Origin of the sequence: Streptomyces sp. NRRL F-5630, assembly GCF_000719475.1 — a bacterium.
In the GTDB taxonomy this organism is placed as follows: Bacteria; Actinomycetota; Actinomycetes; order Streptomycetales; family Streptomycetaceae; genus Streptomyces.
This window is the reverse complement of record NZ_JOGO01000034.1, coordinates 1-57,671: the sequence shown is the minus strand read 5'-3', so window position 1 is coordinate 57,671 and position 57,671 is coordinate 1. Positions and strand designations below refer to the sequence as shown.

Sequence of the window (57,671 nt, the reverse complement as noted above, 5' to 3'; positions counted from 1 at the left end):
CATGATGAGGAGCTTCGGCGAGAGGGGCTTGCCGGTGTTCCAGGCGGGGCACTGCGACTGGCAGCGTCCGCACTCGGTGCAGGTGGAGAAGTCGAGCAGGCCCTTCCAGGAGAAGTGCTCGACCTGCGAGACGCCGAAGACGTCGTCCTCGCCCGGGTCCTCCCAGTCGATCGCCTTGCCGCCGCTCGTCATGGGCTGGAGCGCGCCGAGGGAGACGGCGCCGTCCGCGTTGCGCTTGAACCAGATGTTGGGGAAGGCGAGGAAGCGGTGCCAGGCGACGCCCATGTTGGTGTTGAGGCCGACGGTGATCGCCCAGATCATCGTGGCGCCCAGCTTGATCATCGCCGTGAGGTAGATGAGGTTCTGGAGCGTGGAGACGTCCAGGCCGCGCAGGGCCGCGACGAGGGGGTACGAGACCCAGTAGCCCGCCTCGTAGCCGTCGACGTGGTGGATCGCGCCTTCGAGGCCGCGGAGCACGAGGACCGCGAGGCCGATGACGAGGATGACGTACTCGACGAAGTACGCCTGGCCGAGCTTGGAGCCCGTGAAGCGGGACTTGCGTCCGGCGCGCGAGGGCAGGCTCAGCAGGCGGATGCCCATGAGGGTGAGGATGCCGAGCGTCGTGAAGAGCGCGATGAACTCGATGTAGACCTCGTACGGGGGCCAGGTGCCGATCCAGGGGATGATCCAGTCCGCCTGGAAGAGCTGCCCGTACGCGTTGACGATCGTCAGGCCGAGGGTGAGGAAGCCGACCGCTACGAACCAGTGGGCGACACCGACGATGCCCCAGCGGTTCATCCGGGTGTGACCGACGAATTCCCTCGCGAGAGTGAGGGAGCGCTGTTTCCAGCGGTCGGTACGGCTGCCGGCCGGGACGGGCTGGCCGAGCCGTACGTGCTGGACGATCTGCGCGATCGCTCGGGAGATGAGCGCCACGCCGACCACGGTCAGGAGCAGCGACACGATGATCGCGGCGAGCTGCATGGAGGGCTCCTCGAACCTGCGCGGAAGTGCGGGGTACTGGGTCGGTGGGCCGGGAGGCCCGGTGCGGCCCGGGAAGGGTCGCCTTACTAAGCAGTAACTTAATCGGTTCTGTAGGGAGGGTATCCACTCTCCGTCGGCGTGGACCCCTCGCCCCGCGTGATCTGGCGCACGGCGCGCCGCGGGGCGGGGGCGGGGGTGGTTGCCGGGGTGGAGCGGTGTGCGGCGGGGGGTGCTTGCCGGGTGGAGCGGCGCGCCGCAAGGGGTGTCGGTCGCGTGGAGCGAGGTGTTCGTCGGGCGTCTGTCGCGTGGAGCGGTGGCCGCTCCGGGCGGCGTCAGGCGGTCATTGCGCGTAAGGGCTGAATAAGAGTTGAGTGCGCCCGGCTCAGGTCTGTTGACAGGGGGTGGGGGGCTGGTGCATGGTTGAGCGAGATCCACTCAAGTAAGCATCTGGAGGACCCGAAATGGCACGTGCGGTCGGCATCGACCTGGGCACGACTAACTCCGTCGTCAGCGTTCTGGAGGGCGGCGAGCCCACCGTGATCACCAACGCCGAGGGCGCCAGGACCACGCCGTCCGTCGTCGCCTTTGCGAAGAACGGTGAGGTGCTGGTCGGCGAGGTCGCCAAGCGTCAGGCGGTCACCAACGTCGACAGGACCATCCGGTCGGTCAAGCGCCACATGGGCACCGACTGGAAGATCAATCTGGACGGCAAGGACTTCAATCCGCAGCAGATCTCCGCCTTCGTCCTCCAGAAGCTCAAGCGCGACGCGGAGTCGTACCTCGGCGAGAAGGTGACCGACGCGGTCATCACCGTCCCGGCGTACTTCAACGACTCCGAGCGCCAGGCGACGAAGGAGGCCGGTGAGATCGCCGGCCTCAACGTGCTGCGCATCGTCAACGAGCCGACGGCCGCCGCCCTCGCGTACGGCCTCGACAAGGACGACCAGACGATCCTCGTCTTCGACCTCGGTGGCGGCACCTTCGACGTCTCGCTCCTGGAGATCGGCGACGGCGTCGTCGAGGTGAAGGCCACCAACGGCGACAACCAGCTCGGTGGTGACGACTGGGACCAGCGCGTCGTCGACTACCTGGTCAAGCAGTTCAACAACGGTCACGGTGTGGACCTGAGCAAGGACAAGATGGCGCTCCAGCGCCTGCGCGAGGCCGCCGAGAAGGCGAAGATCGAGCTGTCCTCGTCCACCGAGACCACGATCAACCTGCCCTACATCACGGCCTCCGCCGAGGGCCCGCTGCACCTGGACGAGAAGCTCACGCGCGCCCAGTTCCAGCAGCTCACCGCGGACCTCCTGGACCGGACGAAGACCCCGTTCCACAACGTGATCAAGGACGCGGGCATCGCGCTCGCCGACATCGACCACGTCGTGCTCGTCGGTGGCTCGACCCGTATGCCCGCCGTCGCCGAGCTCGTCAAGGAGCTGACCGGCGGCAAGGAGGCGAACAAGGGCGTCAACCCGGACGAGGTCGTCGCCATCGGCGCCTCGCTCCAGGCCGGTGTCCTCAAGGGCGAGGTCAAGGACGTCCTGCTCCTCGACGTCACCCCGCTGTCCCTCGGCATCGAGACCAAGGGCGGCATCATGACGAAGCTCATCGAGCGCAACACGACGATCCCGACGAAGCGCTCCGAGATCTTCACGACGGCCGAGGACAACCAGCCGTCCGTGCAGATCCAGGTGTACCAGGGTGAGCGCGAGATCGCCGCGTACAACAAGAAGCTCGGGATGTTCGAGCTGACCGGTCTGCCCCCGGCCCCGCGCTCGGTGCCGCAGATCGAGGTCTCCTTCGACATCGACGCCAACGGCATCATGCACGTCACCGCGAAGGACCTCGGTACGGGCAAGGAGCAGAAGATGACCGTCACCGGCGGCTCCTCGCTGCCGAAGGAAGAGGTCGACCGGATGCGCCAGGAGGCGGAGCAGTACGCGGACGAGGACCACCGCCGCCGCGAGTCCGCCGAGGTGCGCAACCAGGCCGAGCAGCTCACGTACCAGACCGAGAAGTTCCTCAAGGACAACGAGGAGAAGGTCCCGGGCGAGATCAAGACCGAGGTCGAGGAGGCCCTCACCGAGCTGAAGGAGAAGCTCAAGGGTGAGGACACCGCCGAGATCAAGACGGCCACCGAGAAGGTCGCGGCCGTCTCGCAGAAGCTCGGCCAGGCGATGTACGCCGACGCGCAGGCCACCGCCGGCGCCGAGGGCGCGGCCCCGGGTGGCGCCGGTGCCGGTGCCAAGGCCGACGACGACGTCGTCGACGCCGAGATCGTCGACGAGGACAAGAAGGACGGTGCGGCGTGAGCGAGGAGACCGCGGGGGGCTTCGACGAGAAGAACGAGCCCGCTGACGTCTCCGACGGCGCCGCCCCCGACGCCGCCGAGGAGGACCGCTCCGAGCAGGAGCGGTCCGCCCCGGGCGGGGACGCTCAGCAGGCCGGTCTGACGGCTGAGCTGGACCAGGTGCGCACCGCGCTCGGCGAGCGCACCGCGGACCTCCAGCGCCTCCAGGCCGAGTACCAGAACTACCGCCGCCGGGTCGAGCGCGACCGGGTCGCCGTGAAGGAGCTCGCGGTCGCGAACCTCCTGAGCGAGGTCCTGCCCGTGCTCGACGACATCGGCCGGGCGCGGGAGCACGAGGAGCTGACGGGCGGCTTCAAGTCGGTCGCCGACTCGCTGGAGTCCATCACCGCCAAGATGGGCCTGGAGCAGTTCGGCGAGGAGGGCGAGCCCTTCGACCCGACGATCCACGAGGCGCTCATGCACTCCTACGCCCCGGACGTCACCGAGACGACGTGCGTCGCGATCCTCCAGCCGGGGTATCGCTTCGGCGAGCGCACGATCCGCCCCGCGCGGGTCGCGGTCGCCGAGCCCCAGCCGGGCGCGGCGCCGGCATCGGGCAAGGAGCAGGCGGCCTCCGGCTCGGCCCCGGCCGAGGAGGAGAAGGCCGCTGCGGCGGACGAGGAGAACGGTGGCCCCGACAAGGGCTGAGCAGAGCGGGAGACGCCCGGCCGGACCGGATGGTCCGGCCGGGCGGCCCGGTGAGGCGGTACGGGCGCCGGCGGGAGCCGGTCGCCCGGGAGCGGCACGGACGCCGGCGCGAGCCGCGCGCCCGGGAGCGGTACAACAGGAGATGGCCGGGCGGGCCGGGCGGGGGCCGTGGCCCGGGGCCGCGCCGCCACGGAAGGAGGGACGTCGGGGATGAGCACGAAGGACTTCATCGAGAAGGACTACTACAAGGTCCTCGGCGTGCCGAAGGACGCCACCGAGGCGGAGATCAAGAAGGCGTACCGCAAGCTCGCCCGCGAGAACCACCCGGACGCCAACAAGGGCAACACCAGGGCCGAGGACCGCTTCAAGGAGATCTCCGAGGCGCACGACGTCCTCGGCGACCCGAAGAAGCGCAAGGAGTACGACGAGGCGCGCGCCCTCTTCGCGGGTGGCGGCTTCCGCCCCGGTGGTGCGGGTGCCGGTGGTGCGGGCGGCAATTTCAACTTCGACCTGGGCGACCTCTTCGGGGGCGGTCCGGGCGGCAGCGGGGGCGGCGGCTTCGGCGGTGGCCTCGGCGATGTCTTCGGCGGGCTCTTCAACCGCGGCGGTGCGGCGGGCGCGGGGACGCAGGGCGGCCCGACGCGCACCCGCGCCCGGCGCGGCCAGGACATCGAGTCCGAGGTGACGCTCACCTTCACCGAGGCGGTGGACGGGGCGACGGTCCCGCTGCGGATGTCCAGCCAGGAGCCGTGCAAGGCGTGCTCGGGCACGGGCGACAAGAACGGCACCCCGCGGGTCTGCCCGACCTGCGTGGGCACGGGGCAGGTCTCGCGCGGGGGCAGCGGCGGTTTCTCCCTCACCGACCCGTGCGTGGACTGCAAGGGGCGCGGGCTCATCGCCCAGGACCCCTGCGAGGTGTGCAAGGGCAGCGGGCGCGCCAAGTCGGCCCGCTCCATCCAGGTGCGCATCCCGGCGGGCGTCCAGGACGGGCAGCGCATCCGGCTGCGCGGCAAGGGCGCCCCGGGCGAGCGCGGCGGCCCGGCCGGTGACCTCTACGTGGTGGTGCACGTCAAGGAGCACCCGGTCTTCGCCCGCAAGGGCGACAACCTCGCGGTCACCGTGCCCGTGACCTTCAGCGAGGCGGCGCTCGGCGGCACGGTGCGGGTGCCGACGCTCGGCGGCCCGCCCGTCACCCTCAAACTCCCCGCGGGTACCCCCAACGGCCGGACGATGCGTGCCCGCGGCAAGGGCGCGGTCCGCAAGGACGGTACGCGCGGAGACCTCCTGGTGACCGTGGAGGTCGCGGTGCCCGCGCACCTCGACGACCGGGCCAGGGAGGCCCTGGAGTCCTACCGCGACGCGAGTGCCGGGGAGGACCCGCGGGCGGCGTTGTTCGAGGCGGCGAAGGGAGCATGACCATGGAAGGGCGAGGCAGGAATCCGTACGAGCTGACCGACGAGACACCGGTGTACGTCATTTCGGTCGCCGCTCAGCTCTCCGGGCTCCATCCCCAGACGCTGCGTCAGTACGACCGGCTCGGCCTGGTCTCTCCCGACCGTGCGGCGGGCCGGGGCCGCCGCTACTCGGCCCGCGACATCCAGCTCCTGCGCCAGGTGCAGCAGTTGTCGCAGGACGAGGGCGTGAACCTGGCCGGCATCAAGCGGATCATCGAGCTCCAGTCGCAGGTCAGCGCGATGGAGCAGCGCATCGCCGAGCTGAGCGCGGCGCTCGACGGGGCCGCGGCGACGATGCGGCAGCGTGAGGCGCAGGTGCACGCCTCCTACCGGCGCGACCTCGTCCCGTACCAGGAGGTGCAGCAGGCGAGCGCGCTCGTGGTGTGGCGCCCGAAGAACAAGCGGGGGCACGGCGCGGGGGAGTGAGCGGCGGCCCCGCGGGGCTGTGCCGGGGCGGTGCCGTACGGGCGGGGTGATCCTCGCGCGGGGGTGCCGCCCTTGTGCGTGAGGAATACCCCGGCGTGGCGTGGCGGGCGCGAGGGCCCCCGGGCCGTGCCGCCGCGACTCGGTGCGTGCTGGGCCCCCGCGACCCCGTGCGTGCTGGGCCCCTGCGATCCCGTGAGTGCTGGGCTCGGCCCGTGCCGCCGTGACCGCCCGTACGTGCCGGGTGCGGTCCCTGCCGCCTCCCGCACCGCACCTCAGCTGCCCGGTGTGTCCAGCAGTCCGGACTGGGCGATGAGGTAGCCGAGCTGGGCGCGGCTGCCGCTGCCGAGGGTGGTGGCGAGTTTGGCGATGTGGGCCCGGCAGGTGCGGACGTTCATGCCGAGGCGGCGCGCGATGGCCTCGTCGACGTGGCCCTCGACGAGCAGGCGGGCGATGGAGAGCTGGGTGCTCGTGATGCCGCTCGGCACAGGCGCCGGGGTCGCCTCGGACCAGGGGCGCGCGAGGCTCCAGAACTGGTTGAAGACGCCCGCGAGGTAGCCGACGAGACCCGGGTGCTCGATCTTGAGGGCGATCTTGCGGTCGTCACTGATGGGGATGAAGGCCGCGCGGCGGTCCACGATGATGAGCCGCTCGGGGAGCTGCTCCATCGTGCGGAACTCGATTCCCTCCGGCATCGTCCTCTCCACGTACGCGAGTGTGGAGGGATGGTGACGGGCCGTGTGGTGGTAGAGGGTCCGCATCCGGACGCTGGTGCCGAAGAAGGGCTCCACGCGCCGCAGGGCGTCCTCAAGGAGGTACGGGGCGCGTCCGCTGCCGGGCTGGAGCGTGAGCAGTTCGTCGTGGCACTCCATGACGGTCTGGTCGAGCGTGGAGTTGATGCGGTCGAGCCCGTCGAGCACCGTGACCGCCTGACTGGCCGGATCGTGCCCGCTCAGAGCCATGAAGGGCTCCAGGGTCTCGGTGAGCGCGACCGCCGCCTTGCGGTTGTGCAGGATGCGGTTCTCCAGCGGCTGGAGCAGCCTGCCGAGCGCCGTCGACGGCTGGACCGGGAGCAGCGTCGCGGGCTCCGCCGGGTCGGGTGCCAGCAGTCCCAGGTCGAGAACGCAAGGGGCGTCGGCGAGTTCCTCGCGTTTCAGGCGTCCGGAGCGCAGTGCGGCGGCGTACAGCTCACGGCCGGTGACGCAGAGCGGCTCCTGCGGATGGGAATGACACTTTTCGAGGGGCCTCCTCCCCATGTGTCCCCCCCTCAGGCTCATGTAATACAGGAACATGATGCATGGGTTTCCTAGTGAAAGCGCTCAGCCTGGGCCATCGTTGCAGGGCGGGGGTCGTTCACATACCAATCACAGAGGTGGGAGCCCATCATGTCCGTGAAGCTTCGTACACTCTGCGTTTCCGCGATGGCGGCTCTCGCCATTGGTGCGGTGGCTCTGGGGGAGCCGTCGTGGGGAAGCCAGCCGTCGGGGTCCGTGAGTGCCTCCGCCCGCCCGGGGGAGCCCTCGTGGGGCGTGGTCCCGGCCTCTGTGCAGGGTGAGCCCTCCTGGGGTGTCGCTCCGGCTGGTGAGCCCTCCTGGGGCGTCGCTCCCGCTGGTGAGCCCTCCTGGGGTGTGGTCCACGCGAGCGCGAAGCCGGGTGAGCCCTCGTGGGGTGTCGTCCCCGCGGGCGAGCCTTCCTGGGGTGTCGCTCCCGTCAATGAGCCGAACCAGCCGGGTGCCGCCGCGGGCGAGCCCTCCTGGGGCACGGTCCAGGCATGACGACCCCGCCCGACGACCACACCTTCCGGCGTGAGATGGCCACCGCCTATCGCTCCGGCTGGCACTTCATCGATCTCGTCACGGCGATCCCCCACGAGGGCGACTCGCTGATGGTCACGCTCTTCGGCGAACCGATCGTCGTCGTGCGGGACGGGGCCGAGGACGTACGGGCGTACCGCTGTCTCCGTCGGCCCCGTGGTGCCCCGCAGCCCGTACGGTGCGCGGTGCGCTACGGAATGCTTTTCGTCAACCTCGACCAGCGCGACCACCAGCAGGTCGCCGACTGGTCGGACTCCTACGTCACCCCCCGCAGCGCCTGAGCGATTCCCCCCGTTGAAACAGATCGCCAGGCGCTTTCCCCCAGCAGCGGCGCCGCCGAGGACCTGAATCCCCGGCGGCGCCGCTGCCATTCGCGCGTACGGGGCCGGGCGGGACGGCCGGGTGCCCGGGGCCGGTGAGGGGCTCAGGCGTTGCCGAGCAGGCGCGTGAGGGTGATCTCGATGACGGACCGCGCGGGGTTGTGCCGCGGGACGCGTCCGTAGCGCTCGGTGTAGCGCCGTACCGCCTCCTCGACCTCCTCCTGGCCGGTGAGGAGCCGGGCGCGGCCCTCCAGCGTGGCCCAGCGGCGGCCCTCGAACTGGCAGACGGCGACGGGCGTGCCCGCGGGACCGGCGGCGAGGACGTTGCGCGCCTTGCGGCTGGTGCGGCTGGTGATGACGCGGGCGAGCCCCGCCGCGTGGTCGAGCGTGGCGCCGACCGGGGCGACGTGGGGCGTGCCGTCGGGGCGGAGCGTGGTGAGCGTGCAGACGTGTCGCTCGCGCCAGAAGTCCAGGTAGGAGGCGGGCGGAGCGGTGAGCGGGACGGGCATGGGGGGAGAGTAGCGGCGCACCCGGCGGCGGGAGGCGCCGGGAGGCCGACGCGCGCCGGACCCCCGGCCGGGCACGCGCCGCCTCGCCGTCCGTGGCCGCAAGGCAGAACGCGACCGGGAGCCCGCCCAGCTGTCCCGGCAGGCACCGCCGCACTCTCCCTGCCCTCATGTCAGCGCGAGACTCCGGCAGTTCCCTCGAAAGAGTGCTCGAAGATTATTCGCTCCACTTCCTTGAGTGGAATAGACTCAACTTCGTCGAGGCTGTAGGAGTCATCGAGAAGTCGTCGCGGCTGCCCGGAGCAGCCCGATCGGTCGCAGGGGCAAGGAGGACATGCGCGGTGGACGTGGAACTGACGAACAGGAGCCGGGAGGCGATCCAGGCGGCCGGGGAGCGGGCCGTGGCCGGGGGACACCCTGATCTGACGCCCGCCCACCTGCTGCTCGCCCTCCTCGCGGGCCAGGACAACGAGAACGTGACGGACCTGCTGGCCGCCGTCGGCGCGGACCAGTCCGAGGTACGGGCCGCGGCCGAGCGCCTGCTGGGCGCGCTGCCCAGCGTCTCGGGCTCCACGGTCGCGCCGCCCCAGCCCGATCGTGAGACGCTCGCCGCCGTGCGGGACGCGGGGAGCCGCGCGAGGGAACTCGGGGACGAGTATCTGTCGACGGAGCACCTGCTCCTCGGCATCGCCGCGAAGGGCGGACAGGCGGGCGAGGTGCTGGCGGCACAGGGCGCCGACGCCCGGAAGCTTCAGGAAGCGTTTCAGAAGGCAAGGGGAGGACGCCGGGTGACCACTCCCGATCCCGAGGGGCAGTACAAGGCCCTGGAGAAGTTCGGCACCGATTTCACCGAGGCCGCCCGCGAGGGCCGGCTCGACCCCGTGATCGGCAGGGACCAGGAGATCCGCCGGGTCGTCCAGGTCCTCTCGCGCCGCACGAAGAACAACCCGGTGCTCATCGGCGAGCCCGGCGTCGGCAAGACCGCCGTCGTCGAGGGCCTCGCCCAGCGCATCGTCAAGGGCGACGTGCCCGAGTCCCTCAAGGACAAGCGGCTCGTCTCGCTCGACCTCGGCGCGATGCTCGCGGGCGCCAAGTACCGGGGCGAGTTCGAGGAACGCCTCAAGACCGTCCTGGGCGAGATCAAGGACAGCGACGGCCAGGTCATCACCTTCATCGACGAGCTGCACACCGTCGTAGGGGCGGGCGCGGGCGGTGACTCCGCCATGGACGCGGGGAACATGCTCAAGCCGATGCTCGCGCGCGGCGAGCTGCGCATGGTCGGCGCGACGACGCTCGACGAGTACCGCGAGCGGATCGAGAAGGACCCGGCCCTGGAGCGCCGCTTCCAGCAGGTCCTGGTCGCCGAGCCCACCGTCGAGGACACGGTGGCGATCCTGCGCGGCCTCAAGGGCCGGTACGAGGCCCACCACAAGGTCCAGATCAACGACAGCGCCCTCGTCGCCGCCGCGACCCTCTCGGACCGGTACATCACCTCGCGCTTCCTGCCGGACAAGGCGATCGACCTCGTCGACGAGGCCGCGTCCCGGCTCCGCATGGAGATCGACTCCTCGCCCGTCGAGATCGACGAGCTCCAGCGCGCCGTGGACCGGCTCCGCATGGAGGAACTCGCGCTGCGCAACGAGACGGACCCCGCCTCCGTGCAGCGTCTGGAGAAGCTCCACAAGGACCTCGCCGACCGCGAGGAGGAGCTGCGCGGGCTCACCGCGCGCTGGGAGAAGGAGAAGCGCTCCCTCAACCGGGTCGGCGAGCTGAAGGAAAAGCTCGACGAGCTGCGCGGGCAGGCCGAGCGGGCCCAGCGCGACGGCGACTTCGACACCGCCTCGCAGCTGCTCTACGGCGAGATCCCCGCCCTGGAGCGGGACCTGGAGGAGGCGAGCCGTGCCGAGGAGGAGGCCGCCAGGGACACGATGGTCAAGGAGGAGGTCGGCCCCGACGACATCGCGGACGTCGTCGGCTCCTGGACCGGCATCCCGGCCGGAAGGCTCCTGGAGGGCGAGACGCGCAAGCTGCTGCGCATGGAGGAGGAGCTGGGGCGGCGGCTCATCGGGCAGAAGGAGGCCGTCGCCGCCGTCTCGGACGCGGTGCGCAGGACGCGCGCGGGGATCGCCGATCCCGACCGTCCTACGGGCTCGTTCCTCTTCCTCGGCCCCACCGGCGTCGGTAAGACCGAGCTGGCCAAGGCGCTCGCCGACTTCCTCTTCGACGACGAGCGGGCCATGGTCCGCATCGACATGAGCGAGTACGGCGAGAAGCACTCCGTCGCGCGGCTCGTCGGCGCCCCGCCCGGATACGTCGGCTACGAGGAGGGCGGGCAGCTCACCGAGGCGGTGCGCCGCCGCCCGTACAGCGTCGTGCTGCTCGACGAGATCGAGAAGGCGCACCCGGAGGTCTTCGAAGTCCTCCTCCAGGTGCTCGACGACGGCCGCCTCACCGACGGTCAGGGCCGCACCGTCGACTTCCGCAACACGATCCTCGTCCTCACCTCGAACCTCGGCAGCCAGTTCCTCGTGGACCCGCTGACCCCCGAGCCGCAGAAGCGGGAGCAGGTGCTCGAAGTCGTCCGGGCCTCCTTCAAGCCGGAGTTCCTCAACCGGCTCGACGACGTCGTCGTCTTCTCGGCGCTCGACTCCGACGAGCTCGCGCGCATCGCGCGGCTCCAGGTGGAGCGGCTCGCGAAGCGGCTCGCCGAGCGCAGGCTCAGCCTCGACGTCACCCCGGAGGCGCTCGCCTGGCTCGCGTCCGAGGGCAACGACCCGGCGTACGGGGCGCGCCCGCTGCGCCGCCTCATCCAGACCGCGATCGGCGACCGGCTCGCCCGGGCGATCCTCGCGGGCGAGATCGAGGACGGCGACACGGTCCGCGTCGAACGCTTCGGCGACGAACTCCTCGTGGGGCCGGTGACCGGAGCGGCGGCGGGCGAGCAGGAGGGCCCCGCGAAAACGCTCTGACCTGCGCGGCGAGGCTCAGCCGGGTCCCCGGCGCATGGCCGGGGACCCGGCGGGCACCCGGAGCACGGACCGGCTCCGCCCCGCCGCCCCGCGACCCCGCCTCGCCCACCGGGCGAGGGCTTGCCAGCCCCCACCGCATATGAGGGAGGATGGCCCCCATCCGTACGAAGGGAAATACACGGTGACCATCGACCCGTCCTCCATTCCGAACTTCGGGGGCAACCAGCCAGAGCCCCAAGGACCGGCGGGCCCCGTCGTCCCCGACCAGGATTTGGTGAAGCAGCTCCTCGAACAGATGGAGCTGAAGTACGTCGTGGACGACGAGGGCGACCTCGCCGCTCCGTGGGAGGAATTCCGCACGTACTTCATGTTCCGCGGCGAGAACGAGCAGCAGGTCTTCTCGGTGCGGACGTTCTACGACCGTGAGCACCGCATCGAGGACAAGCCCCAGCTCCTCGAAGCCATCGACGACTGGAACCGCCGCACCCTGTGGCCGAAGGTCTACACGCACACGCACGACGACGGTTCGGTCCGCCTCATCGGCGAGGCGCAGATGCTCATCGGTACGGGCGTCAGCCTGGAGCACTTCGTCTCCTCGACCGTCAGCTGGGTGCGCGCCGCGATCGAGTTCGACCGCTGGCTCGTCGAGCAGCTCGGCCTGGAGCAGGACATCGCCGGGGGCGGCGAGGAGAAGCCGGACGGCGACGAGGGCTGACCGGTCCCGGTCCCGGGGCCCCGGCGGGGGCTGTGCTCGGCGCCCTCAGCGCGTCGCTGTCGGTGCGTCACCAAACCGTCGGCGTGTCACCAGGCCCTCGGCGTGTCACCGTGCCGTCGCGGCGTCACAGCCGTCGGGGCGTAGACGTGTCACCGTCCCGACGGCGTGTGACAGCCGTCGGCCCGGTCAGAGGGCCATCGGCGCCCCAGCGACGAGGTAGGCCCCGTAGAGCAGGGCGGGCCCGGCCAGGGAAGCGAGGAGGAGTAGCGCGCGACCCGGCCGGGCCGTCAGCGCCGCCGCGAGGCGGTCCGCGAGCGGGATGAGCAGCGGGAAGGCCGGCAGCAGGAAGCGCGGCTTGGAGCTGAAGTAGGCGGAACCGCCCACCGCGATGAGGAGCAGCACGCCCGTGTACACGAGCAGCGCCCCAGGCAGCGGGCGCCGCCGCTCGGTGAGCAGCGCGGCGAAGAGCAGCAGCGCCCCCGAGAGGAGCAGGACGGCGATGATCCGCTCCGGACGGTTCGTGCCGATCTCGATGTGGTCGGTGTAGCGCAGCATCGCGAGCCCGAAGTCGAAGGTGGAGCCCCAGTCGCGCTGCACGGCGAAGTACCCGCCGAACACGTCCCCCCGCTCCCACCCCACGTACACCACGTACCCCACCCAGCCCAGCGGCGCGAGCGCCATGCCCACGAGGACGCGCGGCGGGGGGAGGGCACGGGTCGTCCAGGCGAGCCACAGCCCGGCGAGGATCACGGCCGCGGCGAGGGCGATGCCGTTCGGGCGCGTGAGCCCGGCGAGCACGGCGCACGTGCCCGCCCACACCCACCGCCCGTCGAGCAGCGCCCACAGTCCCCAGGCCGCGCAGGCGGTGAGCAGCGACTCGCTGTACGGGACGGAGAGCACCATCGCCTGCGGCAGCAGCGCCCAGAGCAGCACGAGCAGGGTCGCGGTCCGGCGGTCGCGCAGCCGCTCGACGACCGCGTAGACGCCCCAGGCGGCGAGCAGCGCGGAGCCCCAGGAGACGACGAGCCCAAGCACGGCCACGGGCACGGAGAAGGGCACGGCGAGGCGCAGCGCGCTGACGAGTCCGGGATAGAGCGGGAAGAAGGCGAGGTCGCGGTAGTACAGGCCCGGTCGCCTGCCGTGCCGGGCGAGGCCGTAGCCGTACGTGGCGATGTGCTCGTACCACTGCGCGTCCCAGGGGCGCAGCAGCCGCTCGTACGGGGAGTCGCCGAAGAGCAGGCAGGCGAGCACGACGAGGAGGCTGCCCGTGAGCCGGATGGCGAGGAACCAGACGAGCGCGGGCGCGGCACGGCGCAGCGAGGGGGGAAGCGCGGAGCCGCCGCCCCCGATCCGGCGCGGTACCCGCACCCCGGGCAGACGTCCGCCTTCCCCCGGGTCGCTGCCCCCGCCCGGGCCCTTCGGTTCCATGCGCCCGTCGCCGGGTTCCAGGAGTTCGCTCACATGGTGCACTGTGCAGGCGGCGAACCACCGCCCGGCCCTGACAAGCCGTTTTCACCGCCTGAGCCCCCCGAACGGGTGGCGCAGTGCGGTTCACTGCGCGAGTCGCTTGAGCTGGATCACCGCCTCGCGGAGCACCTCCTCGCGCTTGCAGAAGGGCAAGGCGCGCGCACCGAGGGTCGGACAGCTTCCCTCGAAATCAGATCCTGATCTGAGTAAGCTCTGATTATGTCTACCGTGCGTCTGGAAGCAGAAACGGAATCCGTCTCCTTCACCGATCTGTCCCGCAACCCCAAGGGTGTCGCGGCCAGAGCTGCTGCCCTGGGGCAGCTTCGGGTCACCCACCGGGACGCGCCGGACATGGTGCTTACCACGGCTGTACGCGCGGAGGGCGCGGAGGAGAGCCTGACCACTGCCTCGCGGCTCCTCCTCGCACTGATGAAGCAGGACGACGGTGCCCGGGCGCTCCTCCTCGCACTGCCCGAGGTGTTCCCCTGGGCGCGACACCTGGACGCGGAAGAGGTTCGGGCCTTCACTGTCGAGCTTCTTGAAGCGCTGTCGGACGCCGCTGAACTAGGGGCGGGAGAGGCCGTGCACCGCGCGATCGTCTCCTGGCGCGCCACGGCCCGCATCAATGCCGATCCCGAGCAGCTCAGGGAATCGCTGCGTCCGCTCGATGGTGATGACATCGGTCGGGTCGAGGGGCGTGGGTGAGCCCGAAGAAAGGAGACCGAGTCAGTGCTCCGCCCCTCAACGGGTGGAACGTCGTCTTCGGGACCACAGAGGCGGTGACGGGCTGGGAGGAATTGTGGCGTGTGGCCCTGCCGAGCGCGCGTCGCTGCCTGGACGCTCTCCGAAGTGACCCCCTGTCCCGTTCCCACTGGAATCGCCAGCATCAGCTGCGCGGCAGGCACGCCACCAAAATGTGGAAGGGCTCCGACCTGGAGCAGTGGGAGTACGAGGTCACCAGCGGTGGTCGGGTGCGCTACCTGGTCAGCGTGGAGACTTCCACTGTGATCCTCGTGTACGCCTCCCCGCGGCATCCGAAAGACACCGAGTGATCCCGTGGCCGCTTCGAGGGGCTTGAGCAGTCCCGGCGCCGAAGCGACCCGGCGGCACTCCTTTCGCGTCCCCTGTCAGACCGCCAATCGCTTGAGGCGCGTCACCGCCTCTTCCAGCACACCCTCCCGCTTGCAGAACGCGAAGCGGATGAGGGGGCGGCCCGCTTCGGGGTCGTCGTAGAAGACGGCGTTGGGTACGGCGACGACGCCGCAGCGCTCGGGGAGCGCGAGGCAGAACTTCGTGCCGTCGTCGCCGAGTCCGAGCGGGGTGATGTCGGTCGTGACGAAGTACGTGCCCTGCGGGCGGTGCACCGTGAACCCGGCCTCGGCGAGCCCTTCGCAGAGCAGGTCGCGCTTGCGGCGCAGGTCCTCGCGGAAGGCCGTGAAGTACGCGTCGGGCAGTGCGAGCGCCTCCGCGACCGCGTACTGGAAGGGGCCCGCGCTGACGAAGGTCAGGTACTGCTTCACGGTGCGCACGGCCGTGACGAGCGCGGCGGAACCGGTCACCCAGCCGACTCCTCGTTCGTACACTCATTCCCATGTCGCGTACCAGGCCCGCCAGGGGCACCACCAGCCACGACGTCGCCGGGGAGCCAGCGGCTGTCTACTGCCGCATATCCCGAGTGGACGATGACGATCAGACCGGAGTGGACCGGCAGGAGCGCATCTGCCGGGAGATCGCCGAGCGGCGCGGCCTCGTGATCGACCCGGGGCACGTCTTCGTCGACAACAGCCGTTCGGCGTGGAGCCGGAAGCGGAAGCGGCCCGGGTGGGAGCAACTGCTCGACGGCGCCCGGGACCGGAGCTTCCGGCACATCATCGCCTACCACCCCGACCGGCTCATGAGGCAGCCTCGGGACTTGGAGGAACTGCTCCAGGTGTCCGACGACCACGCCATCACGCTCCACGGCGAGGCCAACCGGAGGGACCTCGCCGATCCCGACGACCGCTTCATCCTCCGTATCGAGGTCGCGCACGCCTGCCGCTCCTCGGACGACACCTCGCGGCGGTTGAAGTCGGCGATGGAGGACCGGGCCAGGGAGGGGAAGCCGCAGGGCGGTGTGCGGCGGTTCGGCTACGCCAAGGGCGGCATGACCGTCATCGAGGACGAGGCCGAGATCGTCCGGGAAGTCTTCGACCGCTACCTGAAGGGCGAGGGCGCGGCGCCGCTCGCCAAGGACCTGCACCGCCGGGGCATTCGCACGGCCAACGGCAAGGCGTGGACCAGCGGCACCATCCGAGCCCTGCTCGACTCCCGGCACGTCGCCGGAATCCGCATGCACCGGGGCGAGGAGATCGGCCCCGGGACCTGGCCGGCGATCATCGACGCGGGTGTCTGGGCGGAGGTCCGGGCCCGGCGCGAGTACCGCTCCGCGGTGCACCGTGAGGCGCGCGGCAAGCCCGCGCAGCGGTACTACCTGCTGCGCGGCCTCGTGATGTGCGGACGGTGCGGGACGCTGATGTCGGGCACGGCCAAGGGCCCTGGACCCGTCTACCAGTGCAATCGGCGCGGGCGCAATGACGAGAAGAGGTGCGCCCGTTCGGTGATGGCGGAGACCCTGGAGCACTTCGTCACGGACGCGGCGGTCGAGCTGCTGGGCAGGCTCAGGGTGGACGGACGGCTCGCGAGCAGCAATCTCTCGGAGAAGGTGAGGGAGGACCTGGAGGGCGATCAGCGGCAGCTCGACGAGCTGAATCAGATGTGGACCGCGAAGGAGATCTCGACGGCGGAGTACCGCACGATGCGCAAGGAGATCACCGACCGCATCGGCAAGGCTCAACGGAAGGTCGTCGTCCGCCCGATGGTGCTCCTGGACGGCCTCACGGGCGAGGGCGCGCGGGCCGCTTGGGAGGCAGGCGACATGACGGACGAGCGGCGCAACGCGGTGCTCCGGTTCCTGTTCTCCGGCGTCGTCATCGACGAGCCGAAGAAGTTCGGACAGCAGATGGACTGGGGCCGCATCAGCATCGAGCAGAACCCGCTGTAGCGGGAACGGGGCGGTACGAAGGGGGCTGACGACCGGGAAATGCGCGGCGGAATATAGCCGAAGATCGCCGCTTAGCCAAACCGGCGTTTCTCCGGAACATAGATCCCCCAACACGCCCGTCGGGTCGCCTGCGCGGACCGGCGGGCGGATGACCCCACGTGTCCGGAGGATGCCTGTGTACCGTCGCCCTGACGAAGCCTCTCCCGCCCTTTCCAACGCGGCGACCGATCCAGCCGACTCCCCGCCGACGGTCTCCGAGAGGGAGGCCGCCCTCCAGCGCGTGTGTGCCGGGTTCGAGACGGAGATCAGCCCGCGCAGCGCCGCGAGGCTGGCGAGCCTGCTCTCTGCCTCCGGTTATGTCCGCGCCGCGTGACGCCGCCTCGGATCTCCTGTGGCCTCCTGCGAGCGTTCCGCCGTGAAGGCCGGCCGCTGCTAAGGGGATTCGGCAGACGGGCGTGCTGAGGCGACGTCCCGAATCGCGGCACGTCAGCCGGGCCCCGAGACCTGTTCGCCGTGAGCTGTGGGGTTTCTCGGCGTAGTAGTGGATCTTCGCGCGAGGGTGTGGCTGTGTTGGTGTCGGGCCCGGGACGCCGGGTGCTGACAGCCCTCTGGTCTGCGGATACGTAGCCGCCGTCCACCCCTTGGGCGATGCCGCCCCCACCCTCTGATCTTCGCGCGAGCCCGTACGCGGGCCGCCGCGCCTGCCTGCCCTGCCGAAGGAGACGCCCCGATGAGCCACGACGCCCGCGAGTGGGTGTGGGAGCACAGCACCAGCAAGGGGACCGCCCGCCTGGTCCTCGCCCTGATCGCCGACCGCTGCTGCGACGGCCGGTGCGTCGCGTACGCGTCCGTGCCGAGCCTCATGAAGCGCGCCAACGCCTCACGTACGGCCGTGCGCGAAGCCCTCGCGAAGCTCATCGCCGCCGGTGAGCTGGAGCAGATCACGGGGCGCAAGGGGCCGCGAGGCGAGACGTACTACCGCCTGCCGCTGGCCGCGACCGGACCCGACCAGCCGTCGGGGTCCAGGGAATCGGCCCCGCCCTCCACCGGCCCGGAACACGAACCGGTCGAGGGGCCGGGTCGCGACCCGGGGGCACGGATAACGGCCCCCTCGGGGACCGGATTCCGGCCCGCTGGGGGTGCGTTTTCCGGCCCCCAGAACCGTAGTGAACCGAAGGTGAACGGTAGGTACAGCAGCAGTCACGCCCCGATCCCCGCCGCCCATTGGGAGACCGACGCCGCCTCCCGGGAGTGGTCCCGCCGGGCCGGGCACCTCGTCCGCCTCGGTGAGGCGGGGCTGTGCGCCGCCGACGACAAATGGCGCGCCTACCGGGTGGCCAGTACGCCCCGCCCGGCCGCCGCCTGGGCTGCCGACTGGCGCGCGTGGATCGCCCGCGAACACGCCCCCGCCCCACCGCAGCCCACCCCGGCCCTCGGTGGCGCACGGCCCGCCACCGGCATGACCCGAGCCGATGCCCACCTGCAAGCCCTCCTCGACGCCCTCGCCGAACCGACAGGAACGGAGTGACCGCCACCATGGAACGCAACGAGATCGCCGCAGTCCTCGCCTACCTCGGCCGCCTCGACCCCCGCACCATCCGCACCGACCCGGGCGAGACCCGCGACCAGCTCGCCCAGTGGCACGAGCTGCTGCACGACATACCCTTCACCACCGGCCAGGGCTGGGACGTCCGCGAGACGGTACGCGCGCAGGTGCTCGCCTCACCGTACCCGCCGCTGCCCGTGGACATCGCCCGCGCCTGGCGCGCGCACCGCCGGGACCGCCTCGACCGGCACACCGACCCGACCCCGGCCGCCGACCCCGACGACACGGCCGCGTGGCAGGCCGAACTGGCCCTCGCACGGCGGGCCGTGGCGGCCGGTGAGGCCGCCCCCGCGTCGCATCGCCAGCTCACGAGCGGGGGCCCGCATCGCGACGTCGCGGCTCGTCTCGGCTCCGTCGGGTACCGCATCCCGGCCGAGGCGCGGGCCGCGCTCGCTCCGTACCGCCCGGCCCGTACCGCGCGGGAGGCCGCCGTACGGGAGGGGCTCCCGGACGCGCTCGGCTTCCCGTGCCCGTGGTGCCGGGCGCGGGCGGGCGAGGCTTGCCGCAGCCGCCGGGTCAGCCCGGACGGGCGGGCGCGGGGCAACGCGCGCCGGGCCACCCCGCACCCGACGCGCCGCGACCTCGCCGTGGCGCGCGGCGAGCGGGAGGCGGCGTGACCAACTCGCTCGGAACCGCGCCGCTCGCGGTCGGCGGAGTGCTCGTCGCGGTCGTCCTCCTCGCCGCCGGCCGTCTCCGGCGAGTCCGTACGGGCGGGCGCGGCACGGTCGCGGTGAAGGTCGCCGCGCTCGCCGCCGCGTGCTGCACCGCGTACAGCGCGGACACGAGCTGGCGGTTCGCGGCGCACCACCTCGACATACGGGACGGTGCCGAGCGGACGGTGATGTTCGGTGCCGCCGAGCTCGCGCTCTTCGCGATGGCGCTGCTGGCGCGGCAGAACCTGCACGGGCCGAGGCGGGCGGCCGGGCTGCCCGGGGTCCTGGTGTGGGTGATCACCGCCGTGCAGACCCTTCCCGCGTACGCCGAGTCCGGGCCTGTCGGGGGAACGGTGCGGGCCTTCGTCGGACCCGTGATGGCCGCCGTGCTCTGGCACTCGGCGATGGGCATCGAGCTCCGGCACCGTACGCCCGACGCCGCGTCGCGCGGGCTGGGCGCGGTGCTCGTACGGCAGGGGCGTGAGCGGCTGCTGGCCCGGCTGGGGATCGTCGAGCAGGACCGGGGAGCCGAGCAGATCGCCCGGGACCGGGCGGCGCGGCGGGCCGTCGCCCTGGCCGCCCGCCTCGCGGAGATGCCGTCCGGGCGGCGGGCGAGGCGGTCCGGGCGGCGCGTGATCCGCCGCTTGTCGCGGGCACTCGCCCGCTCCGGGATCGACGCCGATCCCACCCGCGACGGACAGTTCCTCCGGCAGCTCGCGACCCGCCGTCAGGCCGCTGACCTGGCGACCATCGACCTGCCCGCGCGTTGGGCGGGGACGGGCGGGCGGCCCGTCGCCACCCAGATGAGTACTGCCGGGCGGGCAGCGGAAGGACCTCGGGAGCACCCGGGCGGAGCGCCCTTTCAGCCCGTCGCCTGCCCGGAAACAGCCCGGCCCGACGACACCGCCCGCCCGGACAGGCCGGGCGGGCACGGCGGGACCCTTCCGCCCGCCACCGGTACGGCTCCCGAGCCTCACCAGTCCCCGGGCCGCAAGCCCCGCGCCTCCGACGACCACCTGCGCCGCGTCGCGCGCGAGATCCACGCCGCGCGGGGCCGCCTGTCCCGCGACCTCCTGGAGAAGGCCGTGCGACGGGCCGGATACAGCGTCGCCAGCGACCACGCGGGCGGGATCGTTCGCGAGCTCAAGGCCGAACTGAACCGCCCCACCGACTGAACCCGTCGAAGGAGAGCCATGCACCAGCAGCACCGCGACACCTCCGTACCGCCCCAGCAGCCTCAGTCGTCCACCGACCGTTCAGGCGGAGCAAGTTGTAGGTTCGGACACTCCCCCGTCGGGGGCGCGTCCGAACCAGAGCCCGCCCCAGGGGTGGCGGGCCCGCTCCCGCGCCAGGGGGCACGGGAGGCGGCGATCGGGGGCGGTTCGCGGCAGGGAGGGCGCCGGGCCAAGGCCCGTATCCGCGAGCGCGAGCAGCGCCGCGCGCACAGCGTCCGCCTCAGCGAGTCCGAACTCGCCGCCGTCAGCACGGCGGCAGACACGGTCGGAATGAGCGTGGCCGGATTCCTCGCGCACAGCGGCCTCGCCGCCGCCAGCGACCTCGACCGCACCGCCGCCGCCATCGCCGACCGACGCGACACCCTGACCGCACTCTTCAGCCTGCAACGCCAGCTCGGCCACATCGGCAACAACCTCAACCAGGTCGCCCACGCCCTGAACAGCGGCGTCTACCCGGACGGCGTTGAGGCCACCCTCACCGCCGTCCGCCAGGCCGCCGAGGGGATACGGCGGCTGACCGCCCGCATGACCGGTCCGGACGCGGGCGGGCCGGCCCGATGATCCCGTCCCTCCACAAGCAAGGGCGCGACACAGCCCGCCTCCTCGCCTACCTCTACGGGCCGGGCCGCCGCGAGGAGCACACCGACCCGCACCTCGTCGCCTCCTTCGACCACCAGGCCCCCGACCCCGGCCGCGATCCGGGCACCACCCGCGCCGACCTCGCCCGCCTCCTCGACGAGCCGCTGCACCTCCTGCCCACCGACGCCCGCCCCGCCGGCCACGTCTGGCACGCCTCCGTACGCGCCGCCCCCGAGGACCGGACCCTCACGGACGCCGAGTGGGCCGACATCGCGCGCCGCGTCGTCGCCGCCACCGGTGTCGACCCCGGCGACGGGGCGGGCTGCCGCTGGGCAGCCGTCCGCCACGCCGACGACCACATCCACCTCGTCGCGACCCTCGTACGCGAGGACGGCCGCCGCCCCCGCCACCACCTCTCCGCCAAGCGCGCGCAGACCGAGTGCCGCGCCATCGAGAAGGACTACGGGCTCCGCCGCGTGAAGACGGGCGACGGCACCGCCGCGAAGCGCCCCACCCCCGCCGAACAGCACAAAGCCGCCCGCAGGAACCGTGACCGCACACCCCGCGAAGAGCTCCGCCAAGCCGTCCGGAGCGCCGTCGCGGGCGCGTCCAGCGACTCGGAGTTCTTCCGCCGCCTCTCCGAGGCCGGCCTGCGCGTCCGCACACGCGTCGCACCCTCGGGCGACGTCATCGGCTACACCGTCGCCCAGCCCGGCGACCGCAACGGCAAGAACGAACCCGTCTGGTACTCCGGCTCCAAGCTCGCCCCCGACCTCTCCCTCCCGCGCATCCGCGCCCGCTGGGCCGCGCCGGAGAGTACCCGGCGGACGGACCTCCCCGAGACCAACGCCCCCGCGCTCGCACGCCGCCGCACCATGACCGCCGCCTGGGAAGCGCTCCTCGTCCTCGACCACGGAGAGGACACCATCGTCGCCGCGCACGTCGCCGCCACCGGAGAAGTCCTGGACGCCCTCGCCCAGACCTCCGCCGCGCACACCCGCCAGGAACTACGCGCCGCCGCGACCGCCTACGAACGCGCCTCCCGCTCCCACATCCGCGCCGCCCACGGCCACAGCCAGGCCCTGCGCCGAGCGGCCCGCGACCTCGTCCACAGCGGGCCGGCCTTCGGCCGGGGCGAGGAGGGAGCCGCCACGGCGATGGCGCTGGACATGCTCGTCTTCCTGGTCACCGCCGCAGCCCGCTGGCACGCGACCAAGCACCACGAGCAGCAAGCCGAAGCGGCCCACCGGGCCGCTGAGCACCTGCGCGCCGCCTATCAAACGGCCGCCGTGGCCCCGCTGGCCCGCCTCCACAAGCACGGCACGGCGCTCGCCCCCACCCAGCGCCGCCACCACGCCGCCACCCTCCACAACGCCCTCCCCGAACTCGCCGACCGCATCCTCGCTGAGCCGGGCTGGCCCGCGCTTGCGGCGACCCTCGACGAGGTACGACGCGCGGGCGGCGACCCGCGCGCCCTGCTCCGCAAGGCGGCGGCGCGACGCGAGCTGGACTCGGCCGAGGACGTCAGCGATGTCCTGGTGTGGCGCATGCGGCAGTTGGCCGCCCTGCCCGCCGACAGGCCCCAGGCGCCAGCCCGCTCCGCCGCGCCGGAGCGCGCCCCGGGCACCGTGCCCCCGAGCAGCCGCGCACGGCATCGCTGAGCCGCTTCATGGCCTGCCTCACGAGACGGCTGGGGCAGCTTCCTTGATCGGTAGTTGTAAGGTCCTGCTCCGGTCGAATAGGGGGCTTCTCCACACGGCGGGATCGGGGGATCAAGGACAGTCCCAGACAACGATGCCCGGGTCCCACTTCGGCCCGTCCAGAGCCTCGTCCCACAGATCGGCAAGTTCAGGCAGGGACCCTTCCCGCTACTTAGTGCAAGCCAGTGCCGGTAAGCCCCGTGCGCAGACCCCGGCGACGCGACCTCCCTCAACTGGCGGCGGACCGGGGCTCTGTCGTGAAGCGGCGTTCCGGAGCGTTGTCGAGACGAGTGCACATCCACTGTCGATGTTCGTGAGCGGAACCGGTCGGGACGAGTGGCTCCCGACCTCCTAGGATCTCGGCACCTGAGGAGGGGGAGGCGTGGAGGACATCTTCGATGTGACCGGGAGGCCGCCGCAGGGCTGGATGCACGCGGTCTTCGAGGGCGGGCCGTACGCAGAGGACGTGGGCCGGTGCATCCCGGGCCCGCCCGCTCCCGACGTCATCGCGGTACCGCTGCCGGGAGGGGGTGAACACGTCTACCGGCTCTGGGCGGTTGGCTCGTGGTCCGATCCGGAAGACCCCATCGGGGTCTACAACGACACCGGTCCCACGCCTCCACCGCCGTTGTCGGCGCTGGAGAAGTCCTGGCTCAATCAGCGCGCCGACCAGTAGCCCGACAGCGACGCGCGTGTTTGCATCGCACAGGTCGTCCCGCGCCGGAAGCTCCCCCGAAAGCAGCGACTTCTCTCGGCATACGCGTCTGTTCAGGCTGACCTCTTCTCTCCCAGCACCCTCACAACCTCCCCCGCGCACCCCCACGACAACGTCACCCCCGCACCCCCGTGCCCGTAGTTGTGCACGACCCGCGCCCCGCTCACCGCCGACTCCTCCTCGACCCGCACAACGGCGCAGGTCGGCCGGGCTCCCACCCGGTGCTCCAGAACTCGCGCCCCGGCCAGTCGCGGCTCGACCTCCGCGCACCGGGCCAGAATCCCGGCCGCCGCCTCGTCGTCCCGCGCGAGGCCGACTTCGCCCTCGACCGCCGTACCGCCCAACACGACCGTCTGCCCGTGCGGGTAGAAGCACAGCAGCTCCGACGAGGTTCCCGTGTCCTCCGAGAAGAACTCCGTCAGGCCCGGGTTCTCGACCACGACGTGCTGACCGCGAATCGGCCGTAGATCAGCGTCCGGGGTCAGCTCCCGCGCTCCCATCCCCGAGCAGTTCACGAGCACGTCAGCCGACCCCGCGTCCGCGAGCGAGGTCACGCGCCGCTGCTCGACCGTCCCTCCGGCCGCCTCCAGCCGGCGCAGCAAGTACCCCAGGTAGACGGGCATGTCGATCAGCGGGACGGTGAACCGGTATCCGGCCGTGAACCCCGGCGGCAGCTCAGCTGCCTCGCACGGGCGGTAGTCGGGCAGCGTCGTCGCCCACTCCGGTGGAGCCTCCGCCGTACGCGAGGCCTCAACACCGCTCGTGAGCCGTACGCCCGTCGCCGGGTCGCCCGCCAGCTCCCGGAAGACCTCCAGCGACCGTCGGCTCCACTCGTCCACCTTGGCCTTCGGCTCGACCAGGTACGGCCCCCACATCGCCCCCGCCGCCAGCGACGTGACCCCCGGGATCTCCTCGGCCACCACGTGCACCGCCAGTCCCGCCTCCGCGAGAACGATCGCGGTGGTGAGCCCGGCGACGCCCGCTCCGACAACGACAACCCGCTCAACTCCGGTCATGCACCGACCCTAACGACCGGGCGGCACCGCCGGAGCGTGCTCGGCGAGCGCGTGCTCCAGCTCGGGGAGGAACGTACGGACGTGGGCGTTGCGCTGCCTTCGGCGCAGGTCCGCCGCGAGCTGGTGGAGCAGGGCCGCGCTGCGGGGCGAGCGCACGACGTTCAGGCGGTCGGCCACGATGCGTCCGACCTCGCAGGCGGTTTCCAAGTCGCCGTGCGCGCTGTGCCCGAGAGCCAGCCATGCGCCCTCGAACATGGCTCTGCGCTGACTGGGATCGCCCCGGGGCACCTCGTACGCCCCCGAGCGCAGCATCTCCGTGCCCTGTGCCAGAAGCCGCCGCCCTTTTCGCCCGTTCTCCGACCGCAGCTCGGCGCGGCCCATCTGCACGAGCCCGTAACCGGCCTGGCAGTCCAGGTGGTTGGGGGTCAGGAAGTACATCCAGCGGGGCTCCTCCCGCCCGCCGTTCCGTGAGGCGATCAGTTCGGCCGCCGTCCCCCGGGCGTGTGCGAAGTCGTCGTCCCGCCCGGCGACGGCGTACGCGTACGCCAGCCGGGACAGCACGGACGCGCGGACGACGGGCGGCGCGGCCTCGCTCGCGCGGCGGGCGGCCTCGCCGAGGGCGATGGCGTCCGCCGGGTGGCCCCGGCTCGCCGCCTGGAAGGAGAGGTCGCCGAGGATGTGCGCTGACAGCGGCAGATCGTTGACCTGGTGCGCGGCGCGGAGCGCGGTGACGAAGTAGCGCTGGGCGAGGCCGTGGTCGGCGGCGTCGAAGGCCATCCATCCGGCGAGCTGCCCGATCTCCGCGAGTGCCCGGACGAGACGGGTCGCGGTGGCGGGGGAGTGCCCTCCGTCATGGATGAGCAGACCGATCGCGCGGAACTGGGCTCCTACGTAGGGGAGATGGCGTGCGCCGCCGTGTTCGTCGTCCAGTGCCGACAGCATGGGGAGGTGGTGCTCGACCTGCTCGATGAGCGGATCGGTGCCGGTCAGCGCGCTGCCGGGCGGATAGCTTCCCCGGCCGGCCGTCCCGTCAAGGTACTGGGCGACGATCGCCAGCAGGCCCGCGCCCGAGATCGCGAGGAAGCGGCGGCGATCGACGAGCCCGCCTCGTACCCAGTCCTCCACGATCGCCTCCATGCCGTTCCTGGTCCACGGCTTCGCGAGATCCGTATCGGCGGGGACGAGCGCGGAGGAGTCGCCCGCGCGCCCCTGCCACAGGTCGGCGACGGGCACCGGTCTGCCCAGCTCCTGGGCCAGGACGTAGGCGGTCATCGCGGGCAGAGGACTTCGGGGCAACGCGCCCGCGTCCCGCCAGTGGTACGGCGCCGACTCGGCCACCGTACCCGTGCCGAACACCCGGTTGAGCTTGCGCGCGAGCGCCTTCGGGCTCCAGCCGAGTTCGTCGAGGCACCCGGCCAGCGCGGCGTTCGGTTCCCCCGTGTGTGGTGCCATCCACGACCACCTTCGCGTGAGCGGTGCGCCTGTCGTCGGCCCGCCTCACCATCGTGATGCCCATGCGCGGCCGATCCACCTATTTCGCCGAGAAGTTGACCGAGTTGACCGGTTGATCGGGTCCCTGGGGCCGCTCCCCCTCCAGTCTCCTTGGACCCCGGCGAAAGCCCGCCGGGGAGAGCCCACGGAGAAAGAGGTGAGCCTTGGGACCCCACACGAGGACCGTCCGGGGCGGACAGGGCAGCGTGCTGGAGCGCGACGACGGCCAGACGGCATCCGCGACCGCACGCGAAGCCGCCATCGGCACGACCACGCTCCTCACGGACCTCCCGTACGGCCCGGAGGCGGCCGAGATCGCCCGAGAAGCCGTCACGGTCGCCCTGCACGGCGCGGCACGAGAACTCCTCGACGACGCCCGCCTCATCACCTCCGAACTCGCGACCGATGCCTTCGCGTCGGGGCGGGCTCCCCTCGTCCTGTGCGTGGACCGCACCAGGCCCGCCGCCGGTGGGCTGGAGGTCGAGATCACGGTCACCGACGGCGGCTGCCTCCGCACGAGTTCCGTGATCCCGGCAGTTCCCGGTGAGGACGACGAGTCGGGGCGCGGGTTGCTGATCGTCGCCGCTCTGGCCGACGCGTGGTCCCTGCGGACCGGCGCCGCGACGACCCGGGCCTGGTGCCGCCTCACGAGCGGCGGCGATTCCTGATGGCCACCCCCACCCGAGGCGAACAGCGGCGCACACCCACCGGCCCCGCGAGGCTGACGCCCACGCCAGCGGAAACCCCCCGCGTCGTCGTCGCCCTCCACGAGGGCTTCCACGGCACGACCTCCGGCAGCGGCTTCAGCAACCGCGCCTTCCTCACCGCGCTGACCCGCCTGCTGCCCCCCGACCGCCTCTCCGTCATCACGCCGGACGAGCCGAACATGGCCCACGACCGGCGATGGACGGCCGAGGTCCAGCGCATGATGCGGCAATCAGGCGCCGAGGTCGTCACGCTCCAGGAGCATCGGACGGACCCCGACTCGCTCCATGGCGCGATCCGGTTGAGCGCGTCGGCGAGCGAGGCGGCGGCGCGGATCGCCGCTCGCGCGGACCGCTGCCTCGTCGTCGGTCTCGACACCCCGCTCCTGGGCCTCGAAGCGTCGCCCGGAGCGGATCTCCTGCTCGTCCCGCGTTCGACCGCTGTCCTCGCCCACCCCGAGGACATCACCCGCATCCGCTGGGAACGTGCCGCGCTGCGGGCGGCGACCTCCCGGGGCGGGAAGATCGGCGCCATCTCCGCCGCGATGCGCGGTCACCTCGTGAGCCGGTACGAGGTGCCACCGGCCGCCGTGGTCGCTCTGCCGAACGGGCTGATCCGGCGCGAGCTCGCCCGGCCCAGCGAGCTTCCCCCGCTGCCGTTCCGAGCCCGCCCCGGCTTCCTCCTCGCCATGGGCCGCGCCGTGCCCACGAAGGGCTTCGACGACCTCCTCGACGCACTCCACCTCCTCAAGGAACGCGGAGTCCGTACCCCGCACCTGCTCCTCGCGGCCGTGACCTCCGAAGCGCGCCGAGGTCTCACCCCGTACCAGGAGGACCTGGCATCCCGTATCGACGCGTACGGGCTCGACGCGACCCTGCTCACACGTTTCTCCCCGGCGATCCGCGCCTGGCTGCACAGCCCCGCGCTCCGCGCCGTCGTCGTGCCCTCGCGCGAGGAACCCTTCGGGCGCATCCCCTTGGAAGCGTTCGCGGCGGGAGCGGCCCCGGTGGTGGCGACCGCCGCCGGAGGGCTGGCCCAGACGGTCGTCGAGGGCGAGACCGGCTTCACCGCCGCGCCGCGCAACCCCCGGTCGCTCGCCGTTGCGCTCCACCGCGCCCTGACCGTCCTCCCGCGAGAACGCGAGCGCCTCCGCGCGACCGGCGCGGCGCTCGTCCGGTCCCGCTACGACTACGAAAAAGGCATCGCCTCCCTTCTTGCGAAGCTCGCACCGTGGGCTCTGGCGCCGAGCGAGGTCCGCCGGTGAAGGTGCTGACCTGCCTGGAGTCCCCGCACGCCTTCTGGCGTCTGTCCGCCGAGCACGAGCGCGCGCTGTCCGGCGCCTTCCCGGGCGTCGAGTTCCGTACGGCGACCGAGGCCGACGTACCGCGTCATCTCACTGACACCCACGTCTACTTCGGGTGGCGCTTCGCGCCCTCGTGGCTGCCCGCCGCCCCTCACCTGCGCTGGATCGCCTCCCCAGCCGCCGGTACCGACCACCTCCCCGTCACCGAGGCCCACGCGGCCGGCGTGGCCGTGTCCCGTTCGTACGGCTTCCACGGGCGGCCCATGGCCGAGCACGCCATGGGGCTCGTCCTCGGCTTCTCGCGCGGGCTGTTCACGAGTCAGCGCGTGCAACGCAACCGCGTCTGGTGGAAGGACGAGCTGGCCGAGGAGTTCTTCGACTTGGCCGGGGCGACGATGACCATCGTCGGCTGCGGCAGCGTCGGCGGACACGTCGCCCGCGCGGCGCGCTCCTTCGGGATGCGCGTCATCGGCGTACGGAGGACCCCGCCGACGAGCGCCGAGCCCTGGATCACGACGGCCGCGCACCCGGCGGTCGCCGCCGCGGACGTGGTCGTCGACCTCCTCCCCGCCACGGTCGCCACCCACCGCTACTTCGACCGCCGCCTCTTCGCGGCCTTCAAGCCCGGCGCCCTCTTCCTGAACCTCGGCCGCGCCTCGACGGTCGACCAACTCGCCCTGCTGGACGCCCTCGACACGGGCCACCTGCGCGGCGCGGCTCTGGACGTCACGGACCCGAGACCGCTCCCCGCCCACCACCCGCTCCGGCTGCACCCCCGCGTCGTCCTCACGCCGAAGAGTTCCGTGCTCAGCCGTACGTACATGAACGAGGCGGTCGCGTTCTTCGCCGCCAACCTGCACCGCCACCTCGCGGGACGGCCGCTCGACGGCCTCGCCGAGGTTCCCGCCGCCCTCCCTCTCCGCACTGGAGGCTGACCGATGCCCCTCGCTCAACACCGCGCGCTCGCCGCCGCGTTCGCGGCGAACGGCCGCAACCACCCGTACCTCGCCCTCACCCTGAACTCGCTGTGCAACCTGGACTGCGTGTTCTGCAAGCCCCGTTGCATGCCGGACTACGGGCACAAGGACCGGCCCCTCACCGCCGACGACTACGCGGCCATCGCCACGGAGGCCGGAGCGTGGCGGGTGCGGAAGGCGCACTGCTCCGGCGGCGAGCCGACCCTGCGGGCGGACATCCTCGACGTGATCGCGGGCCTGGCCGCAGGGCTCGGCCCGGACGCCGCGATCGGCATGACCAGCCACGGGAACCTCCGCCGCGGCCTCACCGTCGAGAAGCTCGCCGACGCCGGACTGACGTACCTCAACCTCAGCCTCCACAGCCTCGACCCCACGAGCTCCGCCGCGATCATGGGCGGCGGCGATCCGCGCGTCACCCGGCGCACCCTCGACGCCGCCCTCGCTCTCGGTCTCCGCGTGAAGATCAACTGCGTGCTCCAGCGCAGCTACGTGGCCGACGCCTTCGCGGTGGCCGAGCTTGCCCGCGAGCTGTCCGTGGCCGTCCGACTCGTCGAACTCCAGAACATCGGCCCCGCGCAGGCGCTCTTCGACACCGAGTTCATCCCCGAGGCCGAGGTGCGCGACCGCCTGCACGAGTGGTTCGCGGGCGCCGGCGAGGTGCCCCGCGACGAACTCGGCGTCCGCAGCCCCGGGCGCTACCTCCGCCCCGAGGGCTGGGCGGGCTCGATCGGATTCATCTCCAACTCCAGTTGCGCCACCTGCTCCGACGCCAATCGCATCAAGATCACCCCGACCGGCGTCGCCCGGCCCTGCATCCTCCACAACCGCGACATCCCCCTGAAGCCCCACCTCGCCGAGGGCACGCTCGCCGACGCCTTCGCGCACCTCTTCCGCTCCATGCTCGACCGCGACGCCAACGACGCCTGGCAGGGCTTCCACTACGTCGACTACGACCTGCGCTGGGATCGGATGGAGCGGCCCGAGGGCGCCCCCGTAACGCTGCCGCTCCTCCCGACCGTGACCAAGGCGCCGTCGCGCGCACGCACCGCCGGAGGCGACAGGTGACGGCCGAGCGGTCCCGCTACGAGCGGCTCGGGGACGCGTACGCGGGTGAGCTGGCCGCCCACGGCGTCGGCGCCGCGATGCTCACGCACAAGTGGCAGCCCGCCGACCTGCTGGACCCGCACTCCGACCTGGACATACGCGTCTTACTTTCCGAGCCCCCGGACGACTGGGAGGAGTGGAACCACCGCCTCGCCGCCGCGCACGCTGCCACGGTCCGCCAGGCGGAAGACAACCGGCGCCTCCTGGAGCACCCGCCCGGTTTCGCCTTCACGCTGGAGGAAGCGGACGGCCGCTTCGTCTCGGCGCCCGAACTCGCTACGTGGTCGCTGATCAGCGGCAACGCCCGCGAACTCCAGCGCTGGAAGTCCCGCGCGCAAATGGCGCCTTGGGGCCCGTCCGACGAGCGGTTCTACTGCACGCTCCTGCACGCGCGGCTCGGCGGCCGGTACCGCCTCGCCGCGGACAGCACGGACAACGTGCTCGGCGACCTCACCGCGTACCGCCGCCACTGCGTCGCCTGGCACTACCTCGCCCCGTGCTGGTTCGCCGCCTCCGCGCTCGCGACGCGGACCCGCTGCCCCGGCAAGACGGCCGCGCTCACGCAGTGGCGCCCGGAGGGCCTGGAGGGATACGCCGAACTCTTCCTCCACCACGCCGCAGAGCGCGGCGCGCGCCACCTCCTCCGTACGGCGCATGTCGCACTGGAAGCCGCCCTGCGCCGTATCCCGGCGGACCGCCGCATCGGCGCGGGCACGGAACCGTCCCGTAGCGACTGGACCATGACCGCCGGAATGCTCCGGGTCCGCGTCGCCCGCTGGCTCTACTACCTCGACCCGCCGCCCGGGGTCGCGACCGGCTACCTGATCCGCCGCGAGGCGAAGGAACTCAGCGCCGCCGTACGGATCTTGACCGCGTACGCGGCGGACGGGGCCACCCCCGCCCAGCGGCTCGCCACCCGTATGGCGGCGCTCGTCCCCACCGGCCCGACCACCGCCGCCACCCTCCGCGCGGCGCTCGCCACCTGGCACCGCGAGCGCGCGACCGTGCAGGACTTCCTCACCCACGCCCCGGAGAGCCCCACCCCCGAGGGCCAGCCCCCTGGGAGCCGGATCTCCGACAGCCACACCCCCGAGCAGCCCGCCACGACAAGGAGCCCCGTGCCATGCCCGCCCTCGTCCCGCACCCCCGTACGCACCCGCCCCGCGTCCTGAAGACGGCGAAGATCAAGATCACGACGAAGTGCAACAGGTCCTGCGACTTCTGCATCTTCGCCGACGGCGCCCACGGCGAGAACATGCCCCCGGAGCTGTTCTCGACCGTCCTGACCAGGCTGGAGACCGTCCCCTTCCGCCAGTTGCACATCAACGGCGGCGAGCCGACCGTCCACCGCGACTTCCCCGCCCTCAGCGACGCGGCCCGCACCCGCCTGCCCGACAAGGTCATGGTCCTGGGCACGAACGCCCTGACTCTGGCCCGCAACAAGCGGATCATGACCGCCACCCTCCGCGCGTACGACCAGGTCCTCATCGGTTGCGACGACGAGCACGGGAACTACGACGAGGTGCACGCCGTCGTGCCCCGTCTCCGCGAGGCCGGGAAGACGGTGGTCGTCAACAGCGTGCTGGAGGGCATCAGCGAGACCCGGTGCGCGGCGCTCGCGCGGCTGTGCGCGACGTACGGCGCCGTCCACGTGACGAACCACGTGCACCACATCGACGTCGGCCAGCCCGCGAACGAGCTGCGCGGGCTCTGCGACCGCTACCTCGACCAGCACCTCATGATCGAGATGGACGGTTCCTGCTACCGCTGCTTCAACGCCATGGCGAAGGAGGACAGCGAGTTCAGCGTCTGGGACGAGGACTTCGCCGCGAAGGTCTTCGCGCCGCGCGGCGAGCACTACCGCTTCTGCCTCCGCTGCCACGAGTACACCGACTCCGGCGCCGCAGCGCTCCCCGCCCGTACCTGAACCGGAGGAACACCCCCATGCCCGCAGTCCTCGGACTCAACTTCCACCACGACACGAGCGCCGCCTTGGTCGTCGACGGCCGCCTCCACGCCGCCGAAGAAGAACGCTGGAGCGGCATCAAGCACCATCCCCCCGTCCGCAAGGGCACGCTCGCCGCCCCGGCGCGCGCCCTGCGGTGGTGCCTGGAGGCCGCCGGTCTCGCGCCGGGAGAGGTGGACGCCGTGTGGGCCGCGTCCATGCGCCCGAGCCCGGCGGCCGGCGGGTGGCTGGCCGAGGAGCGCGACGAACTCGCCGCCCTCCTTCCCGCCCCGCTCGGCGAACGCCTCCGCCTCCTCTCCCACCACACCGCCCACGTCCTCTCCGGCTACCTGCTCTCCGGCCACGAGCACGCCGCAGGGCTCGTCATCGACGCGGGCGGCTCGTCCCTCGGCTCGGACTTCGGCCCTGGCCGTGAGCGTGTTACGGGATACGACCTGCGGCCCGACCGCGTCGACCGCGTGCACCAGGCCATGCCGACCATCCTCCCGGGCCCGCGCCGCGTCCACTCCTCGCTCGGCCACTTCTACCGGAACCTCGCCCAGCGCGTGATCCCGCCGGGCGACGAGCCCGAGGGCAGCATGATGGCGCTGGCCGCGTACGGCGACCCGCAGCGGTACGGGGAGCGCTTACGCGAACTCGTACGGCTCGGCGACGACGGGGACGTACGCATCGCCCACCCGTGGGGCTCGGCGGACCGCGACACCCCGCTGCTCCTGGACGGTCGCGCCTGGACCGCTCGCAACGCCTCGGATCAGCCGGAGCACAAGCGCGCCGACCTCGCCGCCGCCGTGCAGGAAGTCTTCGCGGAGTCGGTCGTTCACGTGGCCCGCCACCTCCGACAGCTCACGGGCGCCCCGGCGCTCGTCTTCTCCGGCGGGTGCGCGCTCAACTCGCACCTCAACGGCCACCTCGCCCTCGACAGCGGCTTCGCCACGCTGTTCGTCGCTCCCGCGCCGCACGACGCGGGCACGGCGGTGGGAGCGGCGCTGTACGGGTGGCACTACCAGTTCGGGCAGGAGCTGCTTCCGGTACCGGTGGACGCGGATTGGGGCCCGGAGCCGGGCGGCCCGGCCGCGATCCCCGTACCGAAGGGCTACCGGGCCGTACCGGTCGGGGAGTTGAGTTCTGCGGTCGCCGCGCTGCTCGCCGACCACCGCATCGTGGGGTGGGTGCGGGGGCGTCTCGAATTCGGCCCGCGCGCCCTCGGCCACCGCTCGATCCTCGCCAACCCCGGCCGCGCCGCCATGAGGGACCGGCTCAACGCGATCAAGCAGCGGGCCGCCTACCGCCCCTTCGCCCCGGCCGTCCTCGCCGAGCACGTACCGGAGTGGTTCATGTCGGAGGGCGACCCCTTCATGAACCGGGTCGCGCGCGTACGCCGTTGCCGAGCCGATCGCCTCGCGGCCGTCACGCACCACGACGGCACGGCGCGCGTCCAGTCCGTCGCCCCGGGCCACGTCGGCCTGCGCGAACTCCTGGAAGCGTTCCACGAGCGCACAGGCATCCCGCTCCTGCTCAACACCTCCTTCAACCGCAAGGGCGCCCCGATCGTGCGCACCGCCGGGGACGCGATGGCGGCGGGCACGGAACTGGGGCTCGACGCCCTGGCGGTGGGGGACACGCTGCTCCTCGCCGACCACGTCCCGGACCCGCGCGGCACGGCTTCGCGGCCGAGGTGAAGCGGATGACAGCCATCGACCTGGACCACGTCCTGACCGTCCTCGGCGCGGAGTCGTGGTCTGAGGCGGAGCAAAGCCGCGCCGAAGTGGCCGCTCGGCTCGCGCTGATCGTGTACGACGGCCACGTACGCGACCAGGGGACCCCGTACCTGGAACACCCGCTCGGCGTCGTCGCGGTCCTGCGGGACGAGATCGGGGCGGACGACGCCGACACCCTCGTTCTCGCCCTCCTCCACGACGCCCTGGAGGTGGCGCCGGAGTCGTCGGAACTGCTCGCCTGGCACCTCGGCGCCGACTTCACCACCCGCCTGCGGGCGATGACTCCCGACCACCGCCTCCAAGAGCGCCCCAAGTGCTCGGGGGACGAACTCGGCTGGCGCGCGAAGCAGGCCGGGCTGCCTCCCGGGCTCCTCCTCGTCCGCCTCGCGGACCGCGCAAACAACCTGCGAGATCTCGTTCCGGGCTCCGCCCGCCGCGAGCGCTTCCTCCGCAGCCTGCGGGACTTCTACCTCCCGCTCGCGGACGAGGCCGCCGACCGCACTCCGCACCTGGCGGCACTGCGCACGCTGCTCCACGCCGAGTACGACAGACACCGACAGGAGCCCCGCCCGTGAGACGGATCGCGTACTCGATGGAACCGGTCGGCCGCACGGGCGGCCGGGCCTACCTCCGGATGCTCCACGAGGTCACCTCGGCCGAGGTGGAGTGGCGCACGGTCCCCGACCACAAGCGCACCTACCGCGTCCGCCGCTGGCGCAAGCTCCGCCACCTCACGCGCCTCGCCCCGACGGTGCGGGCGCTGGGCGCGGCACCGGGCGTGTTCGTGTGGGACGACCTGAGCCTGTTGCTCTTCACGCCGCGGATGCGGGCGCGAACGGTATTCGTCCTCCACCACTACGAGCCGCTGCAACACGACTCGGCACCGGTCGAAGCCCTCCTCTGGGAGCGCCTGTTCGGGTTGCTGCCGCAGTGCGCGGCCGTGGTGTGCGTGGCCCCGTACTGGGCGGACTTCCTCCGCGCTCGCGGCGTCGGTGACGTACGGGTCATCCACAACGCCTTCGACATGACCGAGATCGACCGCGCCAGGGCCGCTGACCGCGCCGCGTGCCGCGCCGAGTTCGGCCTGCCCCCGGACACGCTCGCCGTGTACGGGGGCAAGGCGGTGCACTGGAAGGGCGCCGACGAGGTCGCTGGCGCGCTCGCGGGCGCCCCCGGAGTACGGCTGATCACGAGCGGCAGCAACACCATCGGCCTGGACAGCGCGCACTACGACGTCGCACGCGCGCGGTACTTGCGCCTGCTCCGCGCCTGCGACGTGGGCGTCTTCGCCCCACGGATGCGGGAGGGCTGGAGCCGCTGCGCGGCCGAGGCCCTGCTCCTCGGGCTCCCGTGCCTGATCCGCCCGGTGGCGGGCCTGGGCGACCTCGCGACGCTCACCGGCCAGCCGGCCCCGGACCTCGGTGGGCTCGCGGCGCAGGTACGGGAACGGGCGGAGGCGCCGGCCGACGAGGCGAAGGTCGCGTACGAGGCCCTGGCCCGCTTCGACCGCCCGTACTTCGCCGCCGCGTGGACCGACCTCCTCGCGAAGACCGGCTGAGCGGCGAGGCGCGTACGGCTATGCCTGCGCGGCGACGTTCGTACGGCTACGCCTGCGCGGCGGCCAGCTTCCCGGCCGCCGCGTCCAGGCGGGCGAGCACGCGCTCGCGGCCGAGCAACTCCATCGACTCGAAGAGCGGGAGCCCGATGGTCCGCCCGGTGACCGCGACGCGGATCGGGGCCTGGGCCTTGCCGAGCGTGAGCCCGTGCTTCTCGCCCACAGCGAGCACGACGGCCTTCAGCTCGTCCGCCTTCCAGTCCGCGAGCGCGGCCAGCTCGGCGCGCGCGCCGGTGAGGATGTCAGCGGCCCCCGGCTTCATCGCCTTGTTCCACGACGCCTCGTCCTCGACCGGCTCGTCGAGGAACAGGAAGTCCACGTTGTTGGTGATCTCGGAGAGCACGGCCACTCGTGTCTGCGCCAGGGGAGCGGCGGCCTCGAAGACGTCCTTGTCGAACGTCTCCGGACGCCACGGCGCGTACGGGGCGACGAGCCACGGAGCGCACGCGGCGGCGAACCGCTCCGGCGACAGCGCGCGGATGTAGTCCCCGTTGAACGCCGTCAGCTTCTTCACGTCGAAGAACGCGGGCGCGGTGTTGACGTCCTCGATCCGGAAGAGCCGCTCCAGTTCCTCGTACGGCATGATCTCCCGGTCCCCGCCGGGGCCCCAGCCCAGCAGCATGAGGTAGTTGACCATCGCCTCGGGCAGGAAGCCCTCGGCGAGGTAGTCCTCCAGCGCGACCTTGTCGCGGCGCTTGGAGAGCTTCTGCCGCTTCTCGTTCACGATCACCGGCAGGTGCGCCCACGTCGGCGGCTGCGCCCCCAGCGCCTCCCACAGCAACTGCTGCTTCGGCGTGTTCGAGAGGTGCTCCTCGCCGCGGATGACCATCGTGATGCCCTCGTCGAGGTCGTCCACGACGTTGGCGATCAGGAAGACCGGTGACCCGTCCCCGCGCGCGATCACGAAGTCCTCGATGGCGCTGTTGGGGAAGGCCGGCTCCCCGCGCACGAGGTCGACCACGACGGTCTCCCCCTCGTCGGGCGTCCGGAATCGCAGCGCCCGCCCCTCCTCGTACCGCAACCCACGGTCCCGGCAGAAGCCGTCGTACCCGAGGTGCTCGGAGCCCGTCCGCTCCTTCAACTGCTCCCGCGTGCAGTCGCAGTAGTACGCGCGCCCCTCGGCGAACAGCCGCAGCCCCGCCTCCCGGTGCCGCTCCGCGTTCTGCGACTGGAAGTACGGCCCCTCGAAAGCCGGGTCCTCCCCGTGAATCCCGATCGCCGCGAGCGCGCTCACTATCCCGTCGATCCACTCCGGCTTGTTCCGCGCCGCGTCCGTGTCCTCGATCCGCAGAACGAACGTCCCCCCGGACTGTCGCGCCACGGCCCAGTTGTAGAGCGCGGACCGCGCCCCACCAACGTGAAACATCCCCGTGGGGGAAGGAGCGAAACGGACACGGAGCGGGGTAGTGGACATGGGAGCCAGGGTACTGGGGATGGAGCCACACCTGTGCCTACTCGCGTCGTTTGCCTAATGGCTTTCGGCCGACCCGGTACTCCTCCTTGCTGTCGCATTCCAGTGTAGGTGTGTGCCCCCCGCCAAGAAGGACGCGGCCCCGGAGAGCGAGCGGAGTATCAGTGCCCATACAGGCAATTAGCCACCCGGCCCACGTGTGCTGCCCGGCGGTCGTACAGCCCCTCTAGTACATGAGACCAGTCGAGGTTCCGGGCATGCCCTTTGGCTGCTGGAGCCTCAGCAAGCGAGGCCCACAGCAGGGGCTGCGAAGTCGTCGTCGAACCCCCGAGAGGTGTCGTCCCGCACCTGCAGAACATCAGCGTCGAAGAGCCTGGAGGTCAGAGCCTCGGCCAGCGGTGGGGGAACAGCATTGCCGATGATGACCTGAACCTCCGTGCGAGTCAGCTCGTAGCGAGGCTTGGCTCTTTCGTCGACTATTCTGAAATAGTCAGGGAAGCCTTGGATGCGTGCGGCTTCATGCGCGGTGAGGCAGCGAGGAACGGCCGGGTGGACGAAGCGTCCGCGCCCCATCGTCGCGAAACCGCTGGTGATGGTTTGAGAGGGGCGGTCCCACCAGAGACGGCCATACATTGAGGCATAGTTATGTTGGCCCTGGTGGCATTCGGGGCGCTCTTCGTTCGGCAGATTGTGTGCGTCATTCTCGAAGAGATAGTTCATGCGTCGCTGATTTTCCGCATTGGGTACGGCTGCTTCATCGAAGAATGACTTGGCCGAAACGCCGAGCAGGTCGCCGATAGCCCAATTCAGGTCATGCGGTGCGCTATTATGGTTTTCGATCTTCAGCAATTCGGCAGCCGAATAGCCGAAAGGCATTGCGTCTTCACGGATGGCCAGCAGTATGTGGCGTTTGCGGGTCTGAGCTACCCCGAGCTTGAGGAGGTCGATACGGCTAGTAGCGACGTCGTATCCGAGTTTCCTGAGATGGACGATGGCGCGGGAGACGACCTGTTGCTTGTCATTGACAACTGCCAGTACATTTTCAATCACGACCACGCTGGGCCGCAAGACTTCTGCGGCACGAGCCATGCGCAGATACAGCCGGTTTTTTGGGTCGTCGCGGCGGGTGTGGTTGTTGAGATTGCTATGCCCCTGGCATGGGGGGCCTCCGATCAGGAGGTCCACCTCGCCCACCGTGGAGAGGGTTTCTTTTTCCTGAGCGGTCAAAGAGGCTCCAAGGTCGCCGTCGAAAAAATACTCGACTGCCCCCTGTTGGACGTTGGCCTTAGGGAAATTCTCCTTGAAGACCTTGGTGGGCGCCGCCTCAAAATCAACCGCAAGACGAACATTGAGCGAAACGCCATGCTTGTGTGCTGCCTGGGCGACGCCCAGGGTGAGGCCACCACAGCCGGCGAAGAGGTCCACGACTCGCAGAGGGCCGGCCCCGTCCTCGAATTTCGGCCGCCGCTTGGCCCGCAAGGGGTGTCGCTCACCCACGTGTGACCCCCATGTGCACTCGCTTGAAGATTCGCCGGAACGAGCGGTCATCCTACTCGATCAAGGGTGATCACATGCTGCAGACCGGCCCCCGCGTACCGTCTGGCGCGCCGACCACGACGGTTCTATGGCCAGCCTTCGGGCGCCGCAGGCCTTGGGCAGGTCCGACGACGGCCGCTGCCCCTGCGGCTGACTCACCTCTACAGTCCGGACAAGCTGGCATCCCGCGCCTCTGCAATGCGATCACAGATCGCATCGTGCGCCCGCAGCGGCGAGCGTCTGACTCATCGGCCCTCAAAGCCTGCGGTACAGCCACGCGCGCGGCGAGCCGGCGCGCTTGCGAGCCGAGTTGGGGAATAGATCTACCGCATGGGGCACTGGCAGCTAAAATTCTGCCGCGCTCCAGGGTCGTTCGATGAAGGACAGCAGCATGCCGCTAGAGGTCAACAAGCACGTCCAACGGATACGCCGGTACCAGCCGTTCCATGTCGACGCCTCTGAGATGGTCTACGAGTCGCAGGCAGACTGGACGCAACCGCAGTTCCCCGTTGTGACGCTGGAATACCTGCTGGGTGCGATCGAGCGACCGACCACGAGGACCATCGTCCTCACCGGAGACGCTGGGCACGGTAAGACGAGCCTGTGTGCCAGCCTTCTAGCCAAATTGCGGGCCGGCGATGAGCCGATCACGGCAGACGTCCGGAAGGCGGTCTTCCACGCGCTGTCCGAGGCGAAAGGGGCGAGCCGACCTGTCGGCCGAACCCGCAGCGGCCGCCCGCTGTACATCCTCAGCGATCTGAGTGAGCTCACCCCCCAGGCCGGTGCTCGCACGCTCGTGAAGCTTCTCGACCCTCCGGACGAAGGCATCGCGATCATCTGCGCGAACGAGGGCCAACTGCGCAAGTGCGTTGCCGAGGACGACGACTTCGGCGAATCCGGAACCGGACGTGCCAGGATCCTGGTGCAGACCCTGACGGATGGCATAGTTCGCGGGCAGGTCAGTGATCCTCTCGGCGCAGTCATCGTGATCAACCTCAACTACCAGTCTGTAGCAGCCGACAGCTCCAATGGCGGGCTCATCCCTTGGGTCCTGAGGCAGTGGACGACCACCCAGTCGTCGCGGTGGAAGCGGTGCGAGAGCTGTGATGCGCGCGAGGTCTGCCCGATCCTGGCCAACCGCAACGAACTGAGTGATCCTATGCGGGGGCCTCAGCGCCGGGCCGCGATCCGTGACATTTTCGCTGCGGCCGAGCGGACCGGGGCCGTCATTACAACACGTCAGGCGCTGTCGGTGACTAGCTACACGCTCACCGGGGGCCTGTCCTGCGATGACGTCCACGACAGGTACCAGCGGTCGCACTCGAACCGGCAGTGGCAAGCTCCCTACCTGTACCACCAAGCGCTCTTCGGCGACCGGTTGAGTCAGCAACAGCGTCATCTGGTCCCTGCTTTCTTCGCGCTGCGGAAGCTGGACCCCGGCCGGGTCTCCCGTCGCCAGGTCGACGACCGGCTGGACCCGGATAGGGCGGGCGACTTCCCTCCCGCTGATGCCAGCAGCTACCTGCAGAAGGTCCGCACGAATCGGGACGCCCAGAAGCAGGCCGAACAGTTGCGGGGGCTGTACACCTTCCTGCGGAGGGCCGACTTCTTCGACAGTGACGACGAAACGGACCGTTTCGCCCGCCTGGGCCTGCAGGCCGGCGACGACTTCGTGCGCATCCAGGACGAGAACCGGGACCCGGCAGACACCAGAGTGCGAGACCGATTCCTCAAGGGTCTGGAGGCCGTTCAGGGTATCCACCGGGCAGCGAGCAACCCCGACTTCTTCGTGCTTGACCCCGCCTTTTTCACGCACCGCGCCCGCGCGGCCGTGATCTCCCGGCGAGTGCCCAGCAAGGGCGTTGAGGTGGTCGACCAGGTCACCCAGTGGCAGAGAGAAGCCGGTACGAGTACCACCCCCGAGATGCGGAACGCGGTTGAGTGGCTCAACCGGGCCATCTACATCCGCATCCCAGCCGTCGCCCCTGACCAGGGCGCAGTCTCGGTGGAAGCGGACCTTTTGCGTTTTGAGTTGTTGACGAGATGGGCCGCAGGCCTGCGCAGTGAGGTGCAGCACGAGGCAGAGATCCGCGGCCTGAGTGGGTCCCTGGCTGAGCTGGCTGACTCGTCGAACAAGGACGACGAGATCCAGGTACTGGTGGGCAACGTCATGCGAAAGCTCATGATCGATGTCGGCGACAAGATCAGGTCGGTGCGTGCGTAATGGCTGATCGTTCCAAGGCCGAGGTCGTCCTTCGCCTCTTCGGTGTGAATCTCGAACAGCAGGGCCGCGGCTTCTACGTCCCGCTTGAGATGCTTGCAATCGCCCGTGGCGTCTACCTGGCACATCAGGAAGACCCGGAGAATTTCGCAGGACTCCTGGACAACGGAGCTGGCACGGCTTACAAGAGGACCTCGCACGACCTGGCCCGGCGGATCGCGACTAACGCTCGCATAGTCGAGGGCGATGAGGAACTCGGCAAGGCCGTTGAGCTGGACACTCCCGAGACGATGGAAACGCTCCGCGCCCTGTTCTCATCCCTGTTGGTTGAGATTCCAGGGCGGCGCAGCCAGCCCAGTTGGTTCGGCGCGCACATCTATCCATTTGTGGGTGAACTTATCCACTACGACGCTGTCGAACGACGCGTCAAGCAAGTCGATGCCAGGAAGATCGCGAAGAAGCGCAAGCAGGCCGCCAAGGTGGCTGTCGATATCAACGCTCCGAGTATCGAGCGTTACCTCTTCCGCGATGGTGGGAGTTGGGCCTACAAAGTCCTCCGTACCGATCCCGATCCTGACCGCAAGGAGGCGACTCGGCAGGGCCTGTACGACCTCGTGCAGAACAGCGGCACCCCGCTGGGCAATCTCGCGAAGGCCCTCAGCGCGCACGACTTCGACTATGACGAAGCACCCGTGGATGGCTCGGACTCAGGAATTGAGCTGTACGAGGATCTCAGCCCGTGGCCTGATCTGCTGAGGGAGGGGACCCGCAACATCGTGGCTCGGATCGCTACAGTCCCGAGGGCCAAGCGTACTGAGAGTCTCATGCACTGGGTCCCCTACTGCTTGGCGCGCCACCAGCTCCACCTCGCACGAACCAAGCTCGGCGCAGCCGACCGGGAGTCGATCCTCCTGGACTTCGGCAACGAGGCGACCCCGCTGCGCAGGGAGTCGCAGAAGAACCTCGCTGGCTTCCGCAACGACATCGTCAACGCGATCAACGTCCAGGCTCGGGTGATGATTGCCGAATCCGAAGGCAACGAGGATAAAAAGCGGCGCTACGGGAGATTCGCCGAGGAGGGTGGCACCGCGGTCGCCTCACCCCGAGCATTCTTCAGCGAAACCCTTGCTGCAGTCGGAGCCCTGAACGCGACGACCGGACGCCGGCACTTCACCATGAAGCCTCCGATGCTCGAGGCTCTGGTCTCGGCCACTGTCGCGCAGGACACGGAGATGGAGTTCGACAGGTTCTGCACGCTGCTGTACGAGAGGTATCGGCTTGTCGTGGAGGACAAGGTCGCGGCAGCGAGCCCGTTGGCCTACGAGGTCGACCCGTCGGTCCTCGACCACAACGGCAAGGCTTTCCGGGAGAAGCTCGCCGCTATTGGTCTGCTCACTCAGTATTCAGATGCAACCAGCATGGTTCGAGGGGAGCCCCAGTGACCGACAGCAGTATCCGAGCGCTTGGCCGGTTCGTAGCCGACGAAGCACTCCGCAAGGTCGCTGAGGCCCGTGGCGTCCGCGCCGTGCTACGGGTCAGCGGTTTCGACCGGCCGACCGTGGCCGAGGCTCTCCGCCGCACCGCCCAGCAGCTGTCAGGCGCGCCGGACCGTCAGGTTGTCGTCAAGGTCGGCACCTCCGAGCCGATCGACGGCGTACCTGTTGAATATCTGCTGGGGGCGCAGGACCAGTTGACCAAGTGGCGAAATTCCGGACAGGGCAAGGCCGTGCTGCTGTTCGAGTGGGGGCAGTCTCCGGACGCACAGGGGCTGGCGGCCATGAACGCGCTGAACGATGCCACGATCCTGGGCAACTACCTTGACCCTGCCGGCGAACGCGGGTTCGACAGATTCATGGCGGAAGCATGGCAGGAGGCGGGGGGACGCGGCACCGTTCCGGCAGTGATGGCAACCTTTCTGCCGGAGATCTGGAGGGCTGTCACTGATGAGGAGCCCAGGTCCCTGCACCGCTGGGCGGAATTTCTGGTCGACACTGCGCAGAAGGTTGCTGCGACTCAGGTCCACACCCCTGACATCGTGTGCCAGGAGATCTCTGCGGCCCTTCCGGCTCTTGATCTCTTCCCAGACCACGGACTTTTCACTAGGCCCGCCGCGCTGGCTACCCGAATCAAGAAGAACGTCTCGGTCAGTGCCTTCAGGCAGCCCACGGGCAAGGAGATCCCCGAGGACGACCTGATAGACCGCCTAAACGCGACCGAGTTCAGCGATGAGTCCCTGAACCACATAGGTACGGATTCCGAGACTGCCAAGGCACTCATGCGCAGCCTCGTACTCGACCTCGAGCGCAGTGGGTCTACGCCGCAGGACTCCCGTCAGCTGCGCCGCGAGCAGGACCTGACCCTCTGGCTGGAAGTCTTCGAGCAGAAGTCCAAAAAGATCGGCCTGGGCCAGCAGGTCCGACAGGAGATCGAGAAGGCCGACGCAGATCGGGTCGACGAGTTCGACGCCATGATGATCGAGGAGGTACTTGACAAGAAAGATCAGGAAGCCGCGCAGCGCTTCCTCGACGAGGCTCCCACAGGGGGAGCAGAGCCGCTGGCTGACCTGTTGTCCAAGCGGCTGCGCCGCAAAGTCGAGAAGCTCGCTTTTCCGGACTCCCAGTTCGTCCAGGACCCACTACGTGCCCTCCTGCGGGAGCTGACCTACTTCTCCGATGAAGACGAAGGCTCGGTCGTCGTCGGGCTTGAAGGCAACCAGGAGGTCGGGCGGTGGAGCCGCTGGCTTTTTGCCTTCCTGTACGCCAACACCCTGGACGATGTCCGGGAATCCACCGGTCTTCGCCTCACCCTGGACGTCGAGGCTTGCCTGTTGGACTTGACCAAGCCGCCTCTGCCGGAGGAGGACGAGCCGTTCGATCCGAACACAGAGTGGGCCCCGCTACGCGTCCTGGTTGAGATGGACGGCGCCCAGCGACGCTTTCGCTGGGACCCTCTCGGCATCCCGGGGCAGATCGCGCTGGCGGCCCTCATCCACGGCTGGCGAACTCCTCCCGGCTATGCAAGCCAGTTGACCTTCGACTCATTTCTCGAAAAATTCAACGACCCACGGCAGTGGCAGACCGACGAGGCCGTGCCCGTTCCCGCGTCACAGTTCGCCGGCCGACTGGAGAGCCTTAGGGCGGAGCACTTCAACAGGTTCTGCAACGGGCTTGACGCCGTGAAGATCAACGATTATGTACGCGAGTGGGAAGGCGTGCTCCGTGAAGCTCGCACAGCGCTGGTTCCCGACAATGCTCCGAACGCAGACCTTGAAGCTGTCGTCCTGACAGATGTCGTCGGGCTGGCCGACCACCGCATGATGATGCTCGGCACCCACCCGCTGAAGCTGCGCTGGCTGGCAAAGAACTACGAGGAGGCTGCCAGCAGCATCGGCACCGCCCTGAACAAGGAGGGAGGGCTGAGCCTCAACCAGGAAAACCAGGAGCTCTTCTTCGACGCCATTGACCGTATCTCCCCTCATGGGACGCCAGCGGTCCTCGTTGGTCCGGGCGGCACGATTGCTATCCCCATGCGGGAATCGGCCGGGCACGAGGAGTACGCACCGGTCCGCTACGGCGGAAACGAGTCCAAGGATTGGCTCTCCAGCGTCGACGAGACCGCGATCGACGAGATGGTCCGCGTCGTCACCGACTACCTGACGACCTACCCCCACAAGCTTGATGGACTGCGCGTATTGCTTCTGGACCGCAACGGCGACCCTGTCCTGCCGATGCGCGTGGCAAAGCAGATGCGGGCCAAGAACCCGCGTCTGAAAGTCGATCTAGTTGTACTGGCTCCGCAGGCCACCCACCACGAGATCATCCAAGGTTTCGACCTGCAGTTCTCCGGCGCGGAAATGTCCGCTGACAGCTTCCTCCCCGATGTCCAACTGATTCTTCAGGCGTGGGAGCCCGATCAGGAAGCAGACCTGTCGGGGCTGGAAAATACAATCGACCTCGCGCTGGCGCCAGCACTGTTCGGCACGCAGACCAGTATGAAGGAGAGCACCAAAAAGGAGTCTTTGTCGGGTTCCTTCAACCCCTGGAAGCATCAGGCCTCACACAACCTCGCTCAGACCAGCGAGAATGTCGTGAGAGCACTGTTGCCTGAGACCGCCGACGAGACTCTTGAATCCTGGTCGACCCTGTGCGTGCGCTACGACCGCCGTTCTCCGGTCTCCCGGGAGAGCGTCGAGGGCATCGACTACTTCGAGATGCAGGTGCAGTTTCACCAGCACCAGGACCTGTTCGAGACGCTGCACCGTGTGGCCCACTGGGTCGTCACTCTCGACAGCTTCATCGGCCGTGAGCAGATCGACGCCTTGCGCAACCGCCCTGACGTCATTCTCGTCAAGCCCAGCGTCGGCAAGAATGAGTCCTACACCCTCATCGTCAGCTCGCAGACCGGTCGGCAGTTCGTCGTCCAGCGACTGCGCCGCCGTCTTGAGCAGATCGGTGTCGTCACCCCGCAGGATTCGGAAAGTACCGCTAAACGAATCTACGAAGTCGGCCGTAACGTAACCCCTGGCGCCGTGCTGCGCTCCCTGGGCATTGGCACTACGGTCAACGAGGTCGTCGGCCTGGTCGCAACGCGCTTCATCATCGACCAGCTGTTCCCTGTCCCTCGGCAAGGCACGAGCCTGGTCACCTGGATCAGCTTCGATGAGCACCACCGCTGGTTCGGCCGCGGACACAAAACGCGTGCCGACCTCGGCCGGTTCGTGCTGACGGTCGAGGGTGACGGCACGGTTCGCCTGGATGTCCTGGTCGCCGAGTCCAAGTTCCGCCAGACCTTCGACATCGGCTCGGCTGAGGAGCAGCTCAACCGCACGACCGACCTCTGCAAGGAGGCCTTCCGTTCAGGCGACGAAGCTCGCCACGACCATCCCTTCTGGCTTGACGAGCTCGCCGCCGCGATTGCTCAGACCAGTGGGAAGACCACGCAGGCCGAAGACTTTCCGGCTCGCACTCTGATCGGCAATGACGATCACCGCCAGGTCGAGGCGAAGGTCCTCGATGCCCTGCGCTCCGAGGATGTCCAGCTCGGCCACGTCACTGGTGTCGCCGTGGCTATCTCGGCAGAGGACGATCAGCCGGCACCCGCGGTCGGAAGCCTCGGCAGGCACACCCTGGTGAGATTGAACAAACGGGAACTGCTGAGTCTCATTGGTGCGCTGCGCGCCAAGCAAGTGCCCAGCAACGCCGATCCTCTTGTTGCCACCGGGGTACTCGGCGGGGCCGCGAAGGTCGCCAATGATGCCGTCAATGTCTCCTGTGCCCCCGTTGTCGCAGCACCGCCCGCTCCGGGGGAAGCAATGGCATCTGCAGAGGTAGGCGGGGCTGCTGCTCGAACAGCCACGTCAGAAGAAGTACTTGCGCGTCGCCCTACCGCAGAGGACGGTTCTGCTCCTCTGAAGGCTTCTCGCGATGGGCTCTCCGATGAGGCGCTGGCGCTTCGCTACAACAAGATCGTCGATGTTTTCGCCCGCCACAAGGTCGCGGTCACTGCGCCGGAGGCCGGCAAGTGGCAGGAGGGACCCGGCTTCTACATCTTCCGGTTCATCCCCAATCCGGGGGTCACAGTGGACAAGCTGACCAATCGACGAGACGAGATCTTCCTGGCCCTGGCACTGCCCTCCGGCTTCAATATCCGTACTCGCAGCGATCGCGGCTCCGTGCTCTTCGAGATCCCCAAGGTCGACGACGAGAAGTACGGCGTCGACGCCAAGGCGCTGTGGCGGCGGTGCCCAGCCGATCCGGAGAGCCTCATCGCCCCGCTGGGTGCAGACATCGAAGGCAACCCGGTCGTGATTGATCTGTCCTCCGCAGACTCACCGCACTTGTTGGTGGCTGGCACTACCGGATCAGGTAAGTCCGTTGCGCTGGACACGATCCTCAAGGGCCTGGTCCGGTACGACAAGAGCGCGCTGCGTCTCCGGCTCGTGGATCCGAAGGGCACCGAACTTGTCGGCTTCGAGGATGACCCGCACGTTGACGGCGTGATCGGTATGGACGCTTCCGATGCCATTGGAATGCTTGAGGAAACCGTCGAAGAGATGGCCGTACGCTACAAGGACATGAAGGCGATCCGCACACGCAAGCTCGTCGAGTACAACGCCAAGGTTGACAGAGCAGATCGAAAGCCTTGGATCGTCATTGTCCTGGACGAGTACGCCGATCTCACTAGCGATCCCGAAGAGAAGAAGCAGATTGAAACGCTCCTCAAGCGCCTGACGCAGAAGGCCCGCGCTGCGGGTATCCACGTCATCACGGCCACGCAGCGACCGAGTGCGGACGTCATCTCTACTACAATCCGCTCTAACTTCCCTGCGCAACTCGCTTTGCGTGTCAAGACAGCCACTGATAGTCGCATCATTCTGGACGAGACTGGAGCCGAAGCTTTGGCCGGCCAGGGCGATGCCTTTCTGCACACAGCCAAGAGCACCACGCGACTGCAAGTGGCCTATGACGGTAGCTGACCCGGTTTGATCAGCTACATCTCGCAAAGGGGGGTGAGAAGGTCACTAGCTAGCGGTTCGAGCTTCCGGCGGAGTGAGTCGATCGCTGCCGTCGACCATGCGGCGGTCAGGAGGTCTCCCTCGGACGCTTTGAAGCCCGCAGCTTCTGCCGTCGAACTGCCACTGCCTTGATGACGGTGGCAGCACACGCCTCTGGTTCGAGGTGTTCCCAGAAGCGAAGTGCTAGCCAGCCTGCTTCCGTGAGGCGGTTGTCTGTGTCCCGGTCGCGCTGAATGTTCTGGCCGATCTTCTCTTCCCAGTAGGGCTGGTTCGTCTTGGGCATCACGAAGTGCTCCGGGCAGCCGTGCCAAAAGCAGCCGTCGATGAAGACTGCCACCCTGGTAGGGCGGAAGACCATGTCGGCTGTGCGGCGCATCTTCGGGAGCGGCTTTGCCGCCACGCGGTAGCGCAAGCCAGCGGCGTGGACGAGCGAGCGGAGGAGCAGCTCGGGCGCTGTGTCACGGCTTCGGTTGGCCAGCATGCTCCGCCTGGTCGCGGCCGACGAGGCCCATGACCCCTCCGGCGGTGCCCACTGTCCGGCCGACGCGTTTGATAGCCCTTGCTCGCTCATATCTCCAGCAGTTCAGAGGAAGCCCTATCCGAGGCGCACCGCCCGGCGAGGACCGCGCTCTTGCGGTCCACCGCCATTCTCGTCGGCACTTCCCAGTAGCGAGGGCGGGCGGATGCGAGTTTTTTGCGTTTTATCATCACCCGGCCGCCGACGACCCCGGGCGCAGTCCTGCGGGTTTTTCTTGTCACAAATATAGTTTGCCAGCCTTCGTGGTGGGCTGCCCCTGCCGTTCGGGCGATCATCTGCACTGGATCGTTGCTCTCTGTGACAGGGTGGGCAGAACCCCAAGAAAGGCCAGACTCTGCCCACTCCGCACTAAAGGCAGAGTGCGGGTGGGTTCAGGCTGCCAAGTGTCGCAGTTGCCTGGCAGCCTCGTGGAGAATGTCGTCCTTTTTGCAGAAGGTGAAGCGCACTTGGCTGTGGCCCTGTTCGGGGTCGTCGTAGAAAACGGAGTTCGGGACCGCGACGACGCCGCAGCGGGTGGGGAGGGATCGGCAGAAGTTGTAGGCGTCCTTTTCGCCGAGGGGGGTGATGTCGGTGGTGAGGAAGTAGGTGCCCTGGGGGGTGTAGACCTCGAAGCCCGCGGTGCGGAGGCCGTCGGCGAGGAGGTCTCGCTTGCGGTGGAGGTCCTCGCGGAAGGTGTCGAAGTACGTGTCCGGGAGGCAGAGGGCCTCCGCGATCGCGTACTGGAGCGGGCCCGCGCTGACGAAGGTCAGGTACTGCTTTGCGGTGCGGACGGCGGCGATCAGGGGCGGGCTCGCCGTAGCCCAGCCAACCTTCCAGCCCGTGAAGGAGAAGGTCTTGCCCGCGGAGGAGATCGAGACCGTGCGCTCGCGCATGCCCGGGAGGGCAGCGATGGGATGGTGTGCCCCCTCGAAGACCAGGTGTTCGTAGACCTCGTCCGTCACGACCAGCAGGTTGTGCTCCACAGCGAGGCCGGCGATGGCGCTCAGCTCTTCGAGAGTGAGGACCATCCCCGTGGGGTTGTGCGGGGTGTTCAGGAGGAGCAGCCGCGTCTTCGGAGTGATCTTCGCTCGCAGCTCGTCCAGGTCCGGGCGGAAGGACGGGGCACGCAAGGTGAGCGGGACGCGCCGCGCGCCGGCCATCGCGATGCAGGCGGCGTACGAGTCGTAGTACGGCTCGAAGGCGATGACCTCGTCGCCGGGTTCCAGGAGCGCGAGCATGGTCGCGGCGATCGCCTCGGTCGCGCCTGCGGTGACGAGCACCTCGGTGTCGGGGTCCAGATCGATGCCGTAGAAGCGTCGCTGATGGTCGGCGATCGCCTCGCGGAGTTCGGGGACGCCCGGGCCGGGCGGGTACTGGTTGCCGCGGCCGTCGCGCAGGGCCCGCACCGCCGCCTCGCGTACGGACTCCGGGCCGTCCGTGTCCGGGAAGCCCTGGCCCAGGTTGATCGCCCCCGTTTCCGCCGCCAGCGCCGACATCTCCGCGAAGATCGTCGTCCCGAGTCCTTCCAGCCTGCGGTTCAGCAGCGGCCTGCCGCCCATGTCTCCACCGTCCTCACCGGGGTAGCTGCCATCGAGCCTTCGAAGCTCATCCTTGCGCATACCTTGTTCCGCCTCCGCGTGGTCCGGGAACCGCGATGGGGGCTTCCTCCTCGTCTGCCTTCGGCTCGCGCAGAATGCCGGCTTTCGCGGCAATGTCCCGCAGGAGCGCATCCCTCAGGGCGTGCAGGGTGGCGACCTTCGAGACGAGGAGCTGTGCGGTGGCGTGCAGAGGCTCGGCGGCTCTGTGGAAAAAGGCGCGGGAGAACCGGTCCGGCCAGGTGATGTTCAGGCGCTTGAGAGCGAGGGCGGAGATCTCGCGGCGCTTCTCGCCCTGCGCGCGTTCCACGATTTCCTGGCTTCGGGCCCTGAGCTCGTGCAGCAGCCACCAGGCGTCGTCCTCCTCACGGGGGCCCAGGGCCACGACGCTTCTCAATGCCCTGACGGGTTGGTTCGCCACGGCGATATGTGTGCCTTCGGCGCGCGTACCCAGTAGAAAGGTGCCGGTGGGAAACACCTCGCCGGGGCCAGCGGATGTGTGCAACCGGAACCGCTGAACGTAGGGCACGGAGAGCTGATACAAGTCCCGTGGTGCGATCGCCCCGACGCCGGTCTCGGCGGGCACGAGCGTGAGAGAGCGTTCCGAGCCCTTCCCCGTCTTGAGGTGGGCGACCTTCGCGAGTGGTTGCGAGTCCCACCCCGGATTTGCGACGACCTCGTCTTCGTGGAGCGCGTCGACCAGCTCCACCGCCGTGCGCGCCGTCCGCTCGTAAAGAGAGGCCGTCTCCTCGATGAGGCGGAATACCCGGTGGTAGCGGCTGATGACGTCGAGCGGCGGCAGCGGAAACGGCATACGCCGGAGGGCTTCGAGGCTGGTGGTCGGCTCGACGTGTGCCGTCACGTCTTCTTCGATCCGGGCTCGGGCGGTGCTTGTTTGCAGCCAGATATGCAGCCACTCCAGGATGTGGGCCTCCGTTCGGATGATGCCGATCGACCTGCTCGCGGGCCATCCGGCATGCGCGGGGGTGACAAGCGCCGAATCCCCCACCCGTCGGACGAGTACGACAGCGAGATCGCCCTGTCGGAGCGTTGCCCGGAGCCGCGCGGGTTGGCGCGTGGCGCTCTCGTTGGTGCGGGGCGCGAAGATCCGGCCTCCATGGACGAAAGTCGAACTGACCACCCCCGGAGTCGTGTCCGCGATCTCCTCGTCCACGAAGCCACATGCGGTGAAGACATTTCTGCTGAGGCGCTGTTGCCTGTCGAGAGAGGTCGTCGGCCAAGCACCGTCTTCCGAATCGACCAAGCGGGCATCGGGTTCCATCAGAGTTCCTCCAACGCGTCAAGCAGCCGTGGCTCCAGGTCGCGCATCTCCTCCAGTTGCTCCATCAGCTCGCGCTTGAGCCGTTCCACCCTGCCGCGAGTGTCCTGCTCCCGGCTCAGCGGCTCGACGGCGTACGAGGTCGGCATCAGGCTGTACTCGTGGGCGGCGATTTCGGTGACCGTGCAGCTCCGCGACCAGCCGGGCTCGTCCTGGTACGGAGGTGGCGCGGAACCGGCTTCGGCCAGGCCGCGCCAAGCCGCGAGCGTGGTCGAGATCGAGGCGCTGTTCTTCTCGCCCAGCCTGCGGGCCCGCGAATTCGGCAACTGCTCATAGGCGTTCCGTGCGTTGACGAAGAGCACCTGACCCCGGCGGTCGTGGGTGCCCCACCCGGGGCGGGCGCTCTTGTCCTTGTTGAAAACCCACAGGCAAGGAGTGGTATCCCGGGACGGCCCGGACACACGCGCGGGGAGGGCGATGACGCTTTCCACGAGGTCATCGCGCAGCAGACGCTCGCGTAGCCGCGGGATCGGCCCCGCCTTTCGCGTGGAGGCCATGGTGTCCACCATGAGGAAGACGGCTCGTCCCTTCGGTGCCAGCGCGTGTGCGATGTGCTGGATCCATGCTGCGTTGGCGTTGCCGGGGCTCGGGGGCTCCTCGGGCCAGCGAGGATCAAGGGGCGCTGCGCTGGCCGGCCGGGAGGGGCCGCCCTGCGTTTCCTCCTCCCGTGCCCACCCCGACTGGTTGAAGGGGAGATTGGCCAGGATGATGTCGTGCTGCTCGGATTCTGGCACTGCGAGGCTGTCACCGGGCGGGAGGATCTGAGCCGCGATCCCTCGCACCGCCAGGTTCATGCGAGCCACCTGTGAGGAGAGCATGTGCTGCTCCTTGCCCACCAGGGACATGGTCGGATGGAGCCCGACTCGATCGTGGACGTAGCGGTGGCTTTCGACCAGCAGTCCCCCCGAACCGCAGACCGGATCAAGCACGCGGTCCCCGTCGCGGGGGACGGCTGCGCTGACCATGAGACGTGCCAGGTCAACCGGGGTGAAGTACTTGTCGCCGTCCGCCTGAGCAGCTGAGAGATCGCTCAGACACTGGTCGAGCAGGGGGGCGACCTGCTGGGCGGATGCGATGGCACGGACGAGAGCGAGCAGGAGCCTCTCAGAGCCGGAAGGCGCCATGGGTACCAGACTCGTCGTCCCGGCGTCCCGATCTTCGACGGCGGGAAGCCAATGGGCAAGGCACTTGGACACGTCGGCCCGAAACCTCGCGTTGTGCGGGTCGGTGGTCCGGCTCAGCAACCACGCCCATGTGGGTACTCCGGGCGTGGCGGCGGCCGCGCGTGGGACCCGGCTCAGATACAGGAGACCTAGGACGAGCCGATTGGCGTCCGAGACGGGCATATGTCGCGACAGCTGCGTCAAGAGGTGGCGCACCTCGATGAGGGCTCGGTCCGAGGAACGGGAGACGGCCGACGGTGCGGACACTCGGTACGCTTCCCCGCCGCTCACGAGCCCACCACACCCAAGGCGATCATGACGGCGAAGAGGAGTGTCAGCGCGCCGGCGAAGGTCTTCGCTCCCATCTTGAGAGCGGCCACTCCACGCCCTCCTTCGAGCACGGCCACCAGGCTGCCGGTCAGCGCTGCGACGAGGGCTCCGAGGAGCGCGACGATCACGTACATCAGTCTCAGCTGCACGTGGAGTCCTTTCTGAGGGTGAGGGTTCCGTCAGCGAGTGACGAGCCGTGCGATCCCGGCCACGAGAAGGACAGTAGAAGAAGAACGCCATGCGCTGCTGCGAGCACGCTGTTTGGGATTTCTTAGGAAAGATCTGTGCTGCCAAGCCACTTCGGTGTTCGCACACCTTTTGGGATTCTGGAGGCGTCCTGGCCGCTCCCATGGGAGACAGCTGTGCGGCGGTCGGCAATAGGCGGGTCAACAAGCCTTGACCCAGCCCACCTTCCAGCCCGTGAAGGAGAAGGTCTTGCCCGCTGAGGAGATGGAGACGGTGCGCTCGCGCATGCCGGGGAGGGTGGCGAGGGGGATGTGCTCGCCCTCGTAGACGAGGTGTTCGTAGACCTCGTCGGTGACGACGAGGAGGTCGTGGGCGACGGCGAGGCGGGCGATCTCGGTGGCCTCCTCGCGGGTGAGGACCATGCCGGTGGGGTTGTGCGGGGAGTTGAGGAGGAGCAGGCGCGTGCGGGGGGTGATGAGGGCGGCGAGGCGGTCGAGGTCGGGGCGGAAGCCGGGGGCGCGCAGGGTGAGGGGGACGCGGTGGCCGCCGGCGAGCGCGATCCCGGCCGCGTACGAGTCGTAGTACGGCTCGAAGGCGATGACCTCGTCACCCGGCTCGACGAGGGCGAGGAGCGTCGCCGCGATCGCCTCGGTCGCGCCCGCGGTGACGAGCACCTCGGTGGCGGGGTCCAGGTCGATGCCGTGGAAGCGGTGCTGGTGGGCGGCGACCGCCTCGCGCAGTTCGGGGATGCCGGGGCCGGGCGGGTACTGGTTGCCGCGGCCCTCGCGGAGCGCGCGGACCGCCGCCTCGCGGACCTCATCGGGGCCGTCCGTGTCGGGGAAACCCTGGCCCAGGTTGATCGCGCCCGTCCGGGCGGCGAGGGCGGACATCTCGGCGAAGACCGTCGTGCCGAAGGAGGCGAGGCGCGGGGCGAGCAGGGGGCGGCCTGAGGGCGCGGGCTTGGGGGTCATGGCGTCATCCTGCGCCGAAGCTCTGGTCTTGCTCAAGCGTGCTTTGGGCGCGCGGCGGACCGGGCAATCCCGCTGCAACGAGGGAACGGGGGCCGCCGGGGGGCGGCGCAAGGGGCAACAGGGGGGCAGGACATGGCGGCGATGATCGCGGTTCTCTGCGTTTTCGGGCTCGTGGTGGGGGTGCTCGCCGTCCGGATCGTCACCAGGGTTCCGGGCACGGCCTCCGGGAACTGGGCGCGCTTCCTCCCCCGGAGGTCCGGGGGCCGTTCGAAAGCGTCCTCCGGGGGCCGTTCCCGGCCGTCCTCCCGGGGCCGCTCGCGCTCGTCCTCCGGGCGTCGCTCGCGGTCGTCCTCGGGGGGCGACTCGGGGAGCTGGTGGGTGGGCGGGGACTCCGGCTCCTCCGGCTCGGGAGGGGGCCACCACTCCGGTGGCCATTCCTGCGGCGGGCACTCCTGCGGGGGAGGGCACTCCTGCGGGGGCGGCTCCTCCTGCGGAGGCGGCGGGGGCGACTGAGCGCGCTCACGGGGCCGACCGGTCCCGGCTCGGGAAGGGAACGCCGTCCCGCGCGGGCACTCCGCGTGCGGCGGCGGTGGGCCCTCGTGCGAGGGGTTCTCGTGCGGGGGCGGAAGAGACGACGGTAAGGGGGACGCGGGATGAAGGTGTTCGTGGTCGTGGTCGTCGTGGTGGCGGTCGTCGCGCTGCTGCTCCTGCTGGGGGCCAGGGCGAGCAGGGCCCGCGCCGAGGGGCCGCTCAAGCGGCGGCGTCCGGCGGGGCGGCGCGGTGCGGGCGGGGAGTCGCACGACGCGGGGGCGTCGTCCGGCATCGCGCTGGGCGGGGACCCGGGGCAGAGCTGGTGGGCCGATGGCGGCTCCTCTTCCGGTGGCTCGGGTCACCACCACGGGGGGCACGGGCACCACGACTCGGGCGGGAGCACGTCCTCCTGCGGGGGCAACTCCTCGTGCGGAGGCGGCGGTTCTTCCTGCGGCGGGAGCTCGTCCTCCTGCGGCGGGGGTGGTTCTTCCTGCGGGGGTGGCTCCTCCTGCGGGGGCGGCGGAGGCAACTGACACGGGGCAGTCGGCTCCGCCCAGGGTCCGGGGCCCCACGAGGAGACTCGTGGGGCCCCGGGCTCGTGTGCGGGTGGCCGAGCGCCGGCTCGTACGCGAGGCGAGAGGGCTGAGTCCCGGACTCGTGCGCGAGCAGCCGAGCGCCCCTCGGGGCAGGTACGGCGCACGGGGCACGGAGGTCCGCCGGAGCGCCGCGCTCGGGCGCTGCCTGGTCGCGGTGGGGGACGGGGCCGGGCAGCGGCGGGGATGGCGCTCGGGGCGCGGGACGGCTCCGGGGCGGGGGTGGCTCCGCAGGGACCGTGCCGCCGGGGTCAGGAGGCGGAGGAGGCCACCGGGTCCGTCCCGCCGACGATGCCCTTCGGCACCACCGAGAGGCCGCGCCCGCGCGTCGCGCGCGCCTTGTCGGGGCGGCCGGGCGCGCCGACCCCTGCCGGGACGTGGCTGCCGAGTCCCGTCGGGGCGGGGGCGAGCGGCACGCCGGCGAGGCGCTTCCCGTGCCGGGCACGGCCCCGGCGGGTGCCGTTGAGCGCGGCCGGGCGCGGGGCGAGGCGGGTGCGGGTGACGACGAGCTGGCCGTCCTCGGGGTAGGCGTGCCACGTGCGCCACTGCGTCTCGCCGTCGCGGCGCTGCACGAGCATCGCGGTGAACGCGTCGGGGCTGCCGGGGAAGACGCCCGCGAGGCCGTGCGGGTGTTCGGCGACGAGCGCGAGGAGTTCTTGCGCGCGCCCCGCGAACGCGCCGGGCGGCAGCTCCTCGACCCGCGCGGCGAAGTGGTAGTCGAAGCCGTCGAGCTCCTCGACGACGCCCACCGGGAGCGGCGCGCCGCCCCCCGGCAGACAGGCGACGGTCTCCGAACACTCGCCGTACTGGTCCTCCAGGAGGACCTGGTGGGAGGCGCCGAGCAGCCTCAACTGCACTGTCGCCTCCTCCAGCTCGAGATCGAGTGCCGAGAGACAGGGCAGGGGTTCGCGGCCGAGCGCCCACGCGAGATCGCTCGCGCGCGTGTCGGTGTAGGTGGTTTTCAGGGTCGTGAGCATGGTTCGGCTCCACAGGCGCGCAAGGACGAGGAGGGGCGGGCTGTCTCCCACGGGACGACGGCGAGGTGACCGGCGGGTCGGGACCCGGGTTCCGTGGTACGGGCCGGGGTGCGGGAGTAGCCGGCTCGTGCCCACCGAGGTCGTGCCCGTGAGCTGTGTGGGACGGGAACGACGGCGGAGGGGCGGCGACGTTTTAGAGGGAATCATGAACTCTCGTGCCCTGACCGCCTTTTCGCCCAACTCCGGGTGGTTTCCATCCCCCAGAGGGCCGGTCAGTTCACATGTTCAACCAAGAGGTTGCTTGCGCCGGGTGGCGCCCGGGGCGCGGGGCGGGGCGCGGTGGGGGCGGCAGGGCGTGGGGCTTGTCCAGCGCTTCTCCGGTCCTGAGGAGAAAACCACTCGTGTGAGTGACAAGGAGTGCTCTGTCTGTCACGTAGCGTGGTCAATGTGATCGAACCGCGTTCTGCCGTCCCACCCGCTCAGCCGCCGCCCCGACCGGGGGCGGAGGGCTCGCGCGGCGTGCTCACGGACGAACGCGGTTTCGGCCCGGACGCGCCCGCGCGGGAGGCGGGGCGGGCCGCCGGGCCCGAGCTGCTCCCGCTCCCGCTGCCGGTGCGGCCCGGCGTCGGCCGCCTCCTCGTGCTGTTCGCCGTCTTCGTCTGCGCGGCCTGCGGCCTCGTCTACGAACTCGAACTCGTCGCCCTCGCCTCGTACCTGCTCGGTGACTCGGTCACGCAGGCGTCCCTCGTCCTCTCCGTCATGGTCTTCGCGATGGGCATCGGCTCGCTTCTCGCGAAACGGCTGTGCTCGCGCGCCGCCGCGGCCTTCGGCGTGATCGAGGCGGCGCTCGCGCTCGTCGGCGGGTGCAGCGCGCTCGCCCTCTACGGGGCCTTCGCCTGGTCGGGGCGCTTCCCGGGCGCGTGGGCGAGCGGTCCGAGCGGGCTGCTCATCGGCTTCACCTTCGTCATCGGGGTGCTGATCGGGGGTGAGGTGCCGCTGCTCATGGTGCTCATCCAGCGCATCAGGCGGCAGGAGGCCGGGGGAGCGGTCGCCGATCTCTTCGCCGCCGACTACGTGGGCGCGCTCGTCGGCGGACTCGCCTTTCCCTTCCTCCTGCTCCCCTTCCTCGGCCAGCTCACCGGCGCCCTGCTCACCGGCGCGGTCAACGCCTGCGCGGGCGCGGCGCTCGTCCTCGGCCTCTTCCACCGCGACCTGAGCCGCCGCGCCCGCTGGACCCTCCTCGTGCTCAACGCCTTCGTCCTCGGCCTCCTCGCGATGGCGGCGACCCACGTCGGCGACTTCGAACGCGCCGCGCGCCGCGCCGTCTTCGGCGACGATGTCCGGGTGGCGGTCCACAGCGACGTGCAGGACATCGTCCTGACGGGCCGGGCCGGACAGCCGCTGACGCTGTACCTCGGCGACGGGCCGCGCGTCAGCTCGGCGGACGAGCGCGTCTACCACCAAGGGCTGGTCCGCCCCGCGCTGGCCGGTCCGCACGAGCGGGTGCTCGTCCTCGGCGGGGGCGACGGGCTCGCGGTACGTGAGGTGCTGCGCGTTCCCGGGGTGCGGGCGGTGGACGTCGTGGAGGTGGACCGCGAGCTGCTGCGGCTGGCCCGCCGGGACCCGAGGCTCGCCGGGCTCAACCGGCACGCGCTCGACGACCCGCGTGTGCACGCCGTCTCCGCCGACGCCTTCACGTGGCTGCGCGTCAACCGGCGGCGCTTCGACGCCGTCGTCGCCGACCTGCCCGACCCACGCCAGACGGCGGCCACGAAGCTCTACTCGCAGGAGTTCTACGGGCTCATGAAGCGGGCCCTCGCCCCCGGCGGGCGCTCCGTCGTGCACGTCGGCCCGCCGGGCCACGACGCGCGCGACTACTGGCGCGCCGAGCGCACCTTGCGCGCCGCCGGGCTGCGCACGGCCCCGTACACGGCGAAGAAGGGGCGGGCGGAGTGGGGCTTCCTGCTCGCGGCCTCCGGCGAGCGACCACGCCTCGCCGTGCCCTCCCGGCCGCGGGGCGGGTTCGGCGCGCGGGAGCTGCGGGCCGGTGCGCGGCGGGTGGCGGCGACGCGGGTGCGCGGGCTGGAGCCCTCGACGCTCGTCTCACCCCGCTACGGCTGGTGAGGGGCTCGGGGTGGACGGGGCGGTGGGGTGCCTGCGGGTGGGTCCGGCGAGGCGTTCGGGACGAGGAGGGTACGGAAGGGGCGGGCGTGGGTAGGCTCGCCCGCCATGGAGCATGAGGTCTTCGTCCCGGTTCCCCCCACCGCGCTGCGGCGCGCCCTCGGCGACCCCACCCGGGTCCCGGACTGCGTGCCGGGGCTGCGAGCGGAGCCCGGACCCGAGCCCCGTACGGCGCCCGGCGGTGACGGCATCGCGGTGCACGGACGGCTGCGGCTGCGCGCCGGCAGCCACACGATCACGTACCGGGGCGGGCTGCGCCTGGCCGCCCGGCCCGACGACAGCTGGGCGCTGCACGTCTCGGCGACCGAGGCGCGCGGCGAGGGCTCGGTGCGGGCACGGCTGAGCCTGACGCTCGCGGAGACCGAGGGCGGCACGCGAGTGCGGTTCGCCGGGAGCGGCGAGGTCGCGGGCCGCCTGCTCGACGAGGCCGGTCCCCAGGCCGCCGAATCCGTCCTGCACCGCCTGCTCAACCGCTTCGCCGCGAACCTGGGGCGGGCGGGGGAGGCACTGGCGGGGGAGGACGCGGGGCGGGC

The 57,671-nt window shown here is 70.3% G+C and carries 44 protein-coding genes and 3 pseudogenes (1 of these 47 running past the window's edge); 31 read left to right on the top strand and 16 right to left on the bottom strand.

Annotation, left to right across the window (positions count from 1 at the left end):
* Positions 1-984, bottom strand: partial view of a (Fe-S)-binding protein gene (locus IF99_RS0117315; protein WP_030997421.1) — the start only. The gene continues 1,317 nt to the left of window position 1, outside the view; only the first 984 of its 2,301 coding nucleotides appear in the window; its start codon is at positions 982-984; its stop codon lies beyond the left edge, outside the window.
* Positions 985-1,445: 461 nt separating this feature from the next.
* On the opposite strand from IF99_RS0117315, the gene dnaK reads away from it, so the two are divergent.
* The 4 genes from dnaK to IF99_RS0117295 all read left to right on the top strand — a co-directional run bounded on the left by dnaK (position 1,446) and on the right by IF99_RS0117295 (position 5,862).
* Positions 1,446-3,296 (top strand): molecular chaperone DnaK, encoded by a 1,851-nt coding sequence (gene dnaK, locus IF99_RS0117310; protein ID WP_030997420.1) that lies wholly within the window; start codon positions 1,446-1,448, stop codon positions 3,294-3,296.
* The gene (gene grpE / locus IF99_RS0117305) at positions 3,293-3,982 is read left to right on the top strand and encodes a nucleotide exchange factor GrpE (protein WP_030997419.1); all 690 of its coding nucleotides are present in this window, start codon (positions 3,293-3,295) and stop codon (positions 3,980-3,982) included. The genes dnaK and grpE overlap by 4 nt, the downstream gene beginning before the upstream one ends.
* Positions 3,983-4,192: 210 nt before the next feature.
* Positions 4,193-5,398 carry a molecular chaperone DnaJ gene (dnaJ, locus tag IF99_RS0117300; RefSeq protein WP_030997418.1) on the top strand — a complete coding sequence of 402 codons (1,206 nt, stop codon included), beginning with the start codon at positions 4,193-4,195 and terminating at the stop codon, positions 5,396-5,398.
* A gap of 2 nt (positions 5,399-5,400) precedes the next feature.
* The gene (locus IF99_RS0117295; RefSeq protein WP_030997417.1) at positions 5,401-5,862 is read left to right on the top strand and encodes a heat shock protein transcriptional repressor HspR; all 462 of its coding nucleotides are present in this window, start codon (positions 5,401-5,403) and stop codon (positions 5,860-5,862) included.
* A 272-nt stretch (positions 5,863-6,134) separates the two neighbouring features.
* Here the strand turns inward: IF99_RS0117295 and IF99_RS0117290 are convergent, their stop codons facing one another.
* Positions 6,135-7,115 (bottom strand): helix-turn-helix domain-containing protein, encoded by a 981-nt coding sequence (locus IF99_RS0117290; RefSeq protein ID WP_030997416.1) that lies wholly within the window; start codon positions 7,113-7,115, stop codon positions 6,135-6,137.
* 515 nt (positions 7,116-7,630) lie between these two features.
* Here IF99_RS0117290 and IF99_RS0117285 point away from each other — a divergent pair.
* Positions 7,631-7,954: a hypothetical protein gene (locus tag IF99_RS0117285; RefSeq protein WP_030997415.1), complete on the top strand. Its 324-nt coding sequence runs from the start codon at positions 7,631-7,633 to the stop codon at positions 7,952-7,954.
* A gap of 143 nt (positions 7,955-8,097) precedes the next feature.
* Here the strand turns inward: IF99_RS0117285 and IF99_RS0117275 are convergent, their stop codons facing one another.
* On the bottom strand, positions 8,098-8,502 hold the full coding sequence (locus tag IF99_RS0117275) for a pyridoxamine 5'-phosphate oxidase family protein (RefSeq protein WP_030997414.1): 405 nt from the start codon (positions 8,500-8,502) through the stop codon (positions 8,098-8,100).
* A 338-nt stretch (positions 8,503-8,840) separates the two neighbouring features.
* On the opposite strand from IF99_RS0117275, the gene clpB reads away from it, so the two are divergent.
* Positions 8,841-11,468, top strand: coding sequence for an ATP-dependent chaperone ClpB (gene clpB / locus IF99_RS0117270; RefSeq protein WP_030997413.1), 2,628 nt, complete (start codon positions 8,841-8,843; stop codon positions 11,466-11,468).
* A 181-nt stretch (positions 11,469-11,649) separates the two neighbouring features.
* Positions 11,650-12,183 carry a YbjN domain-containing protein gene (locus IF99_RS0117265; protein WP_030997412.1) on the top strand — a complete coding sequence of 178 codons (534 nt, stop codon included), beginning with the start codon at positions 11,650-11,652 and terminating at the stop codon, positions 12,181-12,183.
* Between the two features lie 186 nt (positions 12,184-12,369).
* On the opposite strand, the gene IF99_RS0117260 is transcribed toward IF99_RS0117265, so the two are convergent.
* The gene (locus tag IF99_RS0117260; protein WP_030997411.1) at positions 12,370-13,653 is read right to left on the bottom strand and encodes a glycosyltransferase family 39 protein; all 1,284 of its coding nucleotides are present in this window, start codon (positions 13,651-13,653) and stop codon (positions 12,370-12,372) included.
* A 216-nt stretch (positions 13,654-13,869) separates the two neighbouring features.
* Here IF99_RS0117260 and IF99_RS30850 point away from each other — a divergent pair, with 216 nt between their 5' ends.
* Both IF99_RS30850 and IF99_RS34940 read left to right on the top strand, forming a co-directional pair.
* A complete protein-coding gene (locus IF99_RS30850; protein WP_037827081.1) occupies positions 13,870-14,355 on the top strand; it encodes a hypothetical protein in 486 nt (161 codons plus the stop codon).
* A gap of 209 nt (positions 14,356-14,564) precedes the next feature.
* The gene (locus IF99_RS34940) at positions 14,565-14,702 is read left to right on the top strand and encodes a hypothetical protein (protein ID WP_234340726.1); all 138 of its coding nucleotides are present in this window, start codon (positions 14,565-14,567) and stop codon (positions 14,700-14,702) included.
* A 75-nt stretch (positions 14,703-14,777) separates the two neighbouring features.
* Here the strand turns inward: IF99_RS34940 and IF99_RS0117245 are convergent.
* Positions 14,778-15,218: pseudogene (locus IF99_RS0117245) on the bottom strand (aminotransferase class I/II-fold pyridoxal phosphate-dependent enzyme); the annotation flags it as partial.
* A gap of 23 nt (positions 15,219-15,241) precedes the next feature.
* Between IF99_RS0117245 and IF99_RS0117240 the strand changes: the two are divergent.
* From IF99_RS0117240 to IF99_RS0117205, 7 genes are all read left to right on the top strand, one after another.
* Positions 15,242-16,690: a recombinase family protein gene (locus IF99_RS0117240; RefSeq protein ID WP_030997407.1), complete on the top strand. Its 1,449-nt coding sequence runs from the start codon at positions 15,242-15,244 to the stop codon at positions 16,688-16,690.
* Between the two features lie 730 nt (positions 16,691-17,420).
* Positions 17,421-18,218 (top strand): helix-turn-helix domain-containing protein, encoded by a 798-nt coding sequence (locus IF99_RS0117230; protein WP_030997405.1) that lies wholly within the window; start codon positions 17,421-17,423, stop codon positions 18,216-18,218.
* An 8-nt stretch (positions 18,219-18,226) separates the two neighbouring features.
* On the top strand, positions 18,227-18,913 hold the full coding sequence (locus IF99_RS0117225; protein WP_030997404.1) for a hypothetical protein: 687 nt from the start codon (positions 18,227-18,229) through the stop codon (positions 18,911-18,913).
* Positions 18,910-20,124: a hypothetical protein gene (locus tag IF99_RS0117220; protein ID WP_030997403.1), complete on the top strand. Its 1,215-nt coding sequence runs from the start codon at positions 18,910-18,912 to the stop codon at positions 20,122-20,124. The genes IF99_RS0117225 and IF99_RS0117220 overlap by 4 nt, the downstream gene beginning before the upstream one ends.
* Positions 20,125-20,142: 18 nt before the next feature.
* Positions 20,143-20,745, top strand: a complete 603-nt coding sequence (locus IF99_RS0117215) for a MobC family plasmid mobilization relaxosome protein (RefSeq protein ID WP_324604382.1) — start codon at positions 20,143-20,145, stop codon at positions 20,743-20,745.
* Positions 20,742-22,424, top strand: a complete 1,683-nt coding sequence (locus IF99_RS0117210; RefSeq protein WP_030997401.1) for a relaxase/mobilization nuclease domain-containing protein — start codon at positions 20,742-20,744, stop codon at positions 22,422-22,424. Before IF99_RS0117215 ends, IF99_RS0117210 begins: the two co-directional genes overlap by 4 nt.
* Before the next feature lie 421 nt (positions 22,425-22,845).
* Positions 22,846-23,139, top strand: coding sequence for a hypothetical protein (locus tag IF99_RS0117205; RefSeq protein WP_030997400.1), 294 nt, complete (start codon positions 22,846-22,848; stop codon positions 23,137-23,139).
* A 92-nt stretch (positions 23,140-23,231) separates the two neighbouring features.
* Here IF99_RS0117205 and IF99_RS0117200 read toward each other — a convergent pair whose 3' ends face one another.
* On the bottom strand, positions 23,232-24,194 hold the full coding sequence (locus tag IF99_RS0117200) for an FAD-dependent oxidoreductase (RefSeq protein WP_030997399.1): 963 nt from the start codon (positions 24,192-24,194) through the stop codon (positions 23,232-23,234).
* A gap of 9 nt (positions 24,195-24,203) precedes the next feature.
* Positions 24,204-25,646, bottom strand: coding sequence for a carph-isopro domain-containing protein (locus IF99_RS0117195; RefSeq protein ID WP_030997397.1), 1,443 nt, complete (start codon positions 25,644-25,646; stop codon positions 24,204-24,206).
* A 203-nt stretch (positions 25,647-25,849) separates the two neighbouring features.
* Here IF99_RS0117195 and IF99_RS0117185 point away from each other — a divergent pair, with 203 nt between their 5' ends.
* The 9 genes from IF99_RS0117185 to IF99_RS0117145 are packed head-to-tail and all read left to right on the top strand — an operon-like array spanning position 25,850 to position 35,016.
* On the top strand, positions 25,850-26,353 hold the full coding sequence (locus IF99_RS0117185) for an ATP-binding protein (RefSeq protein WP_234340725.1): 504 nt from the start codon (positions 25,850-25,852) through the stop codon (positions 26,351-26,353).
* Positions 26,353-27,654 (top strand): glycosyltransferase family 4 protein, encoded by a 1,302-nt coding sequence (locus IF99_RS0117180; RefSeq protein ID WP_051703538.1) that lies wholly within the window; start codon positions 26,353-26,355, stop codon positions 27,652-27,654. The genes IF99_RS0117185 and IF99_RS0117180 overlap by 1 nt, the downstream gene beginning before the upstream one ends.
* Complete coding sequence (locus IF99_RS0117175; protein ID WP_030997394.1) at positions 27,621-28,628, top strand: D-2-hydroxyacid dehydrogenase; 1,008 nt, start codon at positions 27,621-27,623, stop codon at positions 28,626-28,628. Before IF99_RS0117180 ends, IF99_RS0117175 begins: the two co-directional genes overlap by 34 nt.
* A 3-nt stretch (positions 28,629-28,631) precedes the next feature.
* Positions 28,632-29,735, top strand: coding sequence for a radical SAM protein (locus IF99_RS0117170; RefSeq protein ID WP_030997393.1), 1,104 nt, complete (start codon positions 28,632-28,634; stop codon positions 29,733-29,735).
* Complete coding sequence (locus IF99_RS0117165) at positions 29,732-30,946, top strand: hypothetical protein (protein ID WP_030997392.1); 1,215 nt, start codon at positions 29,732-29,734, stop codon at positions 30,944-30,946. The genes IF99_RS0117170 and IF99_RS0117165 overlap by 4 nt, the downstream gene beginning before the upstream one ends.
* Entirely contained in the window at positions 30,898-31,701 is an 804-nt protein-coding gene (locus tag IF99_RS0117160; protein WP_030997391.1) for a radical SAM protein, read from the top strand. The genes IF99_RS0117165 and IF99_RS0117160 overlap by 49 nt, the downstream gene beginning before the upstream one ends.
* A gap of 17 nt (positions 31,702-31,718) precedes the next feature.
* Positions 31,719-33,419: a carbamoyltransferase gene (locus IF99_RS0117155; RefSeq protein WP_030997389.1), complete on the top strand. Its 1,701-nt coding sequence runs from the start codon at positions 31,719-31,721 to the stop codon at positions 33,417-33,419.
* A gap of 5 nt (positions 33,420-33,424) precedes the next feature.
* Positions 33,425-34,033, top strand: coding sequence for an HD domain-containing protein (locus IF99_RS0117150; protein WP_030997388.1), 609 nt, complete (start codon positions 33,425-33,427; stop codon positions 34,031-34,033).
* A complete protein-coding gene (locus tag IF99_RS0117145; protein WP_030997387.1) occupies positions 34,030-35,016 on the top strand; it encodes a glycosyltransferase in 987 nt (328 codons plus the stop codon). Before IF99_RS0117150 ends, IF99_RS0117145 begins: the two co-directional genes overlap by 4 nt.
* A 46-nt stretch (positions 35,017-35,062) precedes the next feature.
* On the opposite strand, the gene gltX is transcribed toward IF99_RS0117145, so the two are convergent.
* Both gltX and IF99_RS32410 read right to left on the bottom strand, forming a co-directional pair.
* A complete protein-coding gene (gene gltX / locus IF99_RS0117140; RefSeq protein ID WP_030997386.1) occupies positions 35,063-36,439 on the bottom strand; it encodes a glutamate--tRNA ligase in 1,377 nt (458 codons plus the stop codon).
* A 324-nt stretch (positions 36,440-36,763) separates the two neighbouring features.
* Positions 36,764-37,909: a DNA cytosine methyltransferase gene (locus tag IF99_RS32410; RefSeq protein ID WP_158716602.1), complete on the bottom strand. Its 1,146-nt coding sequence runs from the start codon at positions 37,907-37,909 to the stop codon at positions 36,764-36,766.
* 487 nt (positions 37,910-38,396) lie between these two features.
* On the opposite strand from IF99_RS32410, the gene IF99_RS0117130 reads away from it, so the two are divergent.
* From IF99_RS0117130 to IF99_RS0117120, 3 genes are read left to right on the top strand one after another with little or no spacing between them, the layout of a single operon-like run.
* Positions 38,397-40,244 carry a hypothetical protein gene (locus IF99_RS0117130; protein ID WP_158716601.1) on the top strand — a complete coding sequence of 616 codons (1,848 nt, stop codon included), beginning with the start codon at positions 38,397-38,399 and terminating at the stop codon, positions 40,242-40,244.
* On the top strand, positions 40,244-41,683 hold the full coding sequence (locus tag IF99_RS0117125) for a hypothetical protein (RefSeq protein WP_030997382.1): 1,440 nt from the start codon (positions 40,244-40,246) through the stop codon (positions 41,681-41,683). Before IF99_RS0117130 ends, IF99_RS0117125 begins: the two co-directional genes overlap by 1 nt.
* Positions 41,680-46,716 carry an FtsK/SpoIIIE domain-containing protein gene (locus IF99_RS0117120; RefSeq protein ID WP_030997381.1) on the top strand — a complete coding sequence of 1,679 codons (5,037 nt, stop codon included), beginning with the start codon at positions 41,680-41,682 and terminating at the stop codon, positions 46,714-46,716. Before IF99_RS0117125 ends, IF99_RS0117120 begins: the two co-directional genes overlap by 4 nt.
* Before the next feature lie 106 nt (positions 46,717-46,822).
* On the opposite strand, the gene IF99_RS0117115 is transcribed toward IF99_RS0117120, so the two are convergent.
* From IF99_RS0117115 to IF99_RS0117090, 6 genes and pseudogenes are all read right to left on the bottom strand, one after another.
* Positions 46,823-47,326 (bottom strand): very short patch repair endonuclease, encoded by a 504-nt coding sequence (locus IF99_RS0117115; RefSeq protein ID WP_078655125.1) that lies wholly within the window; start codon positions 47,324-47,326, stop codon positions 46,823-46,825.
* A 338-nt stretch (positions 47,327-47,664) separates the two neighbouring features.
* The gene (locus IF99_RS0117110; RefSeq protein WP_030997379.1) at positions 47,665-48,831 is read right to left on the bottom strand and encodes a pyridoxal phosphate-dependent aminotransferase; all 1,167 of its coding nucleotides are present in this window, start codon (positions 48,829-48,831) and stop codon (positions 47,665-47,667) included.
* A gap of 46 nt (positions 48,832-48,877) precedes the next feature.
* Positions 48,878-50,149 (bottom strand): hypothetical protein, encoded by a 1,272-nt coding sequence (locus tag IF99_RS0117105; RefSeq protein ID WP_051703535.1) that lies wholly within the window; start codon positions 50,147-50,149, stop codon positions 48,878-48,880.
* A complete protein-coding gene (locus IF99_RS0117100; RefSeq protein ID WP_234340723.1) occupies positions 50,149-51,330 on the bottom strand; it encodes an N-6 DNA methylase in 1,182 nt (393 codons plus the stop codon). Before IF99_RS0117100 ends, IF99_RS0117105 begins: the two co-directional genes overlap by 1 nt.
* A gap of 326 nt (positions 51,331-51,656) precedes the next feature.
* Positions 51,657-51,848, bottom strand: a complete 192-nt coding sequence (locus IF99_RS0117095) for a hypothetical protein (protein WP_030997376.1) — start codon at positions 51,846-51,848, stop codon at positions 51,657-51,659.
* A 249-nt stretch (positions 51,849-52,097) separates the two neighbouring features.
* A pseudogene (locus IF99_RS0117090) lies at positions 52,098-52,856 on the bottom strand (aminotransferase class I/II-fold pyridoxal phosphate-dependent enzyme); the annotation flags it as partial.
* Between the two features lie 653 nt (positions 52,857-53,509).
* Between IF99_RS0117090 and IF99_RS32400 the strand changes: the two are divergent.
* Positions 53,510-53,920: a hypothetical protein gene (locus IF99_RS32400; RefSeq protein WP_078655123.1), complete on the top strand. Its 411-nt coding sequence runs from the start codon at positions 53,510-53,512 to the stop codon at positions 53,918-53,920.
* A 527-nt stretch (positions 53,921-54,447) separates the two neighbouring features.
* On the opposite strand, the pseudogene IF99_RS0117085 reads toward IF99_RS32400, so the two are convergent.
* Positions 54,448-54,957, bottom strand: a pseudogene (locus IF99_RS0117085) (DUF2617 family protein); the annotation flags it as partial.
* Positions 54,958-55,404: 447 nt separating this feature from the next.
* Here IF99_RS0117085 and IF99_RS0117080 point away from each other — a divergent pair.
* Both IF99_RS0117080 and IF99_RS0117075 read left to right on the top strand, forming a co-directional pair.
* Entirely contained in the window at positions 55,405-57,081 is a 1,677-nt protein-coding gene (locus IF99_RS0117080; RefSeq protein WP_199806506.1) for a polyamine aminopropyltransferase, read from the top strand.
* Between the two features lie 105 nt (positions 57,082-57,186).
* Positions 57,187-57,671, top strand: a 485-nt coding sequence (locus IF99_RS0117075; protein WP_037827076.1) for an SRPBCC family protein, incomplete at its 3' end; no start/stop codon positions are given.

What these genes read in the sequence shown, in the direction of transcription:
- dnaK (WP_030997420.1), top strand. Translation starts at nt 1,446, where the DNA reads ATGGCACGTGCGGTCGGCATCGACCTGGGCACGACTAACTCCGTCGTC.
- dnaJ (WP_030997418.1), top strand. Translation starts at nt 4,193, where the DNA reads ATGAGCACGAAGGACTTCATCGAGAAGGACTACTACAAGGTCCTCGGC.
- IF99_RS0117295 (WP_030997417.1), top strand. Translation starts at nt 5,401, where the DNA reads ATGGAAGGGCGAGGCAGGAATCCGTACGAGCTGACCGACGAGACACCG.
- IF99_RS0117290 (WP_030997416.1), bottom strand. Translation starts at nt 7,115, where the DNA reads ATGGGGAGGAGGCCCCTCGAAAAGTGTCATTCCCATCCGCAGGAGCCG.
- IF99_RS0117285 (WP_030997415.1), top strand. Translation starts at nt 7,631, where the DNA reads ATGACGACCCCGCCCGACGACCACACCTTCCGGCGTGAGATGGCCACC.
- IF99_RS0117275 (WP_030997414.1), bottom strand. Translation starts at nt 8,502, where the DNA reads ATGCCCGTCCCGCTCACCGCTCCGCCCGCCTCCTACCTGGACTTCTGG.
- IF99_RS30850 (WP_037827081.1), top strand. Translation starts at nt 13,870, where the DNA reads ATGTCTACCGTGCGTCTGGAAGCAGAAACGGAATCCGTCTCCTTCACC.
- IF99_RS34940 (WP_234340726.1), top strand. Translation starts at nt 14,565, where the DNA reads ATGTGGAAGGGCTCCGACCTGGAGCAGTGGGAGTACGAGGTCACCAGC.
- IF99_RS0117240 (WP_030997407.1), top strand. Translation starts at nt 15,242, where the DNA reads ATGTCGCGTACCAGGCCCGCCAGGGGCACCACCAGCCACGACGTCGCC.
- IF99_RS0117230 (WP_030997405.1), top strand. Translation starts at nt 17,421, where the DNA reads ATGAGCCACGACGCCCGCGAGTGGGTGTGGGAGCACAGCACCAGCAAG.
- IF99_RS0117225 (WP_030997404.1), top strand. Translation starts at nt 18,227, where the DNA reads ATGGAACGCAACGAGATCGCCGCAGTCCTCGCCTACCTCGGCCGCCTC.
- IF99_RS0117215 (WP_324604382.1), top strand. Translation starts at nt 20,143, where the DNA reads ATGCACCAGCAGCACCGCGACACCTCCGTACCGCCCCAGCAGCCTCAG.
- IF99_RS0117210 (WP_030997401.1), top strand. Translation starts at nt 20,742, where the DNA reads ATGATCCCGTCCCTCCACAAGCAAGGGCGCGACACAGCCCGCCTCCTC.
- IF99_RS0117200 (WP_030997399.1), bottom strand. Translation starts at nt 24,194, where the DNA reads ATGACCGGAGTTGAGCGGGTTGTCGTTGTCGGAGCGGGCGTCGCCGGG.
- IF99_RS0117195 (WP_030997397.1), bottom strand. Translation starts at nt 25,646, where the DNA reads ATGGCACCACACACGGGGGAACCGAACGCCGCGCTGGCCGGGTGCCTC.
- IF99_RS0117180 (WP_051703538.1), top strand. Translation starts at nt 26,353, where the DNA reads ATGGCCACCCCCACCCGAGGCGAACAGCGGCGCACACCCACCGGCCCC.
- IF99_RS0117170 (WP_030997393.1), top strand. Translation starts at nt 28,632, where the DNA reads ATGCCCCTCGCTCAACACCGCGCGCTCGCCGCCGCGTTCGCGGCGAAC.
- IF99_RS0117160 (WP_030997391.1), top strand. Translation starts at nt 30,898, where the DNA reads ATGCCCGCCCTCGTCCCGCACCCCCGTACGCACCCGCCCCGCGTCCTG.
- IF99_RS0117155 (WP_030997389.1), top strand. Translation starts at nt 31,719, where the DNA reads ATGCCCGCAGTCCTCGGACTCAACTTCCACCACGACACGAGCGCCGCC.
- IF99_RS0117150 (WP_030997388.1), top strand. Translation starts at nt 33,425, where the DNA reads ATGACAGCCATCGACCTGGACCACGTCCTGACCGTCCTCGGCGCGGAG.
- gltX (WP_030997386.1), bottom strand. Translation starts at nt 36,439, where the DNA reads ATGTTTCACGTTGGTGGGGCGCGGTCCGCGCTCTACAACTGGGCCGTG.
- IF99_RS0117130 (WP_158716601.1), top strand. Translation starts at nt 38,397, where the DNA reads ATGAAGGACAGCAGCATGCCGCTAGAGGTCAACAAGCACGTCCAACGG.
- IF99_RS0117125 (WP_030997382.1), top strand. Translation starts at nt 40,244, where the DNA reads ATGGCTGATCGTTCCAAGGCCGAGGTCGTCCTTCGCCTCTTCGGTGTG.
- IF99_RS0117115 (WP_078655125.1), bottom strand. Translation starts at nt 47,326, where the DNA reads ATGAGCGAGCAAGGGCTATCAAACGCGTCGGCCGGACAGTGGGCACCG.
- IF99_RS0117110 (WP_030997379.1), bottom strand. Translation starts at nt 48,831, where the DNA reads ATGGGCGGCAGGCCGCTGCTGAACCGCAGGCTGGAAGGACTCGGGACG.
- IF99_RS0117105 (WP_051703535.1), bottom strand. Translation starts at nt 50,149, where the DNA reads ATGGAACCCGATGCCCGCTTGGTCGATTCGGAAGACGGTGCTTGGCCG.
- IF99_RS0117100 (WP_234340723.1), bottom strand. Translation starts at nt 51,330, where the DNA reads ATGGCGCCTTCCGGCTCTGAGAGGCTCCTGCTCGCTCTCGTCCGTGCC.
- IF99_RS32400 (WP_078655123.1), top strand. Translation starts at nt 53,510, where the DNA reads ATGAAGGTGTTCGTGGTCGTGGTCGTCGTGGTGGCGGTCGTCGCGCTG.